The sequence below is a fragment of the Eggerthella sp. 1_3_56FAA genome, assembly GCF_000185625.1.
GTDB classification, from domain to species: Bacteria; Actinomycetota; Coriobacteriia; order Coriobacteriales; family Eggerthellaceae; genus Eggerthella; species Eggerthella lenta.
In genome coordinates this window covers 283,959-341,012 of record NZ_GL622581.1, presented here as the reverse complement: position 1 = coordinate 341,012, position 57,054 = coordinate 283,959, and the positions used below count along the sequence as shown (strand labels likewise).

The following is a 57,054-nucleotide window of genomic DNA, read 5'->3' as shown; positions in this document are numbered from 1 at the left end:
CCTGACCACCGCGTGGTCGAGTTCTCGAGCGGCGTGATGGAAGGGGACGAGATCGTGATCCTCAACGGCCCGCTGATGAACCAGACGGGTCTCATCAAGAAGCTCGATCGCCACAAGCGCCTGGCGTATCTGGAGATAGAGATTCTTGGTCGTGTGAAAACCGTCAAAGTCGGATTAGAGATTGTTCGAAAGAAACCCTGACAAATCAATAGACGTAACCGCCGACGGAGCCGTCGCGCTGGTAGACGACTTCGCAACAGCGGGGGAGCAAGAGGAGATTTCCACGCCCCCAATGTCTGATAAGCGCGGTTATGGAAACCTAAGCGGGAGCATCGGGGTTTGTCATCCTGAGCGGAGCGACTCCTCGGGTTGTCATCCCGAGCGAGCGAAGCGAGTCGAAGGATCCCGCGCGGCGGCAGGAGCCAGATGCGCCTCCGAGTCGATGGCCGCCTCCGACGTGGCGTTCCTGGCGCCCGAACTGGTGTCGGAGGCCGAGGGCCCGGTGCCCGTCCCGGCTCCGGCGGAAGGGCGGCTGGGGTACCGCTTCGTCAAGCGGGTGTTCGACATCGCCTTCAGCCTGTGCGCGACGATAGTCGGCCTGGTTCCGATCGCGCTCCTTTGCGTCGCTATCGGCCTGGAGTCCCCCGGATCCCCCATCTACCTCCAAAAGCGCGTCGGGTATCAAGGAAGGCCGCTACGCATCTTCAAGCTGCGTACCATGGTGGCCGACTCCGACGATGTTGAGAAGCATTTGGATCCCAAACAGCTCGAGCGGTGGAGGCGCGAGCGCAAGGTGGATGACGATCCTCGCGTCACCAAGGTGGGGCGCTTCCTGCGCAGGACCTCCCTCGACGAGCTGCCTCAGTTCCTGAACGTACTGGCTGGCCAGATGAGCGTTGTCGGCCCGCGTCCCATCGTTGAGGAGGAGCTGGCGGCTTACGGCGACGCGGCGGGCGAGCTCCTTTCCGTCAAGCCCGGCATCACCGGCTGGTGGCAGGTGCAGGCGAGAAACGATGCGACCTACGGCGACGGCAGCCGCCAGGAACTGGAGCTTTATTACGTCAGGAACGCCTCTCTTGCTATAGATGCGAAGGTGTTCCTGAGGACGTTCTCGATCATGTTCGGAAAAGGCAGGACGGGAAGATGAGTGAGCCTATCCGCGTAGCGCATGTTGTGGGCAAGATGTGCGGCGGCGGCGTCGAGGCCGTGGTCATGAACTACTACCGGCATATCGACAGGAGCCGCGTGCAGTTCGACTTCCTCGTGGACGAGGACTCCGCGCTCGTGCCGCGCGAGGAGATCGGGTCGCTCGGCGGCCGGGTGTTCGTGGTTCCTCCTTACCAGCGCCTCCTCGCTTACATGGGGCGCCTGGAGGGCCTGTTCTCGGACGAGGGTTGGTCCATCGTCCACTCCCACGTCAACGCGCTCTCGGTCTTCCCGCTGCGCGCGGCCGCCCGGGCGGGCGTGCCCGTGCGCATCGCCCACTCGCATTCGACGGCGGGCAAGGGCGAGCCCGTCAAGAACGCGCTCAAGCGCCTGCTGCGCACCCAGGCGAACCGCTACCCGACGCACCGCCTCGCGTGCTCCCGCTATGCCGGTGAATGGCTGTTCGGCAAGGAGGTCGAGCTAGAAGTTGTTCCGAACGCGATCGACATGAATGCAGTCGCCTTCGACGAGCGTTGGAGGTCGAAAGCTCGCCAAATGTGGAACATCGAGGATGGCCAGGTGGTGATCGGGCATGTAGGGAGGCTTGCCCCTGTGAAGAACCAATCATTCCTGATAGAGGTTTTGAGTTGCCTAAGAAAGAGCGGCGTGGATGCTCGATTGGTCTTGGTTGGAGAAGGAAAGGATCGCATCGCCATTCAGAATCGTGCGGCCTGCCTAGGTCTTTCGGAGTATATGGTTATGCCCGGCCAAATGGACTCTTCGTTGGCGTATCAAGGATTCGATGCGTTTGCCTTCCCCAGTACGTACGAGGGGTTTGGCATGGCGGCGCTTGAGGCGCAGAGGGCCGGCTTGCCGTGCCTGCTGTCCGACGCGATCACCCGCGAGGTGGACGTGACGGGAGCGGTGCGCTTCCTGCCGATCGATGATCCTTCGGCCTGGGCGGACGCGCTATGCGCCTTGAGGGCCGGCGACAGGGTCCCTGTGCGTCCGGAGCGTTTCTCGTACTACGACATTGATGCAGCGGCGCAGAAACTTGCAGCGTTATACATCGCTCTCGATGGCGAAAGGGCGGGAAAATGAACCCGCTTGTCAGTGTTATCATCCCTGTTTATAACGTTGAGTCGTACGTGTCGGAATGCATAGAGAGCGTGATCGCTCAAACTTATAGCAATATCGAGATCGTTGTAGTAAACGACGGATCGACAGATGGATCGGGGTTTTCTTGCGATCAATACGCTTGTAGCGATTCCCGTGTGGTTGTGGTGCACAAAGAGAACGAAGGGCTGAGTGCTGCCCGAAACGCTGGAATAGCCGTTTGTCGGGGTGATTTCGTGGCCTTCGTTGACGGCGATGATTTCGTGTCCCCTGTTTTCATTGAGACGCTTATGCATGCTATCGAAGTGTGCGACTGTGAGATAGCGGCGATACCTTGTGGTACGGCATTCGAGGACGGCTCTTCATGCGAGCTTGTTGCGAAGGCGGCCTTTATTCCCGACGCAAGGGTTATGGATTCATATACGGTTCAGAAGTTGATGCTCTATCAAAGGCTCGATACGGGAGTTCCATGGAGGCTTTATGCTAGACGTATACTCGGCGATGCTCCTTTTGCTGTGGGGTTGTATTACGAGGACCTGGCAAGCGTTTACAAGTTCATTCATGATGTAGATCGTGTTGCGTTGGTTGATTGCAGGGCCTTGTATGCGTATCGTCTGCGGAAATCCGGAATCATCAGTCAGGCGTACAGTCCGATAAAAGCCTTATCTGCCATTGAGGTTTCACGACGACTTAGCTCGGATATGCAGGAATGGTATCCGGATCTAGCCGTTGCATCCGCATCGCGCTGTTTTTCTCTTTGCCGGATGGTTTATGCACAGATACCGGTAGAATACGAGCTTTCCAGTAAGTTCGAGAATGATCGTCGAGCTTTGTGGGGCGAACTCAAGGAGAGAAGAAAGATCGTTCTGAGTGATTCTTCGGCTCGGAAGAGGGAACGACTTGCTGCAGCCATTGCCTTGATCGGCGAAGCTCCGTTTGCTCTTTTTTGCCATGCGTGTAGAAAAGCCGGTCTTCTCAGATGAGGGTTTTGAGAAAAATCTCATTTTGTATGACTGCGAGAGAGACGGCCTTGTCAGCTCTGTTGATTTCTGCGTGTTTCCAGAACGTCGTTATCTTCTCTCTGGGTGGGGCGGCTATCAAGCCGTTTCATGTCATTGCCTTGATCTTGCTGGTTTTGTCCATTGTGGCACTTAGGACTTCCTGGTCTCTATTCAACAGGTGGTTTCTGATTTCCGTTTTATACGTGATTGGAATATCGCTGATTGACTCCATGCGTTTTGGGATAAATGTCGTTTTATTCAATTATGCGTTTTTCTTCGTCATGATAGCTTCTGTGATGAATTACGGAAGAGGCCTCCCCATGGATAGATGGGGCGTGATTGTTAGATCGTCGGCGTTATTTGTTATAGCTGTGGTAGCTATTAAGATTGTGCTCTACGGAGATGCTGTTATGGGGTTTGTTTCTTATGGGGGTAATGGGCACCCTTCCATCCCGTCCTTTTTTAGCGACAGCGTTAATTTGGAGGCATCATGGCTAGCATTGTTTGGAGTCTTCTTTAATAGGGATAGAGTTGGTCTGCTATACCTAATTGGAAGTTTGTCCATTTCGGCTCTTTATGCCTCTCGTGTGGGGATCATTCTTTCATTGTTGTCCATCGCCTACGTTCTGTTCGTGAAATCAAAGGATCGAATTGGAGTATCGAAGCTTGTTGGCATTGCCGTGTTGATTGCGGGTCTGATTGCGGTTGCTCAAATCGCAGGACTCCCAATTATGGATCGGTTTCTTGCAATAGGAGAGGACAAGGGGTCGACTGGGAGAATGGACATGTGGCAATACGCATTAAGTGCCTTTATCGACGCTCCTTTGTTCGGAAATGGTGCAGGAAACGCCGTTGTTCACTTGAAAATGGTCAGTGGAACGCCTTTCTCTGAGGGCAACATACATAATTATCCTCTTCAGGTTCTTTTGGATTTTGGCTTCATGGGATTCGTCTTTTTTATTGCGTTAATCTTAAATGTTATGGCTATTTTTCGGAAGGAGAGGTTCTCGAACCCCTTCGCTGCATACATCCTTTGCTGGGTAGTAGGTTCATTATTTCAATTCAGGGGTGCGGATGCGTTACTAGCCTTTTTCATTGCGGGTTATCTTCTGACAACGACCATGGAGCCGAAAGCGCGTTTTTGTGACGGCAGATCTTCGTTCGCATCACAGGAACGAATATTGGTTGGAAATGCTTCTCGAAAGCTTAGGGGTTCTGGAAAATGAAAGTGCTTCTTATCGCGGAGTATATTGCGCCGGTTAACGCAATTGCTTCGATTCGATGGACAAAAATCTCGAAGTATCTAGTACTGCATCATCAAGCTTCGATCGATCTCCTTACGAACGAGAAAAACTTTTCAGGGAAAAAACTATTGTCTGAAAACTATTCGGTAGATCCAACGCTTATGCAAGATGTGTCTAATTTTCAAAAGACTTACCTGGTTCGTGATGGGGCTAAATTAAAAATCTTTCATGGAATCCATAATTTTCTAAGATATGCAAAGAACATATCTTCAAATAAATGGGAGAAAGATAGGAAGAATCGAAAGAATAGTGAATTCGTCTCACCAAAGAATGGATCTCGCGATACACGCGGCATATTGTCATGTATTAGAAGAAGTTTAAATCAAGCGGTTGATGAATCGATCTACGGAAGAGCATGCCATGCAATAGGCGATTGCTCTCAGTACGATGTCGTTATTTCATCCTATGGACCGCGATGGACCCATAGAGTGGCGGCGGAAATAAAGAAGAAAAACCCATCGATCATATGGGTTGCCGATTACAGGGATTCTTTAGTGTATTCCGATGCGACCGACACTGAGGACAACCGTTCCTTTGCCAAAAAAACCACGCATAACGCGGATTGTGTCATATCCGTTTCTAAAGGGGTTTCCGACCTTTTGTTTCTTGACCCCTTGCAGCGTAGAGAGATAGTAACGAATGGATTTGATCCGGATGATGTGCTTTTTCGCAAAAAGAGACATCGATCAAATAAATTCGAAATCACTTATACGGGAACCTTGCACGATGAAGGCGATGCTCGAAGGGATCTGACTCCGCTATTTCGAGCTCTCGTGGACCTTGTTGATGGGGGTGCAGTTTGTTGCGATGATATCGTTGTTAGATATGCGGGAGGTACCGAGGGCATCTTTTTCAGGCAAGCTAGCTGCTTTCCCGACATACCTGTAGAATCCGTTGGCTTGGTTTCGCGTGATCGGGCTATGGAAATGCAATCAACGGCCTCATTACTGATTTTCAGTAACTGGAATACCTCTTTGCAAAAGGGAGGGATAACAGGCAAGCTTTTCGAATATCTAACTAGTGGCGTTCCCATTGTCGGTGTAAGCTCTGGCGATTCTCCCAATTCGGAAGCGAAGAAAATTATCGAGAAATCCGGTGCTGGATTTTGCTACGAAGAGGCTTCGGATTTGATGGATTATCCCAGATTAATCGATTTCGTTCGTGAATCATATACCCAATGGAAGAATCGAGGTTTGACTTCCTGCAGAGTCGATTCGAGCTATGTTTCGAAGTTCAGTTATCCGGTGATTGCCAATCAGGTGGCTGGAATATTGTGCACCCTTTCAAGAAGCAAGGAGAATACGTTATGATGGGTTTTCAAGAAGGATGGGTGAGCATCCTGTCTCGCACCCTCGTCTGCGGCACGGTCGGCCTCGGCTACGTCGGGCTGCCGCTGGCCGTGGAGAAGGCCAAGGCGGGCTTCAAGACGATTGGCTTCGACGTGCAGGCCGACAAGGTCGACATGGTCAACCGTGGCGAGAACTACATCGGCGACGTCGTGCAGGAGGACCTCGCCGCGCTCGTGGAGGCCGGCACGCTCGAGGCGACCTGCGACTTCTCGCGCGTCGCGGAGTGCGGCTTCGTCGCCATCTGCGTGCCCACCCCGCTCGACGCCCACCAGATGCCCGACACCTCCTACATGGAGGCGTCCGCCCGCGAGATAGCGCCCTACATCCGCGAGGGCTGCATGGTGGTGCTCGAGTCCACCACCTACCCCGGCACCACCGAGGAGCTGATCCTGCCCATCCTGGAGGAGGGGTCGGGCCTCAAGTGCGGCGAGGGCTTCTACCTGGGCTTCTCTCCCGAGCGCGTGGATCCTGGCAACCTCGTCTACAAGACCAAGAACACGCCCAAGGTGGTGGGCGCCGTCGGCGAGGAGGCGCTCGAGCTCATCAGCGCGGTCTACGAGGCGGTGCTCGAGGGGGGCGTGACGCGCGTGTCGAGCCCGGCCGTGGCCGAGATGGAGAAGATCCTCGAGAACACCTACCGAAACGTCAACATCGGCCTCGTCAACGAGCTCTGCATGCTCTGCGACCGCATGGGCATCGACGTGTGGGAGGTAATAGACGCCGCCAAGACGAAGCCCTACGGCTTCACGGCCTTCTACCCCGGCCCCGGTCTCGGCGGCCACTGCATACCGCTCGACCCCTACTACCTGTCGTGGAAGGCGCGCGAGTACGGCTTCCACACCTCCATGATCGAGGCGTCCATGACCGTGAACGACTCTATGCCCGAGTGGGTGGCCTCGCGCGCGGCCCGCATCCTCAACCGGGAGGGCAAGGCGATGAGGGGATCGAAGGCGCTCGTGCTGGGCGTCGCCTACAAGCAGGACATCGACGACTATCGGGAGTCGCCGGCCCTGCGCGTGATTGAGCGCCTGGAGGCGCGGGGCGCCGAGGTCTCCTACTACGACCCCTGGGTGCCGCGCTGCCAGCACAAAGAAGAGGTAAAGGAATCCATCCCGGACCTGTCGGCCGAGGCGATCGCCTCGGCCGATATTGTTCTGGTCGCCTGCGCGCACACCAACGTCGACTACGCCCTCGTGCAGAGGCACGCGAGGGCCGTGCTCGACGCCAAGAACGCCATGAAGGGCGTGTCCCCGCGAGAGAACATCGAGGTGCTGTGACGTGAAAGTGCTTACCGTTGTGGGGGCAAGGCCCCAGTTCATAAAAGCAGCCATGGTTTCACATGAAATCGAGAAGCGACACGGCATAGACGAAGTGTTGGTTCATACGGGACAGCACTTTGATCGGAACATGTCCGAGCTATTTTTTGAGCAGATGTCCATTCTTCGGCCTAAGCATAACTTGGGCATTTCAGGGGGTAGCCATACATCTATGACGGCGAGAATGATGCTCGGCCTTGAGGCGGTTATGGAAGAAGAGCGCCCAGACGCCGTTCTTGTTTACGGAGACACCAATTCAACCCTTGCCGCAGCGCTCACTGCCGTAAAAATGCAGATCCCAATCGCGCACGTCGAAGCGGGTCCTCGCTCTCATTCGCTCAGAAACGCCGAAGAGTCAAACCGCGTATGCGTCGATCATCTTAGCTCGATACTGCTTGCGGCAACAGAATCGGGGTTTCGAAACCTTAAAAAAGAAGGCCTCGAGGATAGGACCTTTCTCGTAGGTGATCCGATGTACGATGCGTTTCTGCATTACGGCGAAATCGCGGACTCCGAAGCGTTTCGTCCGGAATTGGTTTCAATCAGTGGAGGTTCGATTGATGTTCCGTCGCGTTATTGCTATCTAACATGTCATCGGGCAGAAAACATGGAAAAGGGGGCCATGTCCGAGATATTGATCGCTGCGTCTACTCTGTCTTGTCCCGTTATTTACCCTGTGCACCCCCGCGCTCTTGAACTCGCCAGAGACATCGTCATTCGTTATAGGCTAGATTCGATCATGCTCGTCGAGCCGGTCGGTTATCTTGAGAGCATTTTTCTTACCAAACACGCAATGCACGTGATCACCGACTCAGGAGGGGTGCAAAGAGAAGCCTTTTTTGCGAAAACGCCCTGTACAGTGCCTATGACGCTTCTTGCGTGGCCTGAGATTATGGTGGACGGGCGTTGCGTTCTCGTCTTTCCGGAGAGAAGCGAGATAGAGCGTGCGTTGGATAGAGCGCAAACGGTAAATGAGGACTATTTGCCGTTCGGCGACGGCAATGCGGCCAAGCGAATCGTCGATATTCTTGCCGGCCGTTCGAAAGAGGTGCTGTAACATGAAGTGCGCAATAATAGGCTGCGGGCGCATAGCGCTCAACCACGTCAAGGCCGTCCGCGCGAACGGATTCGAGCTCGCGGCGCTCTGCGACACCGCCTCCGGCAAGGCCGAGGGCCTGCTCGAGCGGGCGGAGTGGGACGGCCCGGCACCGAGGATCTACGGCGGCCACGGCGAGATGCTCGCGGCGGAGCCGGACCTGGACATCGCGGCCGTCGCCACCGAGAGCGGCGAGCACGCGCGCATCGCGCTGGACTGCATCGACGCGGGCGTCAACGCGATAATCGAGAAGCCCGTCGCGATGTCGATGGCCGACGCCGACGAGATCGTGCGGCGCGCCGAGGAGCGCGGCGTGAAGGTATCGGCCTGCCACCAGAACCGCTTCAACGTCGCCGTGCGCCACGTCCGCCGAGCCGTGGAGGAGGGCCGCTTCGGGCGCATGTCCCACGGATCGGTCCACGTGAGGTGGAACCGGGACAGGGGCTACTACGGCCAGGCCCCCTGGAGGGGCACCTGGGCCCAGGACGGCGGCTGCCTCATGAACCAGTGCATCCACGGCGTCGACCTGCTGCGCTGGATGATGGGCGGCGAGGTGGTCTCGGTCTACGCCCAGACCCGGCAGCGCTTCCACGACTACCTGGAGGCCGAGGACGTGGGCGTGGCGGTGCTCACGTTCGCGGACGGGTCGGTGGCCACCGTGGAGGGCACCTCCAACGTGTTCCCGAGAAACCTCGAGGAGACGCTGTACCTGTTCGGCGAGTCCGGCACGGCCAAGCTCGGCGGGACCTCGACCAACGAGATCGACGTTTGGGATTTTGCCGACGAGCGCGAGGGCGACGATGGGATGGCGGGGCTCAAGGAGCCCACCTCCAACGTCTACGGCAACGGCCACGCCCTGCTCTACGCCGACGTGGCCGACGCGATCGAGAACGACCGCGCGCCCTACGTGGACGCGAGGGCCGGCCGCGACGCTCTGGAGGTGGTGCTCGCCATCTACAAGAGCCAGAGGACGGGCCTTCCCGTGGAGCTGCCGCTGGAAGATTTCGCGAGCACGGACATGGAAGGGGAGTTCTAGGCATGCCTTCATGTGCTCAGATGCCTTTCACTCACAGCGCTTACAGGAACATGCTTCAGATCCTGAAAGAACGGGGGTACGGGTTCTGCGGGTACGGCGATTGGGGAGGTGTTGGGAAGCCTGTCATTTTGCGGCACGACATCGACTTCGATCCGATCGCAGCGCTCGCGATGGCCGAGCTCGAATCGAGCGAGGGCGTCCGATCGACGTATTTCGTGCTCTTGCGAACGGATTTCTACAACCCTCTAGAGCGCGGAAACGTCGAGAGGCTTCGAGAGATCGCGAGGCTCGGCCACGACATCGGGCTCCATTACGACGAAACGCAGTACGAGGACGGCGACGACGCGATCGCCGCGATCCAACGCGAGGCGGACACGCTGGGGGGCGCCCTCGGCCTGCCCATCGAATGCGTTTCCATGCACCGTCCGAGCAAGGCGTCGCTCGAAGCGCAGTGGAGCATCCCCGGCATCGTCAACAGCTATTCGAGCGAGTTCTTCCAGGGCTTCGAATACGCTTCGGACAGCCGGAGGCGGTGGCGCAAGCCCATTTTGGACATGATCGAGTCCGGGAAGTATCCGCGCCTGCATATCTTGACCCATCCGTTCTGGTACGGCGGGACGGAGGCCTCGCTCGAGGAATCTCTACGGCGGTTCATAGAAAGGGCGGGCGCCGATCGCCTGGGCAGCCTCGATCGCAACTTTACCGGGCTCGACTCCGTGCTCGGCCCTGCGGACGTCCTTTCCGCCCGCCTCGCTTCCCTGCGCAATGAGCGGTTTGGGACTGAAAGGCTCGTCTTGCGTCCCTTGCGGCTGGAGGATGCTGCCGACATGTTCGAATACACGTCGGACCCCGAGATAAGCAGATTCCTGAATTGGGCACCCCATGGCGAACCCGGGGAGGCGCGGGATTGGATAGCCTCCAAGCTCGCCCGACCGGAGCCGGACGACCTGCTGCTCGGCATAGAGCTCCGCGAGCCTCGCAAGCTCATCGGCACCGTGCGCGCCTACCGCTTCGATGCCGCCGCCTGCTCCTGCGAGGTGTCTTACGCGCTCAACTCCGCCTTCCAGGGCTGCGGCTACATGGGAGAAGCTCTGGGAAAGCTCGCCGACATCTGCTTCGACGAGGTGCGCGTGGGCAGGATTGTCGCCCGCATCGACGAGGAGAACGCCGCCTCGGCGCACGTTGCCCGCCGCCTGGGCATGAAGCGCGTCCGTGACGGGGACTTCGTGGTTCCGATCAAGGGCGAGGAGCGGATCCAGCACACCTACGTTCTCGGAAGGAGGCCGTGATGAAGACCGTCGCCATGCATCAGCCCCATTATTTCCCGTGGCTCGGCTATCTAGACAAGATGGCGAAAGCAGACGAGTTCGTCGTGCTCGACGAGGTGCAGTTCGAAGACGGCTCCCCTATGTCGAGGAACAGGTTCCTCCAGGTCGATGGAGAGGCGAAGCTCCTGTCCTTGAGCGTGGAAAAGAAGGGCTACCTTGAAAAACCGACCAGGGATGTGCGACTTTCCAATTGGCCGAAGACAAGGAAAAAGCACCGTGGCTTTATCGATTGCAACTATAGGAAAACCCCCTATTTCGACGAGGTGATGCCCCTTGTGGCGAAGGTGCTCGAAGCTGACTGCGACACCCTTCTCGATCTGGACATGGCGAGCATCGAGATGCTGCGATCCGCTTACGGCATAGAAACCCCCTTGGTGCTGCAAAGCTCGTTGCCATACGATATCGAAGCCAAGAACAACGATCTGGTCCTGGGCCTCTGCAGGGTTTGCGGGGCCGACGTGTACCTCTCGGGTCGCGGTGCGCGAGCGTACATGGACGACCGGTCGTTCGCTGAAAAGGGAATCGCCGTGCGCTATCAGGAGTTTTCCTATCCCGAGTACCCGCAATATCGGCAGAGCGGGTTCGTCCCCAATCTTTCAGCGCTCGATCCGCTCTTCCAGTGCGGAATCGACGGCGCCCGGAGGATGTTCAACGAGAACATGCGCAAGGAGATGATCCCATGACGGCTCCTTACGTGCACGAGAGCTCTTATGCTGACGAGGGCGTGGCAATCGGTGACGACACGAAGGTTTGGCACTTCTGCCACATCCAATCGGGTGCCTCCATCGGCCGAGGATGCTCTCTCGGCCAGAACGTTTACGTGGGCGCGAACGCGAAGATCGGCGACGGGGTCAAGATCCAGAACAACGTCTCGGTTTACGAAGGAGTGGAGTTGGGGGACCACGTGTTCTGCGGCCCCTCCTGCGTGTTCACGAACGATCTGACGCCGAGGGCGAAATACCCCAAGGGCGGCGATGGGTACAAGAGGACGGTCGTCCGCCGAGGCGCGTCGATCGGGGCGAACGCGACGATCGTCTGCGGCCACGAAATAGGCGCGTGGGCGATGGTCGGCTCGGGCGCCGTGGTCACCTCGGACGTCCCGCCGCATGCGCTCGTGCTGGGCGTTCCGGCGCGGCAGCGCGGATGGGCGTGCGAATGCGGAGCGGTCCTTTCGGAGGACCTGGCGTGCAGCGCCTGCGGGAGGACGTACGCGCAGAGCGACGAGGGGCTGAAAGAGGTGCAGCATGGAGTTTCGTGACCTGAACGCCCAGTATCAGGCGCTCAAGGGCGGCATCAACGCGGGCATCGCCCGCGTGCTCGAGCACGGCCGCTACATCGGCGGCCCGGAGGTCGCCGAGCTCGAGGCGCGCCTCGCCGCCTACGTCGGCGCCAGGCACTGCATAACCTGCGCCAACGGCACGGACGCCTTGCAGCTCGCGCTCATGGCGTGGGGCGTCGGGCCGGGCGACGCGGTGTTCGTCCCCGACTTCACGTTCTTCGCAAGCGGCGAAGCTCCCGCGCTGCTCGGTGCGATGCCGGTGTTCGTCGACGTGGACGAGCGTACGTTCAACCTCGATCCCGCCAAACTCGAGGAGGCGGTGCGGTTCGTCGAGGACGGGACGGACCTCGCACCCAGGGTCGTCGTGGCCGTCGACCTGTTCGGTCTGCCGGCGGACTACACGGCGATACGCGAGGTGTGCGAGCGGCACCGGATGCTCCTGCTCGAGGACGGCGCGCAGGGCTTCGGCGGGTCGATCGGGAGCCGGATGGCCTGCTCGTTCGGCGACGTCTCCACCACGAGCTTCTTCCCGGCCAAGCCGCTGGGCTGCTACGGCGACGGCGGCGCGGTGTTCACCGACAACGACGAGTGGGCGGAGCTGGTCCGCAGCTACGCCGTGCACGGAAAAGGGTCGATGAAGTACGACAACGTGCGCGTGGGCGTGAACAGCCGCCTCGACACCGTGCAGGCGGCGGTGCTGCTTGCGAAGCTCGACGCGTTCGAAGGCGAGCTGGACGCCGTGGGCGGGGCGGCGGCCCTCTACTTCGGGGCCCTCGCCGGAAGCGGCCTCGCCCTGCCGGAGGCCCCCGAGGGCTTCCGCAGCTCGTGGGCTCAGTACACCGTGCGGCTGCCCGAGGGCCTCGACCGCGACGCCCTGCAGGCCGCCCTCAAGGAGCGGGGCGTCCCGACGATGGTCTACTACCCCAAGCCCATGCACGGGCAGGGGGCGTTCGAGGGCGCGTGCCTGTGCCCCGACGGCTGCCCCGTGACGGAGCGGCTGTGCGAGACGGTGCTGAGCCTGCCGATGGGGCCGTATATGATCTCGGAAGACGTATCGGTCGTGGCGGATTCCCTCGTCACCGTTTTTGGGTAGACGATGTCGATACGCGACACATTGGCGGTGCAAGCGAAGAATCTTCTGAACAGGGGGTTCTTTCATATACTGGGCTCAACCCTTACGAACAAGCTGATCGTGTTCGCTTCGAATATCCTCATAGTGAGATTCTTGACGCAAGACGAATACGGCGTCTTCTCCTACGCCAACAGCATATATTCGATCGTTCTTCTTTTTACGGGGCTTGGACTGATAAGCGGTTTGTTGCAGTTTAGCTCAGAAAAAAGACCGGTCGAAGAGAAGTTCGAAATACAAAGGTACGTGTTGACGGTCGGGCTATTCATAGATGCGGTCATAATGATGCTTCTTGTTTTTGTCGGATATGGAGCAGGGCTTTCAATTGCAGGCTCGGGGCATTGCTTAGCAATGCTTGCTCCCTTGATTCCTCTGGATTACTTTTTCCAGTACGCAAGCAGCATACTGCGTTCAAGGAAACTCAATAAAGAATACTCCATGTTGCTGAACGTCAATACGATTGGATATACGGGGCTGAGCTGTGTCGGAGCCTTTGCGGCGGGTGTGCCGGGAGTGATCAGTGGTAGGTACGCCGCCTACGCTATCACTATTTCTGTCGCTGTAATTCTATTGAAGGGCGTCGGCTTCCCCCTTCGATCCACTAAGTTCCTCTCTTCAAAGAAAGCGGTCGACTTATGGAAGTTTTCGCTTCCGACGGGGATATCGAGCGTGTTCAACTCGGTAGTGTACCTCTTGGATGTGCTTATGGTGGGTATTATCGTAGCGAGTTCGATCGACGTGGCGTGTTACAAGGTCGCTACGATGCTCCCGGAAGGTTTTCTTTTCATTCCGCAGTGCATCGTCATATTCGCCTTGCCTTATTTTGCTGAACACCGTTTGGATTCAGTATGGTTCTCGAAACATGCTAGAGTGCTTCTTTTTGGGAGTCTTGTTCCTATGGCTGTCATTGCGGTCGTTCTCTTCATTTGGGCGCCGGACATTATCAAATTGCTATGGGGGGAGGAGTATGTTGATGCGGCTACGGCATTTCGAATAATTTCTTTGAGCCTGATTGTATCCCCGTTGCGAACCGTAAGCGTCAATCTCCTAGCTTGTCTTCATCGTGTTCGCTTCAATCTTGTTGTTTCGGTTGTATCTCTGGCTGCGAACGTCGCTCTGATCGTCCCCCTAACGTTTGCTTTCGGCATTGTTGGTGCGGCGTTGGCTACCGTTTCGACAACGGTTCTCGTATCGCTGCTTTCTTTGAGAGGCTTGCGCTCCTCTCTCAAAGAAAGCGATAAGTAATTGAAAGCTTGGTGATTGTGCGTGAATTTGTCTCTAAAACTGGGGAGTTATCGTGGGTTTTTTTGGGAACAGGTTGGATCAGCTTGGGTGATCGGCTGTCTTCACCGAATAGAAAAGGAAACCCTTGCTGCTGTCGCATCTCGATGCGGCAATGCCGTATCTTTGGAAACGGATCTACTCGATTTCTTAGAGAAACAATGCTGCTTCTTTTCAATAGTGATCGATTCTGAGGAGTCGGTTTACTTAGCTGTCGACCACCTGGGGTCCTTCCCTTTGTTCTTTTCGGTTGATCGTATTTCCGGCACTATAGTAGTGAGCGACGATGCCCCTAGTTGTTCTAAAAGCAAAATGATTGATGATTTAGGACTGCTTGAATATCAATGTACTTACGTCACCTACGGGGGAAGGACTCTTTGGGAGGATGTCCGAGAGGTTAACGAGGGGACGTATGTGAGGATTGACAAGAAAATCGGGAGTGTCGAAGAGCGCAGATATTGGGAATTCAAAAGAGCATTTCCATCTTCCTCCGCCAGTCTTGATCAAGTTGAGGATGTCGTACGGCCTGTTTTTCGGGATGTTATCAGGTTTCTTGATGGTAGGACGGCTGTGATTCCCATTACGAGCGGGTTGGATAGCAGGACGATAGCAGCATGCTTGAAAGCGGCTGATTACGAGCGAGTTCTGACTTTCTCGATAGGAGCGCGCGATAGCGAGGATGTTATGATCGGGAAGAGAGTCGCGAGCAATCTCGGTTTTCCATGGGAGCATGTTGAAATTACGGGCGAGATGTGGCGCGAAAGATTCGCTTCCGATCGATATCGGGAAGCTTTACGCTATAGCATTTTAGGAGGACGCATAAACCATATATTAATGGCATTTGCGCTCGACATTCTTAAAGGGAGGGGGGCGTTGCCGGACGATGCCGTTTTTTTGCCGGGGCATGCTGGTTCTATTATGGGAGGGGAGTTGAAATGCTCTCCTGTCTTTAAAAGAGCGATCTCGAAGGCGCGGCTCGTTGCGAATTCGTGTCTTGTCGAATGCCGAATCGACTTGCCGTCGGGCGTACGACGCAATCGACTCGAAAGCGTAATTGCTGATTTGATTGACCTTCCCGAAGGAGGGTATTCCTACAAAGATTGCGCTGCGGCTGCCGACACGATTCACACGATAGGGTATATCAATAAGTTCATTGTGAACGATGTGAGAAACTACGAATTTGCGAACTATGAATGGTATCTCCCACTGTTGGACAGGAGATGGTGTGATTTCTGGATGAATGTCTCGTTCGAGGACGCATGGCGTAAAGAATTGATCAGGCGTTTTGTAAATGAAGGGACGGCGCAATTCGGTCTTTTTTACGAAAAGGGTGATGCGCCTGTAGTTACGCTGCGCAACATTGTTAAATCCCATGCTCATTTGATTTCCGCAGTGAGACGAATCAAGGGGTGCATATGTCGTTCTCCCGCTCGGCGAAACGCCTATTTCAGTGCCTATGGCCAATTGGAATTTAAGTCGGTCTTAAAGAAAAATAGATATGCGATGGAGCTTCCCAATGCGAAGGTAATGGATGATAGCTTGGCTGTCGTTCTGGAAGACGGTCTGCTCCAGACGTAGGTCTCCGCTCTTCTTTGTAGGTTGAAGGTCAAATGAGTCGAACAATGAAGCGCAGATGCAATCAAAGCCAAAAGAAGCTAACTTGACCATTTCGTATGACGAAGACGATGCAATGCTGAAGGTATGGAAGATGTATCGAGGATTTGGTTTGCGTCGTTGTGAGAAAGGCTTGAGGTAGTGGAAGTAAAAAAGGGTGGACTGGAGGAAGATCACCAGTCGTCAAGCCTAAAGGAAAAGATTGTTAATCGCAAGAAGCCAATTCATCTGTTTATCCTTAACGGAATTGATGCCTTTTTCGTATTCGGGTTTGTCAAAGTATTTGGGATACTCGCTTATGATCGAAAATTTCTTTCCGGAAAGCAATTCGAGCATTTTTGGTCACCAGGATGGCGTTGGGCCTTCAACGGAATGATTAGGAAATTGCTCACTGGCCACGGCCGTGGGATTCCGTGGCCTATCGGCCGATCATGCGATTGCGGTAGAAATGTTGACTTTCACATTGATGATTTGAACAATTTTAACGGAACCGCGCTTTTTCAGACTTTCGGTAACGCCCGAATCAGAGTCGGAAGAGGGGTTTGGATAGCGAGAGGATGTTCTCTCATCACCGCGAATCACGATTTAGCGGATCCCGACGTTCACGCCGAGCCGCAAAACATTGATCTTGGAGATCATTGTTGGTTGGGAGCGAACGTCGTTATCACTCCCGGTGTCGTATTGGGACCCCATACGGTTGTTGGCGCAAACGCTGTTGTGACGAAAGGTTTTCCCGAAGGGCACTGCGTTTTAGGCGGAGTTCCCGCGAAGGTTATCAAGCGTCTTGACAACACTCTCGAGAAAGAGGCAGATCGATGAGTTGCAGAAGCGGAAGACGTTGTGCTGAAAAGCCTAGAGAGCGGATTGCTCATTGTCTTTCGCTTGTCTTGAACATCGTTCTCATCGTGGGGATTTTGATTTTCGGGGCGATCAAGGTCGCTCCTAAGGTTGGGGGGGGGGTATGATTATCGCGCCAATCACTATTACTACGATTTCACTTCTCAGTTTGATCAAGTCGTTCGAATCGACAAAGCCGATATCTGCTTTGTCGGCGATAGCTTGACGCAACTCGGGCTCTGGAGTGAGTTCTTTCCTGGTTGCACGGTTATCAATAGGGGAATTGGAAGCGATGTTTCCGAAGGGGTGCTCAATCGTCTGGATTCCGTATCGGATTGCCGCCCAGATATTGTATTCCTTATGATCGGCGTAAACGACTTGGCAACGGGCGTTCCTGAAGCCACGACGGTTGCCAATGTCAAAAAGATCGTCGAATCGCTTTTGGTTAGCCTGCCTGACACGACGATAGTGATACAGAGCGTATTGCCAGCGGAAGACGTCGACGAAGTCGCGATCCTCCGGCTTAACGAGAGCTATGAAGAGATTGCTTCCGAATACGTCTCCGTTGAATACTTGAATCTCCATCCTTTGTTTCTTGTTGATGGAGAGCGCAACGCCGATCTTTATTCAGCCGATGGGGTTCACCTTGTAGGTGCCGGATATGAAACATGGTTGAATGCGTTGCTCGATTGCCCTGCGATAGAATGAGGTTAGATGCAGTAGATGTGAAGATGCCTCGCTCCAATAATGAAAACAGAAGCATGTTTCTGGTAAGGTCATCTCTCGCAACTTGAGGTATTCTCTTAATCATGAGTATCTGCTTCTTTGCAACATGAACTAGTCCGGTATAAGAGCATCTAGAAGAAGCGAGCAAGGTTTTAAAGAATCGAATTTACGTCTTTTATAGCAGCTGCTGGCGAACTACGCGGACGTGTCCCAGAACATAATGGGGGCCGTCGTGGACGCGAACCGCACGCGCAAGGACTTCGTGGCCGACGAGGTGCTGGCGAGAGTGGCGGGCGTCAAGAGCCCGGTCGTGGGGGTCTACCGTCTCACCACGAAGACCGGCTCGGACAACTTCCGCGCCTCTTCCGTGCAGGGGATCATGAAGCGCGTGAAAGCGAAGGGCGTGTGCGTGGTCGTGTACGAGCCGACGCTCGACGCCCCCGACTTCTTCGGCAGCGAGGTCGTTCGCGACCTGACTTCGTTCAAGGAGCGCTGCGATCTCGTCGTGGCCAACCGTTGGAGCGACGAGCTGTCCGACATTGCCGGCAAGATGTACACGCGCGACTTGTTCAGACGGGATTAGATCCGGTCTTCCGACTCTCGCGACTACCTGATTTTTCGCTTGCATTATGCAATTTACATGCGTATTGCATGATCATCATGACTAGGTCTATCAGCTTTCCAAAAACCTCCTCACGACCTTGTTGAACTCCTCGGGGTTCCCCGCAGCCACGAAATGATCCCCCTCCACGAAGGCCAGCCTCGCGCCTGGAATGCTGCTCGCGATCAACCTGGTGTGCTCCTTCTTGATCATGTCCCTCGCTCCGGCCACCACCAGCGTCGGCACCCTCAGCTCGGCTAGCTCCTCCGGGGCGATGTTCGGGTCGTTCACCATGAGGCTCAGCATTTCGGCTTTGCGGTGCGCGCGGACGCTCCAGCGCGCGAAGAGCGACGCCGCCCCGTAGCCCGCCACGATGGGCAGCTGCACCGACGGCTTCACTCCGCTGCCGTCCAGGTTCGCCCCATTCAGCACGAGCTTTCCCACGCGCTCGGGGTGCGCGAGCGCGAACACCAGCGCGATGTTCCCTCCGTCCGAGAATCCCAGCAGATGCGCGCGCTCGATGCCTTGCCCGTCCATGAACGCCAGCAGGTCGTCGGCGAACTGGCGGATGGTGAAGGGCGCCTCCCCGCGCGGCGAGCGACCGTGCCCGCGCGTGTCGAGCGCGATCACCCGGAAACGCGACGCGAACGCGTCCATCTGATGCTCGAAATACGAGCCGTCCTCGCCGTTGCCGTGCAGCAGGATGAGCGGCTCGCCGGTTCCTTGCTCACGGTAGTGCAGGTCGACGTCCACGCGGACTCCTTTTCTTTCGCCGGGCGGCTCCCATTCTACTCCCTTGCAGTTGCGGAAATCTCCTGCCACGCTGCGGCGACGGGTCGGAATCGGATTGCGGTGGACGCAAAACGGCACCCATGACAATTTCAGCAGCTTAGTCGGGCGGGAGGGGCCATGCTCGATCTTCGCCACCTGGGCTTATGCGATCTGGCTACATGCTGCGATGCATCGGAAGCGCTCCAAGATTGTCATGGGTGCCGTTTTGTGTCCAAATCGTGATTGTCCCAGCTTGGCGCGCGGCTGTGCTACACTTTCGAGCCGATACCACCTGAAAAATGACGAACGAGGAGGCACCGGTGCCCACGGCACGCGAAACCACCGCCGTGGCGGAAGCCGACGGCTTGCGCATCGACGAATCCGAGCGCAAAAGCTGGACCAGCATCGCATTCATCCGCGCGGGCGGCATGTTCAGCGCGCCGACGCTCATGGTGGGCGCGGCGCTGGGGCTGGGGCTCGCGCTCAGCGGCGCGGCGCTGGCCACGCTCGTGGGGTTCGGCTTCATCGTTGCGTATATGTGCTTCGTGTCCATGCAGGCCTCCGACTTGGGGCTTCCCACGGCCTCGCTCGCAGCTCCCGCGCTCGGCCGCACCGGCGCGCGCTACCTCGTGTCGCTCATCGTGGGCGTCGTCACCATCGGCTGGTTCGGCGTGCAGACGGCCGTGTGCGGCGCCTCGCTGGCGCTTATGCTGGCCGACGTGTTCGGCCTGGCCGTGCCCGTGTGGGCGTGCTCGATGGCGCTCGGCGCCCTCATGCTGGCGACGGCGCTCGTGGGTTTCGACGGGCTGAAATGGGTGAGCTCCGTCGCCGCGCCGCTGCTGGTGGCCATCTGCCTGTACGGTGTGGGCGCGTCGGTGGCGCGAACCGGCAGCCTCGACGCGCTGCTGGGGTACGTGCCGCTGCCCGCCGACGCCATCGGCCTCATCGCGGGCGTCAACATGGCGGTGGGGCTGTTCGCGTTCGCGGGCGCCACAGCCGGCGACTTCGCCCGGTTCGCGCGCACGCGCAAGGACGCCGTGCTCTCGTGCATCGTCGGCGTCATCCCCGCAGCGCTCGTGGCGCTGCTGGCCGGCGCGGCGCTGGCCATCGTCACCGGCCAGGGCGACATCGCCGTCATCATGAACTCCATCGGACTGCCCGCGGTAGGCCTCATCGCGCTCGTGCTGTCGGCGTGGACGGTGAACGCGAGCAACGTGTACTCCGCCGGGCTCGGCTTCGCGGTCATGTTGGGGAAGGGCGAGGGCGGCAGCAAGCTGACCACGGCCGTCTCCGGCATCGCGGGCATCGTGCTGGCGGTGGGCGGCATCCTCGGGCAGTTCGAGGCGTTCCTCACCGTGCTGTCGGCTTGCGGCCCCGCGCTGGCCGGCGTGATGGTGGCGGACTACTGGCTGGTGCGCAAGGGCCGCCCGGCGAACGTGCGCGTGCCCGCGGGCGTGTCGGCGGCGGGCGTGGCGGGGCTTGCGTGCGGCATCGCGGTGGCGCTCGTCACGGGCGGCACGTTCGCGCTGGTGTCGGGGCTGGAAGCGCTCGACCTGCCGTTCTTCGTCGGCCCGGTGAACGGCATCGTCGTGGCGATGGCCGCCTACGCGGCAGCCTACCGCCTGACGGGCGGCGAGCGCTTCGCGGGGCCCATCGCGTTCAAGCGACCCGCGGAATCGGCTATCATGAACCAGGTCACACTCGACGCTTCGGAACGCGCACAGGAAGGACAAGCATGAGAAAGATCGGCATCCAGGAAATCGAGGACATCGCGCTGGGCGCGACGCTTCTCGGCGCTGGTGGGGGCGGCGACCCTTACATCGGAAAGCTCACGGCCATCGGCGCCGTGAAAGAATGCGGCGAAGTGGAGCTGATCGGCATCGACGAGGTGCCCGACGGCGCGTTCATCATGCCCGCCGCATCCATGGGCGCACCCACCATCCTCGCCGAGAAGGGCGTGGGCGCCAACGAGTTCGCCAAGCTGTTCGACATGGTGTCGCGCTACTACGGCAAGCCCATCTACGCCACCATGCCCATCGAGGCCGGCGGCGTGAACTCCATGCTGCCCATCGCCGCGGCCGCGCGCCTCGGCATTCCCATGGTGGACGTGGACGGCATGGGCCGCGCGTTCCCCGAGCTGCAGATGGTCACGTTCACCATCGGCGGCGCGTCGGCCACGCCCATGGCGTTCATCGACGAGAAGGGCAACTCCGGCATCCTCGATACCATCACGAACAAGTGGACCGAGGACATCGCCCGCGCCGCCACCATGACCATGGGCGGCACGCTGACGGTCGCGCTGTTCTGCATGGACGTAGACACCTGCAAGCAGTACGGCGTGCACGGCATCGTGACGCGCTCCGAGGAACTGGGCCGCGCCATCCGCACGGCGAAGGACGAGGCGGCTGCGGCCGGCCTCACGCCCGAGGAGTTCTTCTTGAAGTTCACGGGCGGCCACAAGCTGTTCAAGGGCAAGATCTCCGACGTGCTGCGCGAGACGCGCGGGGCGTTCAACTTCGGCCGCGTGGTGCTGGAGGGCATCGGCGAGGACCGCGGCAGCCAGGCGTTCGTCGATTTCCAGAACGAGAACCTCAGCTGCGTGGTGGACGGCCAGATCAAGGCCACCGTGCCCGACCTCATCTGCCTCGTGGACCCCGACACGTTCACGCCCGTTCCCACCGACGCGCTGAAGTACGGCAAGCGCGTGCTGGCCGTGGGCCTGGAGTGCTTCCACCTGTGGCGCACGCAGGCGGGTCTCGACCTCGTGGGGCCGCGCTACTTCGGCATCGATACCGACTATATCCCCGTCGAAGAGCGCAGCGCGCGGAAGGAGGCGTAAGGCCATGTACAAATTGGGCATCGACGTGGGCGGCACCAACACGGACGCCGTTTTGATCGACGAGGACCTGAACGTGGTGGCGGCGGTGAAGAACCCCACGTCGGACGATATCTACACGGGCATCATGGGCGCGGTGGACGCCGTGCTGGCCGACAGCGGCGTGGACCGCGCGCAGATCGCGCAGGCCATGCTGGGCACCACCCAGTGCACGAACGCCATCGTGGAGCGCAAGGGCCTTGCGCCCATCGCCATCCTGCGCATCGGCGCGCCGGCTACCGTGGGCATCCCGCCGATGGTGGACTGGGCCGACGATATCGCTGCGGTGTGCGTGGACTCGCTCATCATCGAGGGCGGTTTCGAGTACGACGGCAAGCGCCTGGCAGAGTTCGACGAGGCCGCGTGCCGCGCGTTCTTCGAGGGCGTGAAAGGCCGCGTGGAGGCCGTGGCCGTGTCCAGCGTGTTCTCCACGGTGCGCAACGACGACGAGCTGCGCGCCGCGACCATCGCGCGCGAGGTGCTGGGCGAGGACGTGCACGTGTCCATCTCCAGCGAGATCGGCTCGATGGGCCTGATCGAGCGCGAGAACGCCACCATCTTGAACGCGGCGCTGTACGACGTGGCGCGCAAGTTCACCGAGGGCTTCGCGGCCAGTCTGGCCGACAAGGGCGTGACGAACGCCGAAGTGTACCTGTCGCAGAACGACGGCACGCTCATGACCATGGAGCATGCGCGCCGCTATCCCATCCTCACCATCGCGTGCGGGCCGACGAACTCCATCCGCGGCGCCAGCTACCTGTCGCGCCGCGACGACGCCATCGTCATCGACGTGGGCGGAACCACTACTGACCTGGGCGTTCTGTCGCACGGCTTCCCGCGCGAGAGCGGCGTGGCGGTGACCATCGGCGGCGTGCGCACGAACTTCCGCATGCCCGACGTGGTGTCCATCGGCCTGGGCGGCGGTTCCATCGTGCGCGTGGCCGATGACGGCAGCGTCACCGTGGGGCCGGATTCGGTGGGCTACGCCATCACCGAGCGCGCGCTGGTGTTCGGCGGCGATACGATGACGGCCACCGACATCGCCGTACGCCTGGGAATGGCTTCGGTGGGGGATGCCTCGCTCGTGGCCGATATCCCGCAGGACGTGGCCGAGCGCGCGATGGCCGTCATGCGCGCGATGGTGGAGGACGCCATCGACGTGATGAAGGTGTCCAGCGATCCTATCGACGTGGTGCTGGTGGGCGGCGGCGCCATCGTGCTGCCGCACGAGCTGGCCGGTACGGCCGAGGTGGACGCGCCCGAGCACGCGGGCTGCGCGAACGCCATCGGCTCGGCCATCTCGAAAGTCAGCGGCGTGTACGAGGCGCTGGTGGACTACGACGTCACGCCGCGCGACGAGGCGCTGGCCGCGGCGCGCGCAGCAGCGGTCGAGGCGGCCGTGGAGGCCGGCGCCGTGCGCGACACCGTGGAGATTATCGACGCCGAAGACGTGCCGCTGGCGTACTACCCGGGCCACACGAACCGCGTGAAGGTGAAAGCCGCGGGCGACCTGGCGTAGCTTCCGGGTTGCAAGAATCGCGCCTTGCCGAGCGCGGCCGTCAACGCGACGGCCGCGCTTCTTTTCCCAGTCGATCCGTTGGCGTTCGCTTGTGTTATCATACGACTAGATGATACTTTGGCAGGAAGGTTGGGGCGCGTGTTCGAGACGTTGCGGGTGAACGATACATCGGGCGTTCCCGTGTGGATCCAAATCCGCAACCACATGATCTTCCTCATCAGGTCAGGGCACTTGAGGCCGGGGGATACGCTGCCTACGGTGCGCGAGCTGGCCATTCAGCTGGGGGTAAACTACAACACCATCCATAAGGTGTATCAGGATCTGGAGACCGACGGGCTGATCTTGTCGGGACGTGGAAAACGCTCGACCATCGCGGAAATCGATCGGGAAGCGCTCAGCCTGCCCGATTCGCCTGTAGACGTGGTGATCGAGGAATTGGTTCGCGTGGTACGGGAGACGGGGGTTTCCCGCGCGGACGCGATGACGCGAATCGAGGAAGCGTTCGCGAAGCTCGAGGATCGATAGGGGAGAGCCATGGGCGAAAAGAAGCCGTACTTCGACGAGTTGGACGACGTGAGCGCCGACGACGTCGTGATTGCGACCGAAGCGCAGTTCGACGAGACGACGACCAGCCGCACGGGTGCGACAGCGCTTCGGTGGGTGCTGACGCTGATCGTGTTCTTCCTGTTCGCAGGCATGGCATGGCTTACATGGTCGCTTGCGCCTGTCGTCGTGGGCGCGTTGGCCAGCGCCGTGCTGTTCAGCTGCATGCACGTGGTGCTGGAGTGGGAGCGTTCGGTGGTCCTGCGCTTCGGCAAGTTCAACCGCGTGGCCGGCCCCGGCCTCATCTTCATGATCCCGCTGGTGGAATACTCGGCGGCTACGGTGGACATGCGCATGCGCTCGACGGCGTTCAAGGCCGAGCACGTGCTGACGGCCGACCTGGTTCCCGTGAACGTGGACGCCGTGCTGTTCTGGACGGTGTGGGATGCCGGGAAGGCGTGCTCGGAGGTGAAGAACTACGTCCGCCTGGTGTACTGGGCGGCGCAGACTACGCTGCGCGACGTGATGGGCGCGGTGAACATCGCCCAGCTGAGCACGCGCCGCGAGCAGATCGACCGCGAAGTGGCCGACATCTTGGAGCGCAAGACGAACGAGTGGGGCATCACCGTGGTGTCGGTGGAGATCCGCGACATCGAGATCCCCGACGAGCTGCAGGAATCGCTGTCGGCCGAGGCGCGCGCCGAGCGCGAGTACAACGCGCGCGTGATACTGGCCGAGGTGGAGAAGGAGATATCGGAGATGTTCGTGGACGCCGCGCGGACCTACGGTCGCGAGGATGCGGCGCTGCAGCTGCGTGCGATGAGCTTCGTCTCCGACAGCGTGCGCGAGAAGGGCGGTCTCGTGGTCATCCCCAGCGCTCTGTCCGAGGCGTTCGAGGGGCTGGAGAACATCGCGAAGAAAGGCTAGCGCGCCGTCTGCGCATCCGTTTGCCAGAAGGGGCTCCGCCGTCGCGGAGCCCCTTTCGCGTGTGCGAGCTCGACGCATGCCGGTTGAACACGGTTCCATCTGTGCCCGGCAACGGTGCCGGGTATCTATACTCGAAAAAGAATCATAAACATGTAAGACAAGTATCACAAATTTGTATGATTTATGATACGATACGGGCGACGGGGGAGGGTCGTATCGTGCAGCGTTCCCGTCAAGGGAGGGGGCGATATTCCGTTCATTACCGTTTTGAAGGCAGAAGGCGAGCAAGCCTTTACGGTGAAAGCGGCGCGCGGGGATTTCCGCGTTGATCCGCACGAAACGAGCGAAAGAAAGGAAGGGGAATGAGAAAGAAGCTGATGGTGGTGACCGCGATGCTGATGGCGGGATCGCTGTTCGCCGCCAGTTGCGCGCAGCAAGGAGCCGCGGAAGGGGAGAGCTCTTCGACCGAGGTTCAATATCAGAACAGCATCGAGGAGGCCGAAGCGTATCTTGACGGGGTGAACGAGCGTCAGGACGAGCTGAACAAGGAGTACGCTCCCGAAATCCGCACCTTGGAAGACGGCACGAAGGTTCAGCGCACGCCGACCGAGTACCAGTGCTACCACTGGAACCGTCCGTACGAAGGCGGCACGTCATACAACAACTACTATCTTGATGCAGACAACCGCGGTTGCGGGGCTTGCCATGAAGATCTCGGCGACGCCCTGGCCAACATGGAGTACAGCCATCCGACCGTCTGGAACGACGCCCTCGGCAGCAAGATCACGGTCGATCAGTGCATGCTCTGCCACAGCGCAGACGACGGCTACGAGATGGGCACCGTCATGCACGGCGTCCACTACGGCGAACGCAACGGCGAGAACTTCGAGGAGCGTGGCGGCAAATGCATCAGCTGCCACAACATGACGGAGAACGAGCAGGGCGCCGAGCTTTGGGACGTGGTCAAGTACGACCATCTTGACGGCATCGTCAAGGTTCCCGACGTCCAGGGCGAGTTCGTGTTCGATCAGGACACCGTCGTGGCCCCCGAGGACATGTTCACCTACGACTGGATTCATTCCCGCTACGACAGCCTGATCCACATCATGGGCAAGAACGTGCTGGATACGGAGCTTCCGAAGGACTTCGTCGACAATTTCGAGATCACCATGGACGGCCTGGTGAACAAGCCGTTCACGGCGAAGCTGGCCGACCTGATCTCCGAAGCCGAGGCGGCCGGGGTCACCGTGACGAAGCTTTCGAAGATCCACTGCGTCGACAACATGCCCGGTGGCGGCGGCATCTCGAACGTCGAGATCACGGGCATCCCGCTGACCTGGCTTATCGAGAAGGCGGGCGGCGCGAGCAAGGACATCACCGGCGTGCTGTTCGATCGTCAGGAGTTCCGCACCAACGGCGCCCAGACGCACAGCAACCGCGGCGTCCCCGAGGCTTCGTTCGAAGACGTGTACCTCGTTTACGAGATCGGCGGCAAGCCGCTCGATCCCAGCCAGGGCAGCCCCTGCATCAACTGGGTCGAGAAGTGCGACGCCCAGTCGTACGTCAAGCAGTGCGTGGGCTACAAGCTGACCGACGAGGAAAAGCCGTGGGAAGACTGGATGATGAACGGTTTCAATTCGTACGGCGAGGGCCCCTACATCAACAAGCCGAATGCGACGGTGCTCAAGGTCCCCGAGGGCATGATCATCGAGACCGGCAAGCCCTTCACCTTCGAGGGATATGCGGACGCCTACGACGAGGCGGTGGTCAAGCTGGAGTTCTCCATGGACAACGGCAAGACCTGGACGCCGTACGACCTGGGCCAGACCGATCCTAGCAAGTGGGTGTACTGGCACTACACGTGGACTCCTGAAAGCGACGGCAGCTACGTGCTAATGGTGCGGGGCACCACCGATACCGGCCTCGTGGGAACCAACATCCAAAAGGTGATGGTGACCGCCAAGAGCAATGTGGAGGGATAGAATGAGATACGCTACTGGGGCAAAGATGCTGGGTTGTACCGTGGTGGGCGCGACCCTTCTGCTGGGAGGCGCGGGCGCTCTGGGAGGGCTCGACATGGCGATGGCCCAAAGCAGCCTGCTTCCCGTCGAGACGATGCAGCGCAACGCGGTGGACTACGACAAGGTTGCGAACGTCTCGGGCGACTTCACCTTCTGCCAGGACGTGGTTACTCCGGCCGACGAGGTGTTCAACCTGTTCGGCACGGCGACCACGGCCCTGTGCGCAAAGCCGGGCTACGCCTTCGATGCGGTCACCCATGAAAGCTATTACCTCAACATCGGCGGCAACGTCGAGAAGGTGTACACGGTGGGTCTCGACGAGATCGAGCGCATGGACTCCAAGATCCAGAAGATGCGCTGCACGTGCGGCATGAGCCCCGCCCTCGCCATGGCCAGCGTCAAGGGCGTCAAGGTGTCCGACATGCTGTCCATGACCGACATCGCCCCCGAGGTGAACACCATCACGTTCAAGGACAAGGACGGCTACGGCCTGCCCATGCCCCTGTCGTACGTGCTGGAGAAGGAAGCGCTGCTGGTGTACCAGATCGACGAGCAGAAGCTGTCCGAGGGCGAGCGCCTGCAGGTGTGGATGCCCGACACCGTGGCCAAGTACTTCACCCGCGCGGTCACCGACATCGAGTTGTCCGTTTCCGACGAGGTGCCCGAGGTGCAGAGCCCGGACGACGAGTACCGCGCCAAAGTGAACATCCTCAGCACGGTCGACGGCGACTTCAAGGTGGGAGACATGGTCTCCTTCGAGGGCTACGCCGACGATTGCGGCGTCAAGGTTGCCTCCGTTGAGTTCTCGATGGACGGAGGGGAGACGTGGACTTCGTTCGACACCTCCTCCTCGAACGCCGAGGACTGGGTGTACTGGCACTTCGACTACGTGGCCGAGACGGCGGGCACCTTCAAGCTCGACGTCCGCGCGGTCACGGAGGACGGCACGGTCTCTCCCCTCGCCTCCAGCGTGGTGTTCGACGTTGAAGCGTAGGCTCGTCGTCACTTCGATCTTGAAAGCGAGTGTTTGAAATGGGAGAACATGTGAGCGTGACGCGCCGCACGCTGTTGCAGGCGTCGGCTGCGGGAACCTGCGCGCTCGTCCTCGGCGGCGTTGCCGCTTCCGGCGGCGAGGCGCATGCCCGCGAGGCCGACCAACGGCAAGACGGCGACGGCGCTGCGTACGGCTTCCTCGTCGCCCTCGCGCGATGCTCCGGATGCGGACGATGCGTCGAGGCGTGCAGGAAGGAAAACGATCTATCCGACGATACCCCTGACAGGAGAACGGTATCTTCGTTCAAGCGCCGAAGAGGGAGGAGCTTCTTCATCTCGACTTCGTGCATGCATTGCGAGGAGCCGAGCTGCATGAGGGTATGCCCGGCCGGTGCCATCTCGAAGGACGCCCATGGGATTGTGAAGGTGAACCCGGACGTATGCATAGGATGCAAGTACTGTTTCCAGGCGTGCCCGTACGAAGTGCCGAAGTACAACTCCGTTTCCATGGACAAATGCGATTGCTGCCAAGGGTCGGGGGTTGCAATAGGGGAGGATCCTTATTGCGTGCGCGCGTGCAAATTCGGCGCCTTGCAATTCGGGCCTTTGGATGAGCTGATGGAGCTTACGAACCATTCCGCGGTTCCCGTCGCGCAAGCGAACGGTCCCTCTTGCCTGGTGCTGGGAACGGAGAAGTAGTATGGAGCTGCAAACGATATGGAGTTGGCAACCCGCCCTGTACCTGTTCTTGGGCGGCATGGGCGCCGGCGCGTTCGTGATGGCGGCGGTGCTGTTCCTGATCGACCGGACGCGTCATCGCCTGATCGTGTGCGTGTCGATGTGGGCTGCGCTAGCCAGCCTTGCGGTGGGTCTGCTGTTGCTGCTTTCCGAGCTCGTCACGCCGCTGCGAGGCCTGTTGATGTGGCAGAGTTTCGGCCACTTCACCTCGTGGATGACCTACGGCGCCTGGGGCGCGTTCGCGGCGATGGCGGTGTTCGCGGTGTCGGCGTTGTTGGCGACGCGTCCGGTGGGCGTGTGGCTGGCGAAGAAGTGGAAGTGGTTCGAGAAGCGGGGCGTCGCGCTGCGGCGGGTGCTCGCGGTGATCGGCATCGTGCTGGGCGCGTTCGTGGCGGTGTACACGGGCATGCTGCTTATGGCGGCCGGCAGCGTTCCTCTGTGGAGCACTCCGTTGCTGCCGGCGCTGTTCACGGTGTCGGCCTTCGATACGGGCGTGGCGTTGGTGGAGCTGGTGGCGCTCGCGCTGTCGAAGAAGGATGCCCTTGCTCCCAAGGCGCGCGTGCTCATGGAGCGGATCGTCGTGGTGCTTGTGCTGGTCGAGATAGCGGTGTTGGCGGCGTTCTTTGCGGTCATGCTGGGAGGCGACGTCCAGACGGCGGTGGGCGCGACGGCTGCGGCTTCTGCGACGCTGCTGCTGACGGGTGATCTCGCAGCCTGCTTTTGGGCTCTGGTGGCAGCATGCGGGTTGGCGATGCCGTTGGCCATGGCCGTGGCGGGGCTTGTGCTACACAAGCGCGGCAAGAAGAAGCCCGGTATGAAGCAGCATGGCGGCGCGCTGATGGCGGCGGGCGCCGTGGGCGCTCTGATAGGCGGGTGCGCGCTTCGCTTCCTGATCCTCGCTGCCGGCATGCATGCCGACCTGGTTGCCGAAACGGTGATGAGCCTGATCGGATAGATGCGAGGACGGCCCTCCCTCGCCGTCTTTCGCAAGCGGGCCGGCAGCCCTTGGCTGCCGGCCCGTGTTTTCGAGGTCGCCCGCTGCTGCAAGGGGGCGGCCTGTTTGGTTTTGCGCGGGGTGTTTGCTTGTGGTAGGGTGGACGGGCGCGCATCGTTCGCGCGGACGAGGTGGAGTTTGCCGGTGAAAGGGGATGGCGGTGGCGCATCGGGTGGGGGAGCCTCTCGAGTTCGACGGGTACGTGGACGATTTCGAGCGCAATGTGTCCGCGATGCAGTTCTCGTTGGATGGCGGTGCAACCTGGACGACCTATCAGACGGCAGGCGCGGTCATCGACAAAGGCGTGAACTGGCATTTCGTGTATCGTCCGGAACGGCCCGGCCGCTATCTGCTGAAGGTGCGCGCGGTCGACGGCGACGGCACGGTATCGGATATCGTCGCGGAATACGCTTTCGAGGTAGAGTCGTGACGGACGCGAGGGCGGGCGCGCCTGCGGGCGCGGGCGCGCCGGGCGTCGCGTCGTTCGGCGGCATCCGCTTGCGCGCCATCGACGGGGGGCCCTTGAGGGCGCGCGCCTGTTCCGGTCGGCTTCGCTTTCGCGCATCACCGAGCACGAGGCGGCGTTCGTCGTGGGCGGTTTGGGCGTTCGCTCTATCTACGACCTGCGTAACCGTTGGGAGGTGGCGTCCAGTCCCGAACCGCGTATCGTCGGCGCTAAAACGCTCGCATTCGAACCTTCCACCGATCGTGGACGTTCGGACGCGTCTCGCCGTCTGGTGGCCGGCGTCATCGGCGAGTACGGCCGTCCGGAAGAGCGCATGATCTGCAATTACCGGCGTTATGCGCGCGAGTTTCCCCTTATGGGAACCGTTCTGCGCACGATGGCCGCGGAACGCCTGCCTGCCCTCGTGCACTGCGAGCACGGCAAAGATCGCACGGGCGTGCTGTGCGCCGTGCTGCAACGCATAGCCGGATGCCCCGAAGACGACATAATGGCTGCGTACCTGGCCACCAACGAGGCGAACGCCGAGACGACGGCCCACGAGACGGCTCAGTTGTCGCAGGGGATGTCGGACGACGAGCGCGCGGTGCTGGCGTCGTTTTTAGAGGCGCGGCCGACGTACTTGCGTGCGTTCTTCGACGAAGTCGAGGGGTGCGTCGGCGGGTTTCCGGCATACGTGCGTGACGCGCTGCGCCTGACGCCCGTTCAAGTTGCGAGCCTCCGCGCGCTGTTGGCTCGCTGAGCGCGGACCGTTGCGGGGCGCCGCGCTCGCACCGGTTCCGCATGAAGCAGGCGCATTCCGGAAAGCGCTCTGGCACAGATCGCATGGTATGCACGATTTCAGGGCATCTTTTCGGGAATGGTTCGAGAAACTCCCAGCTCGCCTTTTTCTGTATGCTCGGCAAATCGTTCATAGCGCGCAATCTCTGCCAACAGCTTCGTGGGGAAAGGCGGGGCGATACGGAAAGCGCCAGGGCGCAATGGCGAGCCGGGCCGCCATTGCGCCCTGACCTCGGGGCCGCCTCGATGTGATGTCCGTCGTGGCGCTTGCTCTTCGGGGCAGCTGCCGGCTCGCGCTCGCTCCGCTTGCGCCGTCCGTCGCCGGTTCCCGATCGCAGGGGGTTCCGCTTTTCGGCGGCTGTGCTATACTGTCCCCGCGCTTTAGTACAGTAAAGTAGAAAAGCGGCCGAAGCGAAGGCGCCACCAGGGAAGGGAGCGCATCGGCCGGACTTGAGGATGATGGGAGATGCGATGAAGAAGAAACTCGTAGCGCTCGCGGCGGCTGTCGCCACGTTGGCGCTGTCTGCGGTGATGCTGGCCGGTTGCTCCGGCCGCGGAGATGCGCAGAGCGCCGACAGCGCGGCCACGGACGGCTCGTTCACGCTGGCGGTGGGTTTCGACCAGGGGTATCCGCCGTACGGCTACGTGGGCGACGACGGCCAGTTCACCGGCTTCGACCTGGAGCTTGCCAAAGCCGTGTGCGAGAAGATGGGCTGGGAGCTGAAGCTCGAGCCTATCGACTGGGACGCGAAGGACGCGCTCATCGGCAGCGGCACCATCAACTGCATCTGGAACGGCTTCACCATGGAGAACCGCGAGAACGACTACACGTTCTCTGAGCCGTACATGTACAACGAGCAGGTGGTGGTCGTGAAGAAGGACAGCGACGCGAAGAAGCTTGAGGATCTGGCCGGCAAGACGGTGCTGACGCAGGTCGATTCGGCGGCGCTGCACGTGCTGGAGGACGAGAAGGGTCAGAAGGCGCTGGCCGACACGTTCAAGGAGCTGCAGACCATCGGCGACTACAACAACGCGTTCATGCAGCTTGAGTCCGGCATGGTGGACGCCGTGGCATGCGACCTGTCCATCGCCAGCTACCAGATGGCGGCCAAGCCCGACACGTACGTGAAGCTGGGTGTGCTGGCTCCCGAGAACTACGCGGTGGGCTTCAAGAAGGGCGACACCGAGCTGGCCAAGCAGGTGACCGACGCCCTCAAGGCGCTTGACGAGGACGGCACCGTCAAGCAGCTGTGCGACAAGTACGCCGACCAGGGCATCACCTACGACAACTGGGTGCTGTAAGGTTCCGCCGGCCTGACGGCCGGCGGACCTGCTCGACGCTGCGGGCCGTTCGCGCACCGAATCTTCGCGCGATCCCGGAAGCTCGCGTACCGCAGTACGCTTCGCCTCCGCGATCCCCCGAATCTTCGGCACGGGAACGGCCCTCGCTGACGTTACTGAACCTGTTATGTTTGAGAAAGGCCGAACATGGAATTCGCTACCATGATGGAGCTTCTGCTCTCGGGCTTGGCGTTCACTTTGCAGATATTCGTCACCACGCTCATCGGCTCGCTGCCGTTGGGCGTGCTGGTGGCGTTCGGGCGCATGAGCCGGTTCAAGCCGGTCGCGCTCGTTACGCGCTTCTACATCTCGGTGATGCGCGGCACGCCCCTCATGCTGCAGCTCATGGCGCTCATGTTCGGCCCGTACTACCTGTTCGGCCTGCAGATGGGCAACGATTGGAAGTACTGGGCGTGCTCCATCGGCTTCATCATCAACTACGCGGCCTACTTCGGCGAGATCTACCGCGGCGGCATCCAGTCTATCCCGCGCGGGCAGTACGAGGCGGCCGAGGTGCTGGGCTACTCGCGGTTCCAGACGTTCATGAAGATCGTGCTGCCCCAGGTGGTCAAGCGCATCCTGCCCGCCATGAGCAACGAGATCATCACGCTGGTGAAGGACACCTCGCTCGCGTTCGTGCTGGGCATCATGGAGATGTTCAGCCAGGCGAAGGCCATCGCCGCCTCGCAGGTGAGCATGCTTCCCTACGTCATCGCGGGCGTGATCTACTGGGTGTTCAACTTTATCGTGGAAATCATCCTCACCCGCGTCGAGAAGCGGCTGAACTACTACCATGATTAGGAGCGACGTCATGACCAACGAACAACCCGTCGTGCTGCTCGAGCATGCGCAGAAAAGCTTCGGCGGGACGCCGGTGCTCAAGGACATCTCGCTCAAGGTGCAGCCGGGCGAGGTGGTGGCCGTCATCGGACCGTCGGGCGGCGGCAAGTCGACGCTGCTGCGCTGCATGACGCTGCTGGAGACGCTCGACGCGGGGCGCTTGGCCTACGGCGACCTTGTGGTTGCCGAAAGCGACGGCGCGGGCGCGGCGGCCTATGCGCCAAAGGCCGTGCTCAAGGAAGCGAAGACCCGCTTCGGCCTGGTGTTCCAGAACTTCAACCTGTTCCCGCACTACTCGGTGCTGAAGAACATCACCGACGCGCCCCTCCACGTGCAGAAGCGCCCGAAGGACGAGGTGCTGGCGGCGGCGCGCGGCCTGCTGGCGAAGATGGGCCTCGCGGGCAAAGAAGACATGGTGCCCTGCGAGCTGTCGGGCGGCCAGCAGCAGCGCGTGGCCATCGCCCGCGCGCTCGCGCTCGACCCCGACGTGCTGTTCTTCGACGAGCCCACGAGCGCGCTCGACCCCGAGCTGACGAAGGACGTGCTGAAGGTCATCCGCGATCTGGCGGCCGAGAACATGACGATGGTCATCGTGACGCACGAGATGAACTTCGCGCGCGACGTGGCCGACCATATCGTGTTCATGGACGGCGGCGTTATCGTGGAGGAGGGCCCGGCCGAGCAGCTGATCAACAACCCCCAGCACCAGCGCACCCAGGCGTTCCTAGCGAAGTTCGAGGGGGAGTAGGGGTAGCTCCGCTCAGGATGACATCGCCCAGCCTGCTTCCGAACTGGGATCGCGGTATCCGGTCGTCGGCTTCTTCGATTCGGGATGCGGCGCTATACTGGAAGCTGCAACCTATCCGGAAAGCGAGGCGACGATGGCTATCGACAAGGTGAAGGCGTTTCTGCGCGAGCGGGGCATGGAGGAGCGCGTGCTGGAGTTCGAGACGTCGAGCGCCACCGTCGAGCTTGCCGCGCAGGCCGTGGGCTGCGAGCCGGCGCGCATCGCGAAGACGCTGTCGTTCCACGTGGGCGACCGCGTCGCGCTCGTGGTGGCCGCGGGAGATGCGCGCATCGACAACCCCAAGTACAAGGCGCGGTTCGGTTGCAAGGCGAAGATGCTCGCCGCCGACGAGGCCGAGCCGCTGATAGGCCACGGCGTGGGCGGCGTGTGCCCGTTCGCGCTCAACGAAGGTGTGGACGTGTTCCTCGACGAATCGCTGCGGCGCTTCGACACCGTGTATCCGGCGGCGGGCAACGCCGCGAGCGCCGTGCGCCTGGCACCCGACGAGCTGGAACGCTGCGCCGCGCCCTGCACCTGGGTCGACGTCTGCAAGGTCGTCTGATGGAGGCGGGGGAGCGCCGTTCCGGCGAGATGACGTTCTACGTCGTGCGTCACGGGCAGACGCTGTTCAACGTCATGGGCAAGGTGCAGGGCTGGTGCGACACGCCGCTCACGGACGAGGGCGTGCGCGCCGCGCAGTCGCTGGGCCGCGGGCTGGCCGAAGTGGACTTCTCCGCGGCGTACTCGAGCGACAGCGGCCGCGCCGTGCACACGCTCGACGAGCTGCTGCGCGCGCGGGGGAGCGGGGTGCCGTTCGGCCCCTACGACGATATGCGTCTGCGCGAGTGGTGCTACGGCGACCTCGAGGGCGAGCCGGGCGAGTTGCTGCACGCCACGCTCGACGCGGGGTTCGGCGCGCCGCTGTCGTTCGAGGAGCACAATCGGCGGCTGCCCGAGGTGGCCGACGTGCTGGCGGATGCGGATTGCTCTGGCCGCGCCGAGCGCTTCGATGCCATCGAACGGCGCCTGCGCGGGTTCTTCCGCGAGGCCGGGGATGATGGGCTGAAGCGCGGCGGCGGCAACGTGCTGGTGGTGACGCATTCGTTCGTCGTGCGCACGCTCGTGTACCTCATCGACCCGGAGCGCGTGAACGATCCGGTGAAGATACCGAACGCCAGCGTCACGCGCATCTCCTACGACGGGTCGGATTTCCGCCTGGGCGAGATAGGCTCCACCGCCTGGCAGCGGCCGTGAAGCGGAAGCGGCCGGAGCAAGCCTGCCCCGGCCGCTTCTGAAAGGAACTACCAGCGATCCCAGCTGATGCGGCAGACAGGCGCGGTGCCGCCCATGCCGCCGTGTTCGCGCTGGCCGTGCTGATGGTGGTCGTGCCTCCGAGCCTGATCGTCCTCGCGTCCGCGAGGATGCCCGTCTTCGTGACCGGCCCCGTGATCGTGCGCATGGCCGCATCCGCAGGCCTGCGTCCCGGCTTGACCCTGCTTCCGGCCGTGCGGATGCTCCTCGTGCGAGCCCTCTTCGGTTCCCTCGTGGTCGAGCGGATGCTTGCGCGCGCCCATCAGCCACTCGCCGGCCAGCAGCTGCATGCCCATGGGCATGAGCCGCACCGAGATCGAACCCACTTTGTTGTACCAGCCCGTCACGGCGCAGCGCTCGCCGCGCATGAGCGCGCGGTACACGCGGATGGCCGTCTCGTCGGTATCCATGGAGAAGTACTTCCACGCGGGCGCGTCCTCGATGCCGGCGTTCTTCGGGAAGTTCGTGCGCGTGGCGCCGGGGCAGACGGTGGTCACCGACACGCCGGTGTGCTTGAGCTCGCGCGCCAGCGCGGTTGAGAACGACAGCACGAACACCTTCGCCGCGCCGTACAGCGCGTTGTAGGGGCACGGCGTTTTCGCCATCATCGAGCTCATGTTGAGGATGCGGCCGTGGCCGCGCTCCAGCATGGGATGCAGGAACACGCTGGTCAGCTCGGCGAGGCTGGTGACGCTGACCTGGATCATCGAGCGGATGTCGGCGATGGGCAGGTCGGAGAACTGGCCGGCGGGGCTGTAGCCCGCGTCGTTGACGAGGATCTCGATCTCCTTGCCCGCCTCCTGGACGCGCTTGAATATGGTGCGCGCTGCGTCGGGGTCGGAGAGGTCGCAGGCGATGGGCAGCACGTCGATGTCGAGCCTGCGCAGCTCGTCGGCCTGCTTTTCCAGGGCTTCCTTGTCGCGTGCGACGGTGACCAGATCGAAGTCGTCGCTGGCGAACAGCAGGCAGAGGGCCTCTCCGATGCCGCTCGTCGCGCCGGTGACCAATGCGGTTTGTGCCATGATGGCGCTCCTTTCGTGCCGGACGCGCTGCGCCCGAGTGGTTTTTCCCGCTATGATAGGAGCGAGAAGCGGGTGCCGTTCGGGCGGCTGCACGGCCGTTGGAAAGGTGCGACTTGCACGCAATCGGGCTGAAATGGCGAGGAGGACGCTTACGAATCGAGTCGCGCCTCCTCGAGGGCGCCCTCCTCCCGCTTCAGGTCGGGCGCGGCGTCGTCGAGGTTGCGCATGCCGCGCGCGACCAGGGCGAAGGCCGTGATGGCCATCCAGCAGCCTACGAGCACGACGGCGGCCACCGAGGTGCCCAGTGCGCTGACGCCTACCGAGGTGGCGAACACGGCAACGGGCGCCGCCGCCAGCAGAAGCGAGTTCTGCGTGCCCAGCGCGCTGCCGCGCGACGCTTCGGGAATGCGATCGAGCATGAAGAAGCCCAGCAGCGCCGACGCGGGTCCGGCGCTCACGCCCAGCACGAGCGCGCCCAGCAGCATGAACGGATAGGGAGGCAACGCGCCCAGAATAGCCACGCCCAACAGCATGCCGAACATCGACAGCACGTACCATGTCCGACGCGACAGACGCGGAGCGAACACGGCATAGGCGAGCGAGCTTGCCAGCAGGCCCAGCGACATGGTCGACAGCACGTAGCCCAGCAGCTCGGGACGGCCGCTGTCCGTGAAGAACACGGGCAGGACGAGGCCCTGGAACGATCCCATGACCATGACGATGCCGAACGTGAGCAGGGTGGAGACCGTCAGCACGCCGTCGGTGCGGAACAGCACGCGGATGCCGGTGCGCAGCGCGCCAACGGCCGATGGCACGACGCCCCGCTGCGCGGTCGCGTCGCCTTCGTTCGCAGGGGCACCCGATCGCACCGCGCCCACGCGGCGCGGGATGGTGGCGGTGGCAAGCGCTGCCGAGAACGAGAGGGCGGCCGTGAACCACAGCGACGGCACGCCGCCGACCAGGCCGATGGACAGCGCCGCCAACGCGGGCCCTACGATGGTGACCAGCGAATCGAGCGACTGCGACAACCCCATGAACCGTTGGAGGTCCACGTCGTCGTGTTTGGTGACGGCTGGCAGCAGCGCGTCGCGCGCGGTCATGCCGGGGATGTCGCCCACGGCTCCCAGCAGGCCCAGTGCGACGAACCACCAGAAGTTCAGCCCCCATACCATGTCCACCACGGGGATGAGCGCGACGCTGGCGGCGGATACGAGGTCGGAGGCGATGGATATGGTGCGGCGGTTGAAGCGGTCGAGCGCCGCACCGCCCACGATGCCGATGGCCATCTGGGGGACGGCGCAGATGAGCGCCAGCGTGCCGGCGGCCAGCGCATCGCCGGTGGTAGCCAGCAAGATGAGCGGAAGCGCGACGGCTGCGATGGAGTTTCCCAGCAGGGAAAGCGCGTTCGATACGAGGAAACGGATGGAGGTGCGGCCGAACATGAGGGGGATCCTTTCTGGCGAGTTCCTTCGACTGCGCGCCTGCGGCGCTTCGCTCAGGATGGCAGTTGCTGCTAGAAAGGAGTAAAAACTACGACGCTGCGTCGGGGTCAAGCGTCCTGTGACGAAGATATGGAGGCGGCTCCGCGTTTTGCGAGGATGCGAGCTTCAAGCGTCTCTTCCAGCTGGGTCTGAGCTCGTGCTTGCGCCTCGTTGAGCCCGGCGCGGATGAGTTCGTCGATGTACAGCTCGGCCTGGGGGTTGAGTTCGCTGTCCCAGTTCGCAGGGTCGAAGCAGTCGATCACAGGGTCGAGCATCTCCATGGCGGCATCGATTACGCGGTCGATGTCCGCATCCGTCGCATCGGGAGGCAGCTCGTCGAACATCGTCTGTATGTCATGGAGATCTTCGATCAGCCCTTTCTCGCCGAGGGCGGATACGGTGCGCTCAAGTTCGACGATATCTTCCTCGGTATACAGGTGCCCGGCGATAAGCAGCGCGTCGCGGTCGCCGCTGCGCACGGGCAGCGTGTCGTAGGCGTTGCCGATGAGCGCCTTGGCCGCGCGGGCGAACCGCACCGGCAAGTCGGGGTCCAACTGCTCGCGCTTCAGCAGGGCGATGGTGCGGCGTTGCTCCTGCAGACGCTCGATCTGCAGCGCCAGTTCGCGGTCGAGTTCATCGAGCGCCTCGTCGGCGTTCGGGCCGGCTGCTTCGGCCAGATGAGCGTCCGTTTCGTCGAGCACCTCCGAAATGCGCGACAGCGAGAACCCTAGCGACGACAGCCGCTTGATGCGCAGCAGGCGCACGAGGTCCCCTGCGCCGTAGTCGCGGTAGCCGTTCTCGCCGCGCGGCGGCTCGGGCAGCAGGTCGATGGCGTGATAATGGCGCAGCGTGCGCACCGACACCCCCGCCAGCTTCGCTATCTCGCTCGACTTCACCAGGAACTCTCCTTCGCTCGCGCCTACCGCGCCCGGCGGACCATCAGGCGCTCTTCGATGGGGAAGGCGTCGATGCTGCGGCGCTCCACCGTCTCGAAGCCGAAGTGGCCGTACAGCTGCTCGAGCCGTTCGGTGTAGCAATCGAGGTAGCAGGCCAGCCCGTGCTCGTCGGCGTATTCCAGAAACGGCGTGAGCAGACGGCGGAATGCTCCGCTGCCACGCTTCTCGGGATCCACACCGGCCGAGATGAAGTAGATGAAATCCTCGTCGGCCGCCGCACGCTCGAGCGGCCAGCTCGTGGAGGAGATGGGATCCATCGCCTCGATGCGCGGTCCCAGCACGTCGATCTCTTCGTCGGTGAGCACCTCGGCCAGAAGCGTGCCCGATTCCTCCTCGAGCTCGGTCCAGTCGACGTCGCCCAGCTCGCTGCGCAGGTAGACGTTCGCGGCCCCCGCTCGGTCGGGCAGCGCGTACACGCACTGGTACGGTGCGGTGACCTCGTAGTCCGATCGGATGACGGCGCGCGTGATCTCCAGCTTGCGATCGCGTCCGATGCCCAGCTCGTCGAGCGCTTCGAGCCAGGTGACGTACCACATCTCCTCGAGGAAGCACGTGCCCACCATGCGGGCGAGCGCGTCGAGCTCCTCGGTTCGGTCGGGTTGGACGGTGATGAGTCCGGGCAGGTTCATAGGACATCCTTTTGCGATTCGGTTTCGGTTCGTCTTCGATTCTCGCACGACCCGCTAGCCTTGTCGAGCGCTTCGGTGATTCGGGTTACAACTGAGGGCAAGGCGCGGCCGTACTGCAATCCGGTCGCGCCGGTTTGTCTTCGCCGCATCGCGCTGGCGCTGCCGCGACGACGGGCTGCCCGTTCAGTTCGCTTTCGAAGGAGGCTTTTCGATGACCGTCAAGGATTTTCTCGATACCAACGATTTCACGAAGGACCAGCTGCTCGACATGATCGAGCTGTCGCGCGTGCTCAAGCGCTGCGTGAAGGCCGGGTACTACCCCGAGCTGCTGAAACATAAGACGCTGGGCATGATCTTCCAGCAGGTGTCCACCCGCACGCGCCTGTCGTTCGAGGGCGCCATGGCCGACCTCGGCGGCACGGGCCAGTTCTACGCGCCCGGCACCATCCAGCTGGGCGGTCACGAGACCATCGAGGACTCGGCCCGCGTCATGAGCCGACTGCTGGACGTTCTCGAAGCGCGCGTCGACCGCCACGAGGACCTCGTCGAGCTGGCGAAGTACGCGACGATCCCCGTGATCAACGGCATGTCCGACTACAACCATCCCACCCAGGAGATGGGCGACCTCCTCACCATGATCGAGCATCTGCCCGAGGGCAAGCGCATCGAGAACTGCAAGATGGTGTTCGTGGGCGATGCCACCCAGGTGTGCGTGTCGGAGATGTTCATCACCTCGAAGATGGGCATGACCTTCGTGCAGTACGGCCCCGAGGGTCATCAGATCCGCGAGGACCTGCTGGAGATCGGTCGTAAGAACTGCGAGGTGTCGGGCGGCAGCGTCAGCGTCACCGGCAACCGCGAGGAGGCCATGAAGGACGCCGACTTCGTGTACACCGACGTGTGGTACGGCCTGTACGACAAGGAGCTGTCGAAGGACGAGCGCATGGCCATCTTCTACCCGACGTACCAGGTCACCGAGGAGCTTATGGCCATGGCTGCCCCGGACGCCAAGTTCATGCACTGCCTGCCCGCCTCGCGCGGCGAGGAAGTGACCGACGCGGTGATCGACGGCTCGCAGTCCATCTGCTGGGACGAGGCCGAGAACCGCAAGCACTCCATCCGCGGCTTGCTGGCGTACTTCTGCAAGCAGGCCGAAACCGACCAGCCCGAAGCCGACGAAGCCCACGATCAGCTGAACTACCTGCTGGAAGGCCTCGGCAAGCAAGCGATCAAGTAAGGGTCCGACTGATTTGAAAGAGGCTCCTTATGGCAAAGAATAAGAAATTTCGGTTGGTCGACGCGATCCTGTCGGTCATCACCGTCGTGTTCGTGGCCGAGGCGGCGGCTCCTGCGGCCGCCATCGGCAACTCGCAGTTCTTCTGGTGGATCTTCCTCATCATCGCGTTTCTGCTGCCGTACGGCTTGGTGGTCAGCGAGCTGGGCACCACCTACGACGACGAGGGCGGCCTGTACGACTGGGTGCGCCGCGCGTTCGGCGACAAGTGGGGCAGCCGCGTGAGCTGGTACTACTGGATCAACTTCCCGCTGTGGATGGCGTCGCTCGCTTTCCTGTTCCCCGAGACCATCTCGATGATCACCGGCATGGAAATAGGGCTGGTGCCCTCGCTGGCCATCGAGCTGGCGTTCGTCTGGATCGTCGTGTTCCTCAGCTTCTCGAAGGTGTCGGACTCGGCGTGGATCCTCAACCTGGCCGCCGTGCTCAAGGTGGGCATCGCGCTGGTGGTGGGCGGCCTCGGCATTTGGTACGCCGTGAACTTCGGCTTCGCGAACGACATGGCGCCCGAGACGTTCCTGCCGGCGCTCGACTCGAACAGCCTGACGTACTTGTCCATCATCCTGTTCAACTTCATGGGCTTCGAGGTCATCACCACGTACGTGGGCTCGATGGAGAACCCGAACAAGCAGATTCCCCGCGCCATCATCGCGGGCGGCATCGCCATCGCGGCGCTGTACCTGTTCAGCTCGTTCGGCATCGGCGCCGCCATCCCGGCCATGGACATCTCGCTGGACTCCGGCATCATGGACGCCGTGGGCATCATGGCGGGCGTGGGCAGCGTGCTGTTCATCGTGGTGGGCATCGTGTTCCTCATCACGTTGTTCGGCAACATGGTCAGCTGGTCGTTTGGCGTGAACTTCGTGGCCGAGCACGCGGCGCGCAAGAAGAACATGCCGAAGGTGTTCGCGCACGAGAGCGAGAAGAACCAGATGCCCACCGGCGCCGCCATCGTCAACGGCGTGGTGGCCAGCGTGTTGGTGCTGCTGTCGCCCGTGATGGAGCTGGCGGGCTTCGACAGCTTCTTCTGGATCTTCTTCTCCATGAACATTGTGTTCCTGCTGATCAGCTACATTCCCATGTTCCCCGCGTTTTTGAAGCTGCGCAAAATCGACCCTGCGGCGAACCGCGTGTTCAAGGTGCCGGGCGGCCACGGCGTGGCGCTGGTAGTGGCGTGGGTGCCGGTGATCCTGCTCGTGCTGGCCATCATCGCCACTATCGTTCCGCTGAACGGCTCGCCCGAGGAGATGAGCAAGATCCCCATGCTCATCGGCGTGATCGCGTTCGTCATCCTGGGCGAGCTCGTGCGCATCTGGTCGGCGCGCGGGCGCAAGGACGATTACGGCGGCATGGGCTCGAGCGGCGACCCGTTCGAGTTCGATGTGGCGCACGGCTACGAGGAAATGCCTGAATCCGAGAAGATCGCCGTGGAAGAGGATCTGATCATCGGCCGCGAGCCGCGCGATCTGGTGTAACCAATCCCGAAAGGACGTACTTATGGATACCATTTACGAGAACGAATCGACCCCGAAGAAAGACGGCTACCGCATGCCCGGCGAGTTCGAGCCGCAGGAGTGCATCTGGATGCTGTGGCCGCATCGCCCCGACAACTGGCGCGACGGCGCGAAGCCTGCGCAGAAGGCGTACGCCGACGTGGCGCGCGGCATCGCCCAGTACGAGCCGGTCATCGTGGGCGTGAACCCCGAGGACTACGCCGCCGCGCACTACGTGCTAACGGGCGAGGAGAACATCCTGGTCGTGGAGATGACCAGCGACGACTCGTGGATCCGCGAATGCGGCCCCACGTTCGTGGTGAACGACGACGGCGACGTGCGCGCGGTGCACTGGCACTTCAACGCATGGGGAGGGCTGGTGGACGGCCTGTACTTCCCGTGGGACCAGGACGCGCTCGTGGGTCTGAAGGTGGCCGACCTCGCCGGCGTTGATCGCTACCGCCCGGACTCGTTCGTGTTGGAAGGTGGCTCCATCCACGTGGACGGCGAAGGCACCGTGATGACCACGGAGATGTGCCTCTTGTCCGAGGGGCGCAACCCCGAGCTCTCGAAGGAGCAGATCGAGAACTACCTGTGCGAGTACCTGGGCGTCGACAAGGTGATCTGGATCAAGGACGGCATCGACCCCGAGGAGACGAACGGGCACATCGACGACGTGGCCTGCTTCGTGCGCCCGGGCGAGGTGGCCTGCATCTGGACCGACGACGAGGACAACCCGTTCTACGAGGCCGCGCACGCCGCCTACGAGACGCTGTCGAACGCCACCGACGCGAAGGGGCGGGCGCTCAAGGTGCACAAGCTGACCATGCCGAAGGAGCCGGTCTACATGACGCAGGAGGAAGTGGACGCCATCGACGTGGTGGAGGGCACCATCCCGCGCACCACCGAGGACGTGTGCATCGCCTCGTACATGAACTTCCTCATCGGCAACGATTTCGTGCTGGTGCCCCAGTACGACGACGAATACGACGAGATGGCGTTGCAGCAGGTGCAGGAGATGTTCCCCGAACGCGAAGTCGTGGGCGTGCCCACGCGCGAGGTGGTGTACGGCGGCGGCAACATCCACTGCATCACCCAGCAGCAGCCAGTTGGCGTGTAAAGTCCGAAGCCCCAATCAGAAAGGATTTCCCATGTCCTATCAGAAAGGACCCGGCCAGACCGTGGTCATCGCCCTCGGCGGCAACGCCTTGGGAAACACGCCGCAAGAGCAGCTGGAGCTGGTGAAGAACACCGCCTCGCACATCGTCGACATGGTGAGCGAGGGCGTGAACGTCGTCGTGTCCCATGGTAACGGGCCGCAGGTCGGCATGATCCAGAACGCGTTCGACTACGCGAACGCCCACGACGGCAAGACGCCGGCCATGCCGCTGCCCGAGTGCGGCGCCATGAGCCAGGGATACATCGGCTACCAGCTGTCCCAGGCCATCCTGAACGAGCTCAAGCGCCGCGACATCATGCGCTCGTCGGTGGCGCTCATCACCCAGACGGTGGTCGACGCGAACGACCCCGCGTTCCAGGATCCCACGAAGCCCGTGGGCGCGTTTCTGACTGAAGACGAGGCCGTGCGTCTTGCGAACGAGACGGGCGCCACGTTCAAGGAGGACGCCGGCCGTGGCTGGCGCCAGGTGGTCGCATCGCCCGCGCCGGTGCGCATCGTGGAGTTCGATGCCATCAAGGACCTCGTGGACGACGGCTACCTCGTGGTGTCCACGGGAGGCGGCGGCGTACCCGTCATTGAGGAGGACGGCGGGTATCGCGGTGTGCCGGCCGTCATCGACAAGGACCGTTCCAGCGCCAAGCTGGCGGCCGACTTCAAGGCCGACATGCTGGTCATCCTCACCGCGGTGCCGAAGGTGGCCATCAACTTCAACACGCCGGACCAGCAGGACCTCGACGTGCTGACCGTGGCCGAGGCCGCGCAGTATATCGAGGAAGGCCAGTTCGCTTCCGGCTCCATGCTGCCGAAGGTGGAGGCCTGCATCGCGTACCTGCAAGCCTACCCCGAGGGCAAGGCCATCATCACCAGCCTCGAGAACGCCGCCGAAGCCATCGAGGGCAAGTCCGGCACCCTGATCGTGGCGTAAGCGCCGAAAGCGCGTGGCCCGTCGACGCGCGGGCCACGCGCTTCTCCATCGTGAACGCGCGAGTCGAAATTCTGGCACAAAATAACGGGTAGGGGAACGATTCGGCGCTGTTTCGCATGTACGATAGGGGTGAAAAACAAGAAACCCCAGGTCGAAATCGTCCGCAATCCGAACCAAATTCCCCTACCCGCAAATTTGTGCCAAAAACAGGCACCCCACGTTCAAACCGCAACCCGACAAACCGATGCTAATCGTGACAAGCGGGAGCGGCTCAACATGGGCGTAAGCTCTCGTCAGGAGGTGCTCGACATTGTGTACGATGCGGGCGCCGAAGGCAAGACGACGCCCGCATCGTGAGAGGTTCTTACTCCGCTTCGAGCAGCGGTTCGGATTCGGGGGCGGGTTTTGTTTGCATTGCCCCCGCCCGCCTCAGCTTCCCGCATTCCCGCGCGGCCAGCGCCACGGTCAGGGAGGCGGCCATGAGATCGGCGGGGGGCTGCGACCACCAGACGCCGGTCAGGCCCTCGACGGCCGCCAGCACCACGATCATGGGGATGGCGAACAGCAGGTAGCGGCAGACGCCCAGCAGAATGGAGATGCGCTCCTGTCCCACGGCCTGGAAGTACGCCGAGGCCACCTGCGCCAGGAACCCGAACGGCGCGCACACCAGCAGCGGCAGGAAGTGCGAGGCGGTCAGCTCGATCAGCTGGGGGTCGTCGCCGATGAAGAACGTCGAGATGGGCGCGGCGAACGCGATGACCAGCCCGCACACGACGGCCAGGATGGCGAACGTCCCGCCCAGGCTGGCCTTCACCAGCTCGTGCAGGCGCTCGAAGTGGCGCGCGCCGCGGTTGAAGCTGGCGATAGGCTGCAGGCCGTAGGTGGCGCTGAGGCACAGCATGTCCAGCAGGTAGACGACGTAGCCGTTGATCACGGAGAACGCCGCGAGGTCGGGATCGCCGCCCAGCGAGCCCAGGTAGTTGTTGATCACGATGGTGTACACGAGGCTGGCCACCTGCACCAGGAACAGCGGCAAGCCCTGCCAGAGGATCGTGCGGCAGATCGCGGGATCCAGCTTCATGCCTCCGAACGTCACCTTGAAGGTGGACTTCTTGTTGAACTGGAAGTACAGGATGGCGAAGAACCATAGCCCCGTGCTCATGCCGTAGTACGCGCCTGCGGCAGCGAAGCCCAGGTCGAGCACGTACACGCACAGATACAGCCAGAACAGCGCCAAGACGGAGGCGATGACGGCCAGCGCCGAGGCCAGCGAAGGCTTCTCGTCGGTGCGCAACAGCGAGCACAGCAGCTGCCCCAGCGTGCAGAACGGGTAGAAGCACATGAGCAGGCGGATGAACGCCGTCACGTCCTCGTGGATGTCGGGCGTGGCGCCCAAAAGCGTGGCTATCTGCGGCGCGAACAGGGCGATGACCGCGGAAAGCGCCACTAGCAGGTAGGCGGCCAGCCAGAACCCCTGGTTGAACACCTTCTGCGCGCCCGCCGTGTCGCCGCTGCCCAGGCGCTGGCCGGCTGCGGCGGCGGTGCCCATGCCCAGCGCCCCGCCCAGCGCCAGGTTCAGCAGCTCCAGCGGAAGGATGACGGTGACGGCGGCCAGGCCGAGCGGTCCCAGGCCGTTGCCGATGATGAGGCCCTCCAGCACCACCATCACCATCTGCGCCAGCATGCCGGCGAACGTGATGGCGGCGTAGCGGGCGAACAGCGGCTTGATGGGCGCGGTGCCCAGCTCGCGTTCGGTGGGTTCGGGCTCGATAAGCAGCTCGTCCATTGCCGTCGGCCTCCTTGAGCCTGGTGGCGGTTTCCGTCGTGACGACCTTACCGCGAAGCCGACGCGAGCGGGGGATTATACCGGTCGCGTTTCGCCGGAGTGCGGGATTATATGGGATTAGCCGGGTAGCGCGAAGGTTACGGGATGCCGAGGGAGCAACGGGAACGGCGCGCGCATGTCGTCCGCAGTCCGGGGACGCATCTTCGCCCCTAAAACACGCTACAGGCCCCTTTTCCGTGTTTTAGGGGCGAAGATGCGTCCCTGCGGTGCCCCCGGTTCCGCGCCGGGGGCACCAAACATGGAAGGGGATGGGTCTGGTTAGGCTTCGTACACCTTCTTGCCGTCCAGGTAGGTGGCAAGCACCTTCGCGCCGAGGATGTCCTCCGGGGCGCAGGTGACGAGGTCGGTGTCGAGCACGGCGAGGTCGGCCAGCTTGCCGGCCGTCAGCGATCCCACCTCGTCGTCGCGTCCCGCGGCGATGGCGCTGCCCAGCGTGTAGGCGCGGACGGCGTCGGCGGCGGGGATCTTCTCGTGCGGCTGCCAGCCGCCTGCGGGCTCGCCGGTGGCCGGGCTCTGGCGCGTCACGGCGTCGTAGATGACCTCGCGCGAGTTGATGTCCACCACGGGCGAGTCGGTGCCGAAGGAGAACTTCACGCCGGCGTCGAGGTAGCTCTTGTACGGCCACATCAGCTTGGCGCGCTCCGGCCCCAGGTCGCGCTCGATGCCGTTCGGGTCGAGCACCGTGTGGGGCGGCTGGCAGTTGGCGCACACGTCCAGCTCGGCCAGCCGCTCGATGTCGCCCGGCAGGAAGTTCTCGAGGTGCTCCAAGCCGTTCTGGCCGTTCGGCGCGCCGAACTTCTCGCGCGCCTCCTCGAAGATGTCGAGCGCGGTGTGGATGGCCTTGTCGCCGATGGTGTGGATGCGCACGGCGAAGCCCTCCTCGGCCGCGCCCAGCACGATGGTGCGCATGCGCTCGGGGTCGGTCACCGGCGCGCCGCATTCGCCCTCGTGCGCCGCGTTGGAGTACGGCTCGGAAAGCCAGGCGGTGTGGGTGGACGACACGCCGTCGAAGAACTGCTTGAGGCCGGGAGAGCGCAGCAGGTCGTTGTCGGCGAACTCGTCGCGCAACTTCCGGGCGCGAGTCAGATCCTCCAGCGCGGTGGGGAACATGTTGATGCGCACGGTGAGGTCGCCGCGCTCGTGCAGCGCGCGGTACACGTCGTCGCGCACGAAGTCGCCGCCGGGTACGGCCAGAAGCGACACGTCGCACACGCTGGTGATGCCCTCGGCGTTGAGGTCGGCCAGGAACTGCCGGATGCCGGCGTTCGTTTCCTCCTCGCTGAATTCGAGCATGGTGGGGATGAGCGCGGTGGCCGCCGTTTCCTGGATGATCCCCGTCAGCTCGCCGTTTTCGTCCTTCTGGTAGACGCCGCCGGCGGGCGGGATCGAGTCCTTCGTGATGCCGAACTTCTCGAGGCCCTTCGAGTTCACCCACAGCGTGTGCGAGTCGCCCGACTGCAGGCACACGGGACGGTCGGGGTAGGCGGCGTCGAGGATGTCCTTGTTCGGCAGCACGGGGTCGTCCCACAGCGGGTGGTACCAGCCGTACGACAGCATGAACTCGTCGGCCGGCCGGGCATCCTCCACCTGCTTGAGCGCTTCGACGCAGTCCTCCGGGCACGTGCCCTCGCAGAACACCACGTAGGGCGAGCGGTCCATGGCCGAGGGGAAGAAGTGCAGGTGCGAGTCGTGGAATCCGGGGCAGACGAACGCGTCGCCCAAGTCGACGGTCTCGGTGCCGGGGCCCGCATAGGCGGCGGCTTCCTCGCGCGGCCCGACGAAGGCGATGCGTCCGCCCTCGATGGCGATGCTGCCGTCCATGGTAGCGTCGACGCCCGGTTCGGCGGTGAAGATGCGGGTGCTGTTCAAGATCAGATCGGCCGGCTTCATGCGACGGCTCCTTCCTTCGACAGATCGGACGAATCGACGGTGCGTTCGACGCGCAGCGAGCCCAGGCGGCGCAGCTCGCGCACCACGAACACCATGGTGAACGCGAAGCACAGCACGTCGGCCACCGGCTGCGCCCACCATACGCCGGTGATGCCCATGAACGACGACATGATGATAATGCAGGGGACGGTGAACAGGAGATAACGGCTCATGCCCAGCACCGTGGCGATGACCACCTTGTCCACGGCCTGGAAGTAGGCCGACATCACGTTCGAGGCAGAGCCCAGGCAGGCCAGCAGGCAGAGCGGCAGCGTGTTGGCGGCGGCCAGCGCGATGAGGTCGGGCTCGTCTCCGCAGAAGATGGTGCAGATGGGCACGGCGCACAGGATGAACAGCGCCGACACCACGGCGATGGCGGCGGCGGTGTCCACCAGCGACGCGCGGATGAGCGTCTTCAGGCGATCGGGGCGCTTGGCGCCGTTGTTCACGCTAGCCAGGGGCTGCACGCCGTAGGTGGAGCACAGCCACATCATGTTGAGGATGTACACCAGGTAGCCGTTCAGGATGGCGAAGGCGCCTATCTCCAGATCGCCGCCCAGCACGCCCAGATAGTTGTTGATGACGATGGTGTACAGAAGGCTGGCGGCCTGCACGAGGAACGTGGGCAGCCCGATGGTCAGGATCTCCTTGCACAGCTTGCCCTCAAGCTTCATGTCGGAGAAGGCGATCTTGAACTTCGTGTGCTTGCTGAAGACGAAATAGAACACCGCGACGAACCAGAGGCCGATGGACAGGCCGTAGTACACGGCCGCGCCCGCAACGCCCATGTTCGCCAGGAAGATGGAGCAGTACAGCCACACGATGGCCAGCACGGCCGATCCGAACATGGCGGCGGTGGCCAGCCCCGGTTTCTCGTCGACGCGCAGCACCGACGACATCATCTGGCCGAGGATGCAGAACGGGTAGAAGCACACGAAGATGCGCATGAACGTGACCACGCCGTCCACGAGGTCGGGCGTGGCGCCCAGCATCAGGGCGATCTGCGGCGCGAAGATGAAGATGAGCGCCGAGACGGCCAGGATGAGGTACGTGGAAAGCCAGAAGCCCTGGCCGAACGCCTTGCGCGCGCCCGCCATGTCGCCGGCGCCCAGACGGTTGCCCGCGACGGTGGCCACGCCCATGCCCAGCGATCCGCCCAGCGCCAGGTTCAGCAGCTCGAGCGGCATGATGATGCCCACCACGGCCAAGCCGAACGATCCCAGGCCGTTGCCGATGATCACCCCCTCGAGGATAACCATGACGGCCTGCGCGGCCATGCCGATGAGCGTGATGAGCGAGTACTTGACGAACAGGCCGTGCACGGGCTTCGTGGCTAACTCGCGGTCCTCGTCGGTGACCGCGACGGCGGTTGCGTCTTCTGCCATCAGCGCTGCCCTCCTTTCCCGATCCTTGGTCTGCGGCGTTTTGCCGCCTCCCCGGGCGACCGGGCGGCCGCCCCTTGCGTTCGGGCGGCTCCCTTGCAGCCGCCCCGTCTGCAAACGACCATACGCCCGCCGTGCGGAAGAGGGAAAGTTTATAAGGGGTTGGATTGCCCCGCTGCGGGTTTAGAAGGGGTTAGTGCTCGTTTGACCAGGAGCTGCTTCAATCTTCTTTCCAGAAGCTTTGCAGCAGCTGCTGGCGCGAGCTGACGTTGGCCTTGCGGTAGATGTTGTGCACGTGCGCCTTCACCGTGCCCAGCGACAGCGTGAGCGCGCTCGCGATGTTCTGGTTGTCCTTGCCTTCCAGCAGCAGCGCCAGCACGTCGCGCTCGCGCGGCGTGAGCGCATGGCGGTCGGCGTAGCGCGCCAACTGCGTGTGGGCGCGCTGCTGCACCTTCGTCGTGGCGCCCGTGGGCGGTTCGAGGAAGCGGATGGACAGCGTGTCGGCGGCCGAGCGGATGGCCAGAACCGCGCAGAAGATGACCGCCACGTTCTCGCACATGTTGCGCTCGCTGAGGTGGTACGTGAACGACAGGTCGGTGATCTGCGGCGCAAGGTAGTACATCATGAGCGAATCCTCGGCGAACACGAGGGCGATCAGCACGGCGAACGCGATGAAGGGCTTGCGCATGCGCAGCAGGTGCTGCCGCAGCGTCTCGTCGGCTCCTCGCCGGTACGTCCAGAAGCCGTAGCCGAGCGCCGAAGCGACGCACAGGTCGCGCACGCCGTAGAAGATCCACTGGCTCAGCCTCGAGTCCTGCACCGCCACCACGACCGCCGCCTGCACGAGCACGCATGCCCCGCACGGCACGGCGATGCGCAGCCAGGTGCGGCGCTCGACGTATTCCAGCACCACCCACCACACGCTCATGATGAACAGCGTGGAGAACGCCAGCTTGATCCACGGATGCAGGAAGGGGAAGGTCACGATCTCGGCCAGCGTGTCGGGCTTCAAGTAGGAGTACTCGTCCAGGAAGATGAGCGATGTCTCCAAGCAGAACGCGATGAAGAACGCCATGATGCCCAGGTACGTGGTGCGATGCGACACGAAATAGGCCGACAGCGACATGCTGGCCGAGAACAGGCACATCAGTATGAACAGCATGGTGTAGCAGAACCAGATCTCGTTCACGATGCCTCCTCGTCCCTCTGTCCCTTTGTCTCACTCTTTCCAGAAGTCGCGGGTGAGATCCTGGCGGCTTGCGTGGTCGGTCTTCTTCAAGATGTTGTGCACGTGCGCCTTCACGGTTCCCAGCGCCAGCTGCAGCTCGCTCGCGATGTTCTGATTGTCCTTGCCCTGCAGCACGAGGGCGAGGATCTCCCGCTCGCGTGCGGTCATGCCGTGGCGTTCGCAGTACGCGGGCAGCAGGTCGTCGATCTGCCGTCGCACCTCGGGGTTCTCGGATGCGGGCGGCTCCTTGAACCGCAGCCGCAACGTGGCTCCGGCTTCGCGCAGGCTGAAGAACGCGAACGCCAGCATGAGGAAGTTCTCGGAGAAGTTGCGCTCGGATATGTAGAGGGGCAGCATAGAGACCGACGTGGGGTCCCACACTAGCATCATGAACGTGTCTTCCAGGATGATGCACATGGTCAGCACCAACGTGATCAGGAACAAAGGCTCGTGACGGCGCAGTCTCGTCTTCTCGATCTCGCTTTTGGTGGTGCGGTAGCGCATGAGCACGTAGCCGAGGCACCACAGCAGGAACACCTGGCGCATGCTGTAGAACAGCCATTGCTTGTACTGCCCTTCGGGCAGGGCGACGATCACGACGGTGCTGAGCACGACGAAGCCCACGGCTGGAGCGATGCGCATCGACATCCGTTTCTCGCCGAGGAAATCCAAGGCGATCAGCCACAGGGCTTCCAAGATGCCGAGGGCGAAGAATATCCTCAGGGCCGGCTGGTCGATGGCGTAGAACACTTCGAGGGGGAACTCGGTGTTCTGTCCGAGGTATTCGTTCTGGAAAATGAGCGCCAGATCGAGGAAGTAGAACAGGAAGAACGCCACCATGTACAGATGGCTTCGTTTACGGCAGACGAAGTACGCGGAAAGGGAGATCGTTCCCGCCGCGATACAGACGAGCATGACGAGGATCGTGTAGAAGTAGAAGGCGATCTCCAAGGTTTAGTCCCCCTCGCTTTCCCGTTTGCGGGTCGGCCGTTCTTCATGCGGCCATTCTACCTCGTGGGTTTAGCGAGTCGTATCGGGGTTGTAGAGCTTTTGTAAACTGAGACTATAGTGCCTGTTCAGAGGATGGGTTACGGGGGATTATTTCGGTTATAGATTTCTTTTCGTGAAAATAATCTTCATTATTCCTTCACAACGCGGGGTGCCGGTCGCATAGTGGGCGCCAAGAGATGCGGCTGCCGACGGCATGTCGCGGACCACCGATTCCATAGGAGGAACCATGGCAGTGAAGGACTACATCGACACCAACGACTTCACCAAGGAAGAGCTGCTCGACATGATCGAGCTGGCGCAGTCCATGAAGGCTATGATCAAGGAGGGCGGCCGCTACCCGCTGATCCTCAAGAACCAGACGCTCGGCATGATCTTCCAGCAGGTGTCCACCCGCACCCGCATCTCCTTCGAGACGGCCATGACCGACCTGGGCGGCCATGCGCAGTTCTTCGGCCCGGGCACCATCCAGCTCGGCGGCCACGAGACCCTCGAGGACACCGCCCGCGTCATGGGCTCGCTCGTCGACATCCTCATGGCCCGCGTGAACCGCCATCCCGACGTGGTGAACCTGGCGAAGCACTCCGCCGCGCCGGTCATCAACGGCATGTCCGACTTCAACCATCCCACGCAGGAGCTGGGCGACCTCTTGACCATGATCGAGAACCTGCCCGAGGGCAAGAAGATCGAGGACTGCAAGCTCGCCTTCATCGGCGACGCCACGCAGGTGTGCGTCTCCCTCATGTTCATCGCCTCGAAGATGGGCATGGACTTCGTGCACTTCGGCCCCAAGGGCAAGCAGGTGACCGACGGCGGCCTCGTGGTCGACTCCGACGTGGACATCATGGCCATCGCCGAGGAGAACTGCAAGGTGTCCGGCGGCACCGTCACCGTGTCCGACGACATCGAGTGCATCAAGGGCGCCGACTTCGTCTACACCGACGTGTGGTACGGCCTGTACGACGAGGAAGAGGGCGGCGAGAGCTACATGGACGTCTTCTATCCCAAGTACCAGGTGACCATGGAGATGATGGACTTCGCCGGCCCGGACTCCAAGTTCATGCACTGCCTGCCGGCCACCCGCGGCGAGGAAGTGACCGACGAGGTCATGGACCATCCCGAGCGCAGCCTGTGCTGGGTCGAGGCCGAGAACCGCAAGCACTCCATCCGTGCCATCCTGGCCTACCTCTGCCCGAAGACGAAGGAGGATGCCGACGCCGCCGACGCCGCCGAGGCTCGCATGAACGCGGTGCTCAACAAGATCGCCTAGTTGGGGATTGCGCATCCTGGAGGGGGACGGCCTTCTCCAGGATGCCTGCACTGATCGAACGCTCCACCGGGCCGGGCCCGCGACGTTAGCTGACGCGGCCCGGTGGGGCTGAACCCCTGAAAGGGGACAACCAATGGGTAATAAAGTCAAGAAGTTCTCATTCATCAGCGTTATTCTGTCCGTGATCTGCGTGGTGTTCGTGGCCGAGGCCGCCGCCCCCGCTGCCGCCATCGGCAACCAGCAGTTCTTCTGGTGGATCTTCCTCATCATCACGTTTCTACTTCCCTACGGCATGGTCGTCGCCGAGCTGGGAACCACCTACGATTCCGACGGCGGCCTGTACGACTGGATCCGCGAGGCGTTCGGCGACCGCTGGGGCAGCCGCGTGGCGTGGTACTACTGGATCAACTTCCCGCTGTGGATCGCCTCTCTGGCCACGCTGTTCCCCGACATCCTGGGGATGGTGTTCGGCGTGGAGTTCGAGCTGGCTCCCGTGCTGCTCATCGAGCTGGCGTTCGTGTGGATCGTCGTGTTCATGAGCTTCTCGAAGGTGTCGGACTCCGCTTGGATCCTCAACGGAGGCGCCGTCCTCAAGGTGCTCATCGCGGTGTCCGTGGGCGGCCTCGGCATCTGGTACGCCGTGAACAACGGCTTCGCCAGCGACATGTCGCCGGCCACGTTCATGCCCGACCTCACCAACACCAACGCGCTGACGTACTTGTCCATCATCCTGTTCAACTTCATGGGCTTCGAGGTCATCTGCACCTTCGCCGGCGCCATGAAGAACCCCTCGAAGGACATCCCCAAGGCCATCGTGCTGGGCGGCCTGGCCATCGGCGCCATCTACCTGTTCTGCTCGTTCGGCATCGGCGCGGCCATCCCGGCCGACCAGATCGACCCGGACTTCGGCATGATCTACGCCGTGATGACCATGGTGGGCGAGGCGTCTCCCATCTTCATGCTCATCTGCATCATCTTCCTGGTCACCCTGTTCGCGAACATGGCCTCCTGGTCGTTCGGCGTGAACTTCGTGGCCGACTACGCCGCCAAGCACGGCAACATGCCAAAGGTGTTCTCGCATGAGAACGCGAAGACCGAGATGCCCACCGGCGCGGCTATCGTGAACGGCGTGGTGGCTTCGCTGGCCCTCATGCTGCAGCTGATCCCGATTCCGGCCATCTCCGAGGGCATCTTCTGGATGCTGTTCTCGATGAACGTCGTGTTCCTGCTGATCAGCTACATTCCGATGTTCCCGGCGTTTTTGAAGATGCGCAAGGTGGACCCGAACCGCAAGCGCGTGTTCACGTTCCCCTTCAAGGGCAAGCTCATGTACGTGATGCTGGCCATTCCCGCCATCGAGCTGGTGCTGGCCATTATCGCCACCATCGTGCCGCTGAACGGCTCGGAGGAAGAGCTTTCGAAGATCCCCATGCTCATCGGCGTCATCGTGTTCGTGGTGCTGGGCGAAGTGGTGCGCATCTGGTCGAAGCGCGGCCGCACGGAAGAGTACAAGGGCCTGACGCCCGCCTTGGCCGCCGAGCGCTTGGCTGAGGAAGCCGCCGAAGAGGCCGCCGACGAGGCCGAGGCCCCCGAGGCGAAGGGCGACGCGGAACCCGAAGCGGTGCCGGTCGCGTAAGCAAGAACCAAGCTGGCGCCGCGCAGGTCGTCATCCCGGCTGTCATCCTGAGCGGAGTCGCGACGCGAAGCTAGTCCTTTAGGGAAGGATCCGGCGCGGCGCCAGCAGAGTAACAAACAACGCTTGAAGCAAGTACTGCAAACCAAAACAGAAAGGTGTGCATTATGAAGACGATTCACGAGAGCGTTTCCACCCCGAAGGCCGACGGCTACCGCATGCCCGGCGAGTTCGAGCCGCAGACCCGCATCTGGATGGCGTGGCCGCACCGCACCGACACGTGGGCCTGGGGCGCGAAGCCGGCTCAGAAGCAGTACGCCGACGTGGCGCGCGCTATCGCCGAGTTCGAGCCCGTCACCATGTGCGTGAACCAGGTGGACTACGCCAACGCCAAGGCCGTGTTCGAGGACGACGAGAACGTCACCGTCGTCGAGATGACCACCGACGACGCGTGGGTGCGCGACACCGGCGCCACCTGGGTGGTCAACGACGAGGGCGACAAGCGCGCCGTGCATTGGCACTTCAACGCCTACGGCGGCTTCGAGAACGGCCTGTACTTCCCGTGGGACAAAGACGAGCAGATCGCCCTCAAGATGGCCGAGATGAGCGGCTGCCGTCGCTATCGCCCCGAAAGCTTCATCCTCGAGGGCGGCTCCATCCACGTGGACGGCGAGGGCACGGTCATCACCACCGACATGTGCCTGCTCGATCCCGGCCGCAACGCGTCCGTGACCGACTACGAGCCCTGGTCCGAGGAGCTGCGCGCGTACTGCGACGAGCAGCTGAAGAAGTACCTGGGCGTGGAGAAGGTCATCTGGGTCAAGGACGGCATCGACCCCGAGGAGACGAACGGCCACATCGACGATGTCGCCCAGATCGTCGCTCCCGGCAAGGTGCTGTGCATCTGGTCCGACGACCCGGACTACCCGTTCTACAACGAGTGTCATGCCGCTTACGAGACGCTGTCCAACGCCGTGGACGCCAAGGGCCGCAAGCTCGAGGTGACCAAGCTCTGCATGCCCGTGAAGCCGCTGTACATGGACCAGGCGTCCTGCGACTCCATCGACACCGAGGAGTACGCCGAGCCGCGCGTGGCCGATGAGCCGCTGATCGCGTCGTACATGAACTTCCTCATCGTCAACGGCGGCGTCATCGTGCCGCAGTACGGCGACGAGAACGACGCGCTGGCCGTCCAGCAGATCCAGGCTGCGTTCGACGAGGCGTGGGGCGAGGGCGCGTACAAGGCCGTGGGCGTGAAGACCGACCAGGTGGTCTTCGGCGGCGGCAACATCCACTGCATCACCCAGCAGGAGCCGGCCGGCAAGTAGGCTGTTCCGGCGACCTCGCGGCCGGCGGGGCGGATCGTCCCGCCGGTGCCGCGAGCGTTCTGCGATTGATTATCCTCTGCCTGACAGTCTCCGGCCGTGGCAACCCCGGCTTTTTCATCAAGGCATTTTCCAGAAGGCCCCATCCGTCCTCCGGCCAACCGGTGCGCACCGGCGGAGGTCGGCGGGCCACGGAGCGGTCCTTTCGCCAGGGGCCGCTCCGCTTTTTCCTCACCTCCCGTCCCTGCGGCGCGCGTTGGGCGCGCCCGAGAGAAAGAGAGCATCGCATGCCTTATCAGAAGGGTGAAGGTAAGTCCGTCGTCATCGCGCTGGGCGGCAACGCCCTGGGCAACACGCCCCAGGAGCAGCTCCAGCTGGTGAAGGACACCGCCAAGAACATCGTCGACATGGTCGAGGAGGGCACCAACGTCATCGTGTCACACGGCAACGGCCCCCAAGTCGGCATGATCAACAACGCGTTCGCGTACGCGTCCGCCGACGACGGCAAGACCCCGGAGATGCCGTTCCCCGAGGCCGGCGCCATGAGCCAGGGCTACATCGGCTACCAGCTGTCCCAGGCCATCCTGAACGACATGAAGCTGCGCGGCATCGACCGCTCGACGGCCTGCGTCGTGACGCAGACCGTGGTGGATCCGTCCGACCCGGCGTTCCGGAACCCCACCAAGCCGGTCGGCGCCTTCCTCTCCGAGGAGGAGGCCAAGGCCAAGGCCGCCGAGACCGGCTGGACGTTCAAGGAGGACGCGGGCCGCGGCTGGCGCCAGGTCGTCGCCTCCCCGAAGCCGGTGCGCATCGTCGAGTTCGACGCGGTCAAGGACCTCATGGACGGCGGTTACGTGGTCGTGTCCACGGGCGGCGGCGGCGTGCCGGTGTTCGAGAAGGAAGGCCTGTACGAGGGCGTTCCCGCGGTCATCGACAAGGACCGTTCTTCCGCCAAGCTGGCCGCCGACTTCGGCGCCGACATGCTGGTCATCCTGACGGCTGTCGAGAAGGTTTGCGTGAACTTCGGCAAGCCCGACCAGGCCGAGATCGACACGATGACCATTGCCGAGGCTGAGGAGTTCATCGCCCAGGGTCAGTTCGCCCCCGGCTCCATGCTCCCGAAGGTGGAGGCGTGCATCGAGTACGTGCGCGCGTTCCCCGAGGGCAAGGCTCTCATCACGTCGCTCGAGTGCGCCGCTGCCGGTATCGAAGGCAAGACGGGCACGGTCATCACGGCGTAAAGCGCCTCCGAAGCCCGAAAGGGCCCGCTGCCGCATGTTCGGCAGCGGGCCCTTCTCTTTTGCGCGGCCGCCTCGTGCCCTGCGGCGGCGCGCCCGAAGCCCAGCCGGCCCGCCGCGACCCCCTCCGGCGTCGCATCGCACCGGCTCGCC

General features: G+C 62.1%; 53 protein-coding genes (1 of these 53 cut by a window edge). 43 read left to right on the top strand and 10 right to left on the bottom strand.

Annotated features, from left to right (window positions below; genetic code table 11):
* The 18 genes from loaP to HMPREF1023_RS11635 form a co-directional block, all read left to right on the top strand.
* Positions 1 to 201, top strand: partial view of an antiterminator LoaP gene (loaP, locus tag HMPREF1023_RS11710; protein ID WP_015761186.1) — the end only. 318 nt of this gene lie to the left of the window's left edge; 201 of the gene's 519 nt are visible here — the last part of the coding sequence; its start codon lies off the left edge, out of view; its stop codon occupies positions 199 to 201.
* 241 nt (positions 202 to 442) lie between these two features.
* Positions 443 to 1,147, top strand: a complete 705-nt coding sequence (locus HMPREF1023_RS11705) for a sugar transferase (RefSeq protein ID WP_009306544.1) — start codon at positions 443 to 445, stop codon at positions 1,145 to 1,147.
* Positions 1,144 to 2,247, top strand: a complete 1,104-nt coding sequence (locus tag HMPREF1023_RS11700) for a glycosyltransferase (RefSeq protein ID WP_009306542.1) — start codon at positions 1,144 to 1,146, stop codon at positions 2,245 to 2,247. Before HMPREF1023_RS11705 ends, HMPREF1023_RS11700 begins: the two co-directional genes overlap by 4 nt.
* Positions 2,244 to 3,245 carry a glycosyltransferase gene (locus HMPREF1023_RS11695; RefSeq protein ID WP_009306541.1) on the top strand — a complete coding sequence of 334 codons (1,002 nt, stop codon included), beginning with the start codon at positions 2,244 to 2,246 and terminating at the stop codon, positions 3,243 to 3,245. The genes HMPREF1023_RS11700 and HMPREF1023_RS11695 overlap by 4 nt, the downstream gene beginning before the upstream one ends.
* Before the next feature lie 26 nt (positions 3,246 to 3,271).
* On the top strand, positions 3,272 to 4,489 hold the full coding sequence (locus tag HMPREF1023_RS11690) for an O-antigen ligase (RefSeq protein WP_232228719.1): 1,218 nt from the start codon (positions 3,272 to 3,274) through the stop codon (positions 4,487 to 4,489).
* The gene (locus HMPREF1023_RS15290) at positions 4,486 to 5,877 is read left to right on the top strand and encodes a hypothetical protein (protein ID WP_009306536.1); all 1,392 of its coding nucleotides are present in this window, start codon (positions 4,486 to 4,488) and stop codon (positions 5,875 to 5,877) included. Before HMPREF1023_RS11690 ends, HMPREF1023_RS15290 begins: the two co-directional genes overlap by 4 nt.
* The gene (locus HMPREF1023_RS11685) at positions 5,874 to 7,193 is read left to right on the top strand and encodes a nucleotide sugar dehydrogenase (RefSeq protein ID WP_009306534.1); all 1,320 of its coding nucleotides are present in this window, start codon (positions 5,874 to 5,876) and stop codon (positions 7,191 to 7,193) included. Before HMPREF1023_RS15290 ends, HMPREF1023_RS11685 begins: the two co-directional genes overlap by 4 nt.
* 1 nt (position 7,194) lies before the next feature.
* Complete coding sequence (gene wecB, locus HMPREF1023_RS11680; RefSeq protein WP_009306531.1) at positions 7,195 to 8,289, top strand: non-hydrolyzing UDP-N-acetylglucosamine 2-epimerase; 1,095 nt, start codon at positions 7,195 to 7,197, stop codon at positions 8,287 to 8,289.
* A gap of 1 nt (position 8,290) precedes the next feature.
* Positions 8,291 to 9,364, top strand: coding sequence for a Gfo/Idh/MocA family protein (locus HMPREF1023_RS11675; RefSeq protein WP_009306530.1), 1,074 nt, complete (start codon positions 8,291 to 8,293; stop codon positions 9,362 to 9,364).
* Positions 9,365 to 9,414: 50 nt separating this feature from the next.
* Positions 9,415 to 10,653: a GNAT family N-acetyltransferase gene (locus HMPREF1023_RS11670; RefSeq protein WP_035579036.1), complete on the top strand. Its 1,239-nt coding sequence runs from the start codon at positions 9,415 to 9,417 to the stop codon at positions 10,651 to 10,653.
* Positions 10,653 to 11,375: a WbqC family protein gene (locus HMPREF1023_RS11665; RefSeq protein WP_009306526.1), complete on the top strand. Its 723-nt coding sequence runs from the start codon at positions 10,653 to 10,655 to the stop codon at positions 11,373 to 11,375. The genes HMPREF1023_RS11670 and HMPREF1023_RS11665 overlap by 1 nt, the downstream gene beginning before the upstream one ends.
* Positions 11,372 to 11,950, top strand: a complete 579-nt coding sequence (locus HMPREF1023_RS11660) for an acyltransferase (protein ID WP_009306525.1) — start codon at positions 11,372 to 11,374, stop codon at positions 11,948 to 11,950. The genes HMPREF1023_RS11665 and HMPREF1023_RS11660 overlap by 4 nt, the downstream gene beginning before the upstream one ends.
* The gene (locus HMPREF1023_RS11655) at positions 11,937 to 13,064 is read left to right on the top strand and encodes a DegT/DnrJ/EryC1/StrS aminotransferase family protein (RefSeq protein ID WP_009306524.1); all 1,128 of its coding nucleotides are present in this window, start codon (positions 11,937 to 11,939) and stop codon (positions 13,062 to 13,064) included. Before HMPREF1023_RS11660 ends, HMPREF1023_RS11655 begins: the two co-directional genes overlap by 14 nt.
* A 3-nt stretch (positions 13,065 to 13,067) precedes the next feature.
* A complete protein-coding gene (locus tag HMPREF1023_RS11650; RefSeq protein ID WP_009306523.1) occupies positions 13,068 to 14,345 on the top strand; it encodes a polysaccharide biosynthesis C-terminal domain-containing protein in 1,278 nt (425 codons plus the stop codon).
* 21 nt (positions 14,346 to 14,366) lie between these two features.
* Entirely contained in the window at positions 14,367 to 15,959 is a 1,593-nt protein-coding gene (locus HMPREF1023_RS11645) for an asparagine synthase-related protein (protein ID WP_232228718.1), read from the top strand.
* Positions 15,960 to 16,136: 177 nt separating this feature from the next.
* Entirely contained in the window at positions 16,137 to 16,814 is a 678-nt protein-coding gene (locus HMPREF1023_RS15285) for a DapH/DapD/GlmU-related protein (protein WP_015760073.1), read from the top strand.
* A 129-nt stretch (positions 16,815 to 16,943) separates the two neighbouring features.
* Positions 16,944 to 17,540: a GDSL-type esterase/lipase family protein gene (locus HMPREF1023_RS15280; RefSeq protein ID WP_009306521.1), complete on the top strand. Its 597-nt coding sequence runs from the start codon at positions 16,944 to 16,946 to the stop codon at positions 17,538 to 17,540.
* 223 nt (positions 17,541 to 17,763) lie between these two features.
* Positions 17,764 to 18,141 carry a UDP binding domain-containing protein gene (locus HMPREF1023_RS11635; RefSeq protein ID WP_198006018.1) on the top strand — a complete coding sequence of 126 codons (378 nt, stop codon included), beginning with the start codon at positions 17,764 to 17,766 and terminating at the stop codon, positions 18,139 to 18,141.
* Between the two features lie 90 nt (positions 18,142 to 18,231).
* Here HMPREF1023_RS11635 and HMPREF1023_RS11630 read toward each other — a convergent pair whose 3' ends face one another.
* The gene (locus tag HMPREF1023_RS11630) at positions 18,232 to 18,912 is read right to left on the bottom strand and encodes an alpha/beta fold hydrolase (RefSeq protein ID WP_009306519.1); all 681 of its coding nucleotides are present in this window, start codon (positions 18,910 to 18,912) and stop codon (positions 18,232 to 18,234) included.
* A gap of 338 nt (positions 18,913 to 19,250) precedes the next feature.
* Between HMPREF1023_RS11630 and HMPREF1023_RS11625 the strand changes: the two genes are divergently transcribed.
* From HMPREF1023_RS11625 to HMPREF1023_RS11550, 16 genes are all read left to right on the top strand, one after another.
* A complete protein-coding gene (locus HMPREF1023_RS11625) occupies positions 19,251 to 20,669 on the top strand; it encodes a cytosine permease (protein ID WP_009306518.1) in 1,419 nt (472 codons plus the stop codon).
* Positions 20,666 to 21,769, top strand: a complete 1,104-nt coding sequence (locus HMPREF1023_RS11620; protein WP_009306517.1) for a DUF917 domain-containing protein — start codon at positions 20,666 to 20,668, stop codon at positions 21,767 to 21,769. The genes HMPREF1023_RS11625 and HMPREF1023_RS11620 overlap by 4 nt, the downstream gene beginning before the upstream one ends.
* Before the next feature lie 4 nt (positions 21,770 to 21,773).
* Positions 21,774 to 23,324, top strand: coding sequence for a hydantoinase/oxoprolinase family protein (locus HMPREF1023_RS11615; RefSeq protein ID WP_009306516.1), 1,551 nt, complete (start codon positions 21,774 to 21,776; stop codon positions 23,322 to 23,324).
* 138 nt (positions 23,325 to 23,462) lie between these two features.
* On the top strand, positions 23,463 to 23,849 hold the full coding sequence (locus tag HMPREF1023_RS11610) for a GntR family transcriptional regulator (RefSeq protein ID WP_009306515.1): 387 nt from the start codon (positions 23,463 to 23,465) through the stop codon (positions 23,847 to 23,849).
* Positions 23,850 to 23,858: 9 nt separating this feature from the next.
* Positions 23,859 to 24,794 carry a slipin family protein gene (locus HMPREF1023_RS11605; protein ID WP_009306514.1) on the top strand — a complete coding sequence of 312 codons (936 nt, stop codon included), beginning with the start codon at positions 23,859 to 23,861 and terminating at the stop codon, positions 24,792 to 24,794.
* Positions 24,795 to 25,156: 362 nt separating this feature from the next.
* A complete protein-coding gene (locus tag HMPREF1023_RS11600; protein ID WP_009306513.1) occupies positions 25,157 to 26,776 on the top strand; it encodes a molybdopterin-dependent oxidoreductase in 1,620 nt (539 codons plus the stop codon).
* A 1-nt stretch (position 26,777) separates the two neighbouring features.
* Positions 26,778 to 27,809 carry a molybdopterin-dependent oxidoreductase gene (locus HMPREF1023_RS11595; RefSeq protein ID WP_009306512.1) on the top strand — a complete coding sequence of 344 codons (1,032 nt, stop codon included), beginning with the start codon at positions 26,778 to 26,780 and terminating at the stop codon, positions 27,807 to 27,809.
* A 38-nt stretch (positions 27,810 to 27,847) separates the two neighbouring features.
* Positions 27,848 to 28,507 carry a 4Fe-4S dicluster domain-containing protein gene (locus tag HMPREF1023_RS11590; protein ID WP_009306511.1) on the top strand — a complete coding sequence of 220 codons (660 nt, stop codon included), beginning with the start codon at positions 27,848 to 27,850 and terminating at the stop codon, positions 28,505 to 28,507.
* A 1-nt stretch (position 28,508) separates the two neighbouring features.
* Positions 28,509 to 29,501, top strand: a complete 993-nt coding sequence (gene nrfD, locus HMPREF1023_RS11585) for an NrfD/PsrC family molybdoenzyme membrane anchor subunit (RefSeq protein ID WP_009306510.1) — start codon at positions 28,509 to 28,511, stop codon at positions 29,499 to 29,501.
* A 199-nt stretch (positions 29,502 to 29,700) separates the two neighbouring features.
* The gene (locus tag HMPREF1023_RS16015) at positions 29,701 to 29,970 is read left to right on the top strand and encodes a hypothetical protein (RefSeq protein ID WP_009306509.1); all 270 of its coding nucleotides are present in this window, start codon (positions 29,701 to 29,703) and stop codon (positions 29,968 to 29,970) included.
* Positions 29,971 to 30,076: 106 nt separating this feature from the next.
* On the top strand, positions 30,077 to 30,745 hold the full coding sequence (locus tag HMPREF1023_RS16010; protein ID WP_369707145.1) for a tyrosine-protein phosphatase: 669 nt from the start codon (positions 30,077 to 30,079) through the stop codon (positions 30,743 to 30,745).
* A gap of 509 nt (positions 30,746 to 31,254) precedes the next feature.
* Complete coding sequence (locus HMPREF1023_RS11570) at positions 31,255 to 32,085, top strand: transporter substrate-binding domain-containing protein (protein ID WP_035579033.1); 831 nt, start codon at positions 31,255 to 31,257, stop codon at positions 32,083 to 32,085.
* 186 nt (positions 32,086 to 32,271) lie between these two features.
* Positions 32,272 to 32,925: an amino acid ABC transporter permease gene (locus HMPREF1023_RS11565; protein WP_009306506.1), complete on the top strand. Its 654-nt coding sequence runs from the start codon at positions 32,272 to 32,274 to the stop codon at positions 32,923 to 32,925.
* Positions 32,926 to 32,935: 10 nt separating this feature from the next.
* The gene (locus HMPREF1023_RS11560) at positions 32,936 to 33,712 is read left to right on the top strand and encodes an amino acid ABC transporter ATP-binding protein (protein ID WP_009306505.1); all 777 of its coding nucleotides are present in this window, start codon (positions 32,936 to 32,938) and stop codon (positions 33,710 to 33,712) included.
* A 133-nt stretch (positions 33,713 to 33,845) separates the two neighbouring features.
* Positions 33,846 to 34,313: a YbaK/EbsC family protein gene (locus tag HMPREF1023_RS11555; protein WP_009306504.1), complete on the top strand. Its 468-nt coding sequence runs from the start codon at positions 33,846 to 33,848 to the stop codon at positions 34,311 to 34,313.
* Positions 34,313 to 35,005, top strand: coding sequence for a histidine phosphatase family protein (locus HMPREF1023_RS11550; protein ID WP_009306503.1), 693 nt, complete (start codon positions 34,313 to 34,315; stop codon positions 35,003 to 35,005). The genes HMPREF1023_RS11555 and HMPREF1023_RS11550 overlap by 1 nt, the downstream gene beginning before the upstream one ends.
* A 47-nt stretch (positions 35,006 to 35,052) precedes the next feature.
* Here HMPREF1023_RS11550 and HMPREF1023_RS11545 read toward each other — a convergent pair whose 3' ends face one another.
* The 4 genes from HMPREF1023_RS11545 to HMPREF1023_RS11530 form a co-directional block, all read right to left on the bottom strand.
* Positions 35,053 to 36,084, bottom strand: coding sequence for an SDR family oxidoreductase (locus HMPREF1023_RS11545; protein ID WP_009306502.1), 1,032 nt, complete (start codon positions 36,082 to 36,084; stop codon positions 35,053 to 35,055).
* Between the two features lie 149 nt (positions 36,085 to 36,233).
* On the bottom strand, positions 36,234 to 37,526 hold the full coding sequence (locus HMPREF1023_RS11540) for an MFS transporter (RefSeq protein WP_009306501.1): 1,293 nt from the start codon (positions 37,524 to 37,526) through the stop codon (positions 36,234 to 36,236).
* 107 nt (positions 37,527 to 37,633) lie between these two features.
* Positions 37,634 to 38,461, bottom strand: a complete 828-nt coding sequence (locus HMPREF1023_RS11535; RefSeq protein ID WP_009306500.1) for a MerR family transcriptional regulator — start codon at positions 38,459 to 38,461, stop codon at positions 37,634 to 37,636.
* A gap of 23 nt (positions 38,462 to 38,484) precedes the next feature.
* Positions 38,485 to 39,150 (bottom strand): hypothetical protein, encoded by a 666-nt coding sequence (locus HMPREF1023_RS11530; protein ID WP_009306499.1) that lies wholly within the window; start codon positions 39,148 to 39,150, stop codon positions 38,485 to 38,487.
* Positions 39,151 to 39,361: 211 nt separating this feature from the next.
* Between HMPREF1023_RS11530 and ptcA (HMPREF1023_RS11525) the strand changes: the two genes are divergently transcribed.
* The 5 genes from ptcA (HMPREF1023_RS11525) to HMPREF1023_RS15525 all read left to right on the top strand — a co-directional run bounded on the left by ptcA (HMPREF1023_RS11525) (position 39,362) and on the right by HMPREF1023_RS15525 (position 44,399).
* Positions 39,362 to 40,387: a putrescine carbamoyltransferase gene (ptcA, locus tag HMPREF1023_RS11525; protein ID WP_009306498.1), complete on the top strand. Its 1,026-nt coding sequence runs from the start codon at positions 39,362 to 39,364 to the stop codon at positions 40,385 to 40,387.
* 29 nt (positions 40,388 to 40,416) lie between these two features.
* Positions 40,417 to 41,919, top strand: a complete 1,503-nt coding sequence (locus HMPREF1023_RS11520; protein WP_009306497.1) for an APC family permease — start codon at positions 40,417 to 40,419, stop codon at positions 41,917 to 41,919.
* A gap of 22 nt (positions 41,920 to 41,941) precedes the next feature.
* The gene (aguA, locus tag HMPREF1023_RS11515; protein WP_009306496.1) at positions 41,942 to 43,057 is read left to right on the top strand and encodes an agmatine deiminase; all 1,116 of its coding nucleotides are present in this window, start codon (positions 41,942 to 41,944) and stop codon (positions 43,055 to 43,057) included.
* 31 nt (positions 43,058 to 43,088) lie between these two features.
* Positions 43,089 to 44,042, top strand: coding sequence for a carbamate kinase (gene arcC, locus HMPREF1023_RS11510; protein ID WP_009306495.1), 954 nt, complete (start codon positions 43,089 to 43,091; stop codon positions 44,040 to 44,042).
* Positions 44,043 to 44,171: 129 nt separating this feature from the next.
* Complete coding sequence (locus tag HMPREF1023_RS15525) at positions 44,172 to 44,399, top strand: hypothetical protein (RefSeq protein WP_147271071.1); 228 nt, start codon at positions 44,172 to 44,174, stop codon at positions 44,397 to 44,399.
* A gap of 7 nt (positions 44,400 to 44,406) precedes the next feature.
* Here HMPREF1023_RS15525 and HMPREF1023_RS11505 read toward each other — a convergent pair whose 3' ends face one another.
* The 5 genes from HMPREF1023_RS11505 to HMPREF1023_RS11485 form a co-directional block, all read right to left on the bottom strand.
* Complete coding sequence (locus tag HMPREF1023_RS11505; protein WP_009306494.1) at positions 44,407 to 45,828, bottom strand: MATE family efflux transporter; 1,422 nt, start codon at positions 45,826 to 45,828, stop codon at positions 44,407 to 44,409.
* Between the two features lie 318 nt (positions 45,829 to 46,146).
* A complete protein-coding gene (locus HMPREF1023_RS11500; RefSeq protein ID WP_009306493.1) occupies positions 46,147 to 47,778 on the bottom strand; it encodes an amidohydrolase in 1,632 nt (543 codons plus the stop codon).
* Positions 47,775 to 49,202 (bottom strand): MATE family efflux transporter, encoded by a 1,428-nt coding sequence (locus tag HMPREF1023_RS11495; RefSeq protein ID WP_009306492.1) that lies wholly within the window; start codon positions 49,200 to 49,202, stop codon positions 47,775 to 47,777. The genes HMPREF1023_RS11500 and HMPREF1023_RS11495 overlap by 4 nt, the downstream gene beginning before the upstream one ends.
* A gap of 217 nt (positions 49,203 to 49,419) precedes the next feature.
* On the bottom strand, positions 49,420 to 50,388 hold the full coding sequence (locus tag HMPREF1023_RS11490; protein ID WP_009306491.1) for a response regulator transcription factor: 969 nt from the start codon (positions 50,386 to 50,388) through the stop codon (positions 49,420 to 49,422).
* Between the two features lie 30 nt (positions 50,389 to 50,418).
* Complete coding sequence (locus HMPREF1023_RS11485; RefSeq protein WP_009306490.1) at positions 50,419 to 51,378, bottom strand: helix-turn-helix transcriptional regulator; 960 nt, start codon at positions 51,376 to 51,378, stop codon at positions 50,419 to 50,421.
* A gap of 286 nt (positions 51,379 to 51,664) precedes the next feature.
* On the opposite strand from HMPREF1023_RS11485, the gene ptcA (HMPREF1023_RS11480) reads away from it, so the two are divergent.
* The 4 genes from ptcA (HMPREF1023_RS11480) (at position 51,665) to arcC (HMPREF1023_RS11465) (ending at position 56,904) form a co-directional block, all read left to right on the top strand.
* Positions 51,665 to 52,705 (top strand): putrescine carbamoyltransferase, encoded by a 1,041-nt coding sequence (gene ptcA / locus HMPREF1023_RS11480; RefSeq protein WP_009306489.1) that lies wholly within the window; start codon positions 51,665 to 51,667, stop codon positions 52,703 to 52,705.
* A gap of 133 nt (positions 52,706 to 52,838) precedes the next feature.
* Positions 52,839 to 54,341: an APC family permease gene (locus tag HMPREF1023_RS11475; RefSeq protein ID WP_009306488.1), complete on the top strand. Its 1,503-nt coding sequence runs from the start codon at positions 52,839 to 52,841 to the stop codon at positions 54,339 to 54,341.
* Positions 54,342 to 54,505: 164 nt separating this feature from the next.
* Complete coding sequence (aguA, locus tag HMPREF1023_RS11470; RefSeq protein ID WP_009306487.1) at positions 54,506 to 55,666, top strand: agmatine deiminase; 1,161 nt, start codon at positions 54,506 to 54,508, stop codon at positions 55,664 to 55,666.
* 284 nt (positions 55,667 to 55,950) lie between these two features.
* Positions 55,951 to 56,904 carry a carbamate kinase gene (gene arcC, locus HMPREF1023_RS11465; protein ID WP_009306486.1) on the top strand — a complete coding sequence of 318 codons (954 nt, stop codon included), beginning with the start codon at positions 55,951 to 55,953 and terminating at the stop codon, positions 56,902 to 56,904.
* Positions 56,905 to 57,054 lie beyond the last annotated feature (150 nt).

Excerpts from the sequence above, each read along its gene's own strand:
- HMPREF1023_RS11705 (WP_009306544.1), top strand. The coding sequence starts at position 443 with ATGGCCGCCTCCGACGTGGCGTTCCTGGCGCCCGAACTGGTGTCGGAG.
- HMPREF1023_RS11700 (WP_009306542.1), top strand. The coding sequence starts at position 1,144 with ATGAGTGAGCCTATCCGCGTAGCGCATGTTGTGGGCAAGATGTGCGGC.
- HMPREF1023_RS11695 (WP_009306541.1), top strand. The coding sequence starts at position 2,244 with ATGAACCCGCTTGTCAGTGTTATCATCCCTGTTTATAACGTTGAGTCG.
- HMPREF1023_RS11690 (WP_232228719.1), top strand. The coding sequence starts at position 3,272 with ATGACTGCGAGAGAGACGGCCTTGTCAGCTCTGTTGATTTCTGCGTGT.
- HMPREF1023_RS15290 (WP_009306536.1), top strand. The coding sequence starts at position 4,486 with ATGAAAGTGCTTCTTATCGCGGAGTATATTGCGCCGGTTAACGCAATT.
- HMPREF1023_RS11685 (WP_009306534.1), top strand. The coding sequence starts at position 5,874 with ATGATGGGTTTTCAAGAAGGATGGGTGAGCATCCTGTCTCGCACCCTC.
- HMPREF1023_RS11675 (WP_009306530.1), top strand. The coding sequence starts at position 8,291 with ATGAAGTGCGCAATAATAGGCTGCGGGCGCATAGCGCTCAACCACGTC.
- HMPREF1023_RS11670 (WP_035579036.1), top strand. The coding sequence starts at position 9,415 with ATGCTTCAGATCCTGAAAGAACGGGGGTACGGGTTCTGCGGGTACGGC.
- HMPREF1023_RS11665 (WP_009306526.1), top strand. The coding sequence starts at position 10,653 with ATGAAGACCGTCGCCATGCATCAGCCCCATTATTTCCCGTGGCTCGGC.
- HMPREF1023_RS11660 (WP_009306525.1), top strand. The coding sequence starts at position 11,372 with ATGACGGCTCCTTACGTGCACGAGAGCTCTTATGCTGACGAGGGCGTG.
- HMPREF1023_RS11655 (WP_009306524.1), top strand. The coding sequence starts at position 11,937 with ATGGAGTTTCGTGACCTGAACGCCCAGTATCAGGCGCTCAAGGGCGGC.
- HMPREF1023_RS11650 (WP_009306523.1), top strand. The coding sequence starts at position 13,068 with ATGTCGATACGCGACACATTGGCGGTGCAAGCGAAGAATCTTCTGAAC.
- HMPREF1023_RS11620 (WP_009306517.1), top strand. The coding sequence starts at position 20,666 with ATGAGAAAGATCGGCATCCAGGAAATCGAGGACATCGCGCTGGGCGCG.
- HMPREF1023_RS11615 (WP_009306516.1), top strand. The coding sequence starts at position 21,774 with ATGTACAAATTGGGCATCGACGTGGGCGGCACCAACACGGACGCCGTT.
- HMPREF1023_RS11605 (WP_009306514.1), top strand. The coding sequence starts at position 23,859 with ATGGGCGAAAAGAAGCCGTACTTCGACGAGTTGGACGACGTGAGCGCC.
- HMPREF1023_RS11600 (WP_009306513.1), top strand. The coding sequence starts at position 25,157 with ATGAGAAAGAAGCTGATGGTGGTGACCGCGATGCTGATGGCGGGATCG.
- HMPREF1023_RS11595 (WP_009306512.1), top strand. The coding sequence starts at position 26,778 with ATGAGATACGCTACTGGGGCAAAGATGCTGGGTTGTACCGTGGTGGGC.
- HMPREF1023_RS11590 (WP_009306511.1), top strand. The coding sequence starts at position 27,848 with ATGGGAGAACATGTGAGCGTGACGCGCCGCACGCTGTTGCAGGCGTCG.
- nrfD (WP_009306510.1), top strand. The coding sequence starts at position 28,509 with ATGGAGCTGCAAACGATATGGAGTTGGCAACCCGCCCTGTACCTGTTC.
- HMPREF1023_RS11570 (WP_035579033.1), top strand. The coding sequence starts at position 31,255 with ATGAAGAAGAAACTCGTAGCGCTCGCGGCGGCTGTCGCCACGTTGGCG.
- HMPREF1023_RS11565 (WP_009306506.1), top strand. The coding sequence starts at position 32,272 with ATGGAATTCGCTACCATGATGGAGCTTCTGCTCTCGGGCTTGGCGTTC.
- HMPREF1023_RS11560 (WP_009306505.1), top strand. The coding sequence starts at position 32,936 with ATGACCAACGAACAACCCGTCGTGCTGCTCGAGCATGCGCAGAAAAGC.
- HMPREF1023_RS11555 (WP_009306504.1), top strand. The coding sequence starts at position 33,846 with ATGGCTATCGACAAGGTGAAGGCGTTTCTGCGCGAGCGGGGCATGGAG.
- HMPREF1023_RS11550 (WP_009306503.1), top strand. The coding sequence starts at position 34,313 with ATGGAGGCGGGGGAGCGCCGTTCCGGCGAGATGACGTTCTACGTCGTG.
- HMPREF1023_RS11545 (WP_009306502.1), bottom strand. The coding sequence starts at position 36,084 with ATGGCACAAACCGCATTGGTCACCGGCGCGACGAGCGGCATCGGAGAG.
- HMPREF1023_RS11540 (WP_009306501.1), bottom strand. The coding sequence starts at position 37,526 with ATGTTCGGCCGCACCTCCATCCGTTTCCTCGTATCGAACGCGCTTTCC.
- HMPREF1023_RS11530 (WP_009306499.1), bottom strand. The coding sequence starts at position 39,150 with ATGAACCTGCCCGGACTCATCACCGTCCAACCCGACCGAACCGAGGAG.
- ptcA (WP_009306498.1), top strand. The coding sequence starts at position 39,362 with ATGACCGTCAAGGATTTTCTCGATACCAACGATTTCACGAAGGACCAG.
- HMPREF1023_RS11520 (WP_009306497.1), top strand. The coding sequence starts at position 40,417 with ATGGCAAAGAATAAGAAATTTCGGTTGGTCGACGCGATCCTGTCGGTC.
- aguA (WP_009306496.1), top strand. The coding sequence starts at position 41,942 with ATGGATACCATTTACGAGAACGAATCGACCCCGAAGAAAGACGGCTAC.
- arcC (WP_009306495.1), top strand. The coding sequence starts at position 43,089 with ATGTCCTATCAGAAAGGACCCGGCCAGACCGTGGTCATCGCCCTCGGC.
- HMPREF1023_RS11505 (WP_009306494.1), bottom strand. The coding sequence starts at position 45,828 with ATGGACGAGCTGCTTATCGAGCCCGAACCCACCGAACGCGAGCTGGGC.
- HMPREF1023_RS11500 (WP_009306493.1), bottom strand. The coding sequence starts at position 47,778 with ATGAAGCCGGCCGATCTGATCTTGAACAGCACCCGCATCTTCACCGCC.
- HMPREF1023_RS11495 (WP_009306492.1), bottom strand. The coding sequence starts at position 49,202 with ATGGCAGAAGACGCAACCGCCGTCGCGGTCACCGACGAGGACCGCGAG.
- ptcA (WP_009306489.1), top strand. The coding sequence starts at position 51,665 with ATGGCAGTGAAGGACTACATCGACACCAACGACTTCACCAAGGAAGAG.
- HMPREF1023_RS11475 (WP_009306488.1), top strand. The coding sequence starts at position 52,839 with ATGGGTAATAAAGTCAAGAAGTTCTCATTCATCAGCGTTATTCTGTCC.
- aguA (WP_009306487.1), top strand. The coding sequence starts at position 54,506 with ATGAAGACGATTCACGAGAGCGTTTCCACCCCGAAGGCCGACGGCTAC.
- arcC (WP_009306486.1), top strand. The coding sequence starts at position 55,951 with ATGCCTTATCAGAAGGGTGAAGGTAAGTCCGTCGTCATCGCGCTGGGC.